This is a genomic window from Erysipelothrix sp. HDW6B (assembly GCF_011301115.1).
Classification (GTDB): domain Bacteria; phylum Bacillota_I; class Bacilli_A; order Erysipelotrichales; family Erysipelotrichaceae; genus Erysipelothrix; species Erysipelothrix anatis.
The window spans coordinates 634000-691670 of sequence record NZ_CP049860.1 but is presented as its reverse complement, the minus strand read 5'-3'; the positions used below and the strand labels follow the sequence as shown (position 1 = coordinate 691670).

Sequence of the window (57671 nt, the reverse complement as noted above, 5' to 3'; positions counted from 1 at the left end):
GCTTCAATATCTTCTGCTTGCATTAGTGTATCGATACTCACATCTTTCAAAAAATCAATCGTCAGCCGTACAGGTGTCTCTTTTTCAAGGACTTGCTGTACATAAAAACTTCCCCGAAGGGCTGCTGGCCCTGATAAACCAAAATGTGTAAAGAGTAAATCATGAGTAATTGCTTTCTTAATCTTTTTGCCTTGATGAACGTTTAAAACAACATCGTGAAAGGATAAGCCTTGAAGTGCTTTTTCTTGGATGAAGACATCATTTGAAACGAGCGGTACCTCGGCCGGCAACAATTCTGTAATCGTATGACCAAATGAGGATGCAAGGACATAGCCATTTCCATCTGAACCTGTACCAGATAAAGAACGACTTCCCGTTGCTAAGATGAGAGCATCATAGGGGACATCTTTACCATTCACAGTTACAATACGTGCATGAGAGTCAAGGCTTTCTACATAACTGTGCAGTCGAATATCTACCCCCAATGCTTCTAATCGTGATTGTAAAGCATCAACGATTGAGTGTGATTTGTTCGATGCAGGAAACATCCGTTCGTGATCTTCCTTTTTTAATGGGCACCCGTTCGCTTCAAAAAAAGCTTGAATGTCTTGGGGATTAAAGTTGGTGAGTGCACTATTTAAGAATTTTCCATTTTTCGGGACATATTTTATTACTTCTTGAATATCGACATCTGCCGTAACGTTGCATCGGCCGCCGCCTGTCAACCGTAATTTTTTTCCCAAACGTTCATTACGCTCAAGTAAAATTACATTTGCTTCTGGCCAATGTTCTTTAGATGATATTGCTGCCATCATTCCTGATGGACCGCCTCCAATTACAATAATTTGTTTCATACAAGTTCTCCTTATTGTGGCTATTATAGCAAACTTCGTTTTGAAGAGTAAATGTGTTGACAACTTTCGATACATTCTATATGATTACAACGAAACATGTATCACATATATGTTTAATATGTTTTACGCATAAAGGGGATCAAAATGGAAATTCTATGCTGCTGTACATTTTCAAACTATAACGGGAACACGAAAGTGTAATTTTTTGCATGGCACATTTAATCTCTTGCACAGATAAGAGAATTCTTGAGATGTCATACGACATCTTTTTTTATAAGGAGGAGAGAATTTTATTATGTCTACATACTTACCATGGATTGCATTCGCGACGACGCTCGTGGTGTTTGCATTTCTTCAACATTTGCGTAAGAAACGTGTGAATTTCGGGCTTCGCACGATTATTGCGATGGGCTTTGGATTGGTGATTGGATTTGTATTTCAAGGGAATACACAATACGTCACACCCTTTGGAACAATCTTTACACAATTAATTTATGCAATTGTGGCGCCACTACTATTCTTCAGCATCATTTCAAGTATCGCGTCACTTAACAGTATTACCCGTCTTAAAACACTCGGTTTCCGATCAGTATTTTGGTTACTGCTTAATACATTGATTGCAAGTACAATTACATTAATTGTTGCTACGAGCCTCAAACTTGGTTCTGGGTTTACCATTTCATTGCCAACAGATTATGTTGCTCGTGAAGTTCCAACTTTTATAGATACAATTGTTGGGTTTTTCCCAAGTAACTTGGTCAATCATGTTGCAAAGAATCAAATCATTCCGATTATTATTTTCTCGGTAATGGTCGGTGTGGCTTTGGTCAAATTTAATACCAAAGATCCTGAGGGCGCAAGTCCAATGATTCAATTCTTTGAATCTGCTAACAAACTTACATATCGCGTTGTTAAATCAATTATCGCACTAACACCATTCGCTGTTGTTGCTTATATTGCGAACGTTCCCACACGTGATGGTGGAAAAGACCTTGCATCATTTGCAATGATTATTGTGATTGCCTATGCGATTAGTTTCTTCCAAGCCTTTGTTGTTCACGGTACATTAATTAGTGTATTCGCAAAAATGAATCCAATTCGTTTCTTTAAAGCAATTTGGCCTGCTCAAGTGGTTGCCTTTACATCACAAAGCAGTATTGGAACGGTTCCAGTCGTCATCGAACAAGTCACAACCAAACTTGGTGTCAAAGATGATATCGCAGGATTTGTTGCCGGACTGGGAGCCAATGTCGGTATGCCAGCATGTACTGGAATGTGGCCAGTTTTACTCGCCGTATTTAGTATTAACGCTTTAGGCATTCCATTCACTACACAACAATACTTATTATTAATTGTTTATACAGTTGTTGTTGGTTTGGGAACAGCCGGAGTTCCTGGAACTGCAACAATCGCAGCAACTGCCGTACTAACAGCTGCTGGACTACCTATTGAGATTATCTTTGTCTTGTCACCTATTTCGGCTATTGTCGATATGGCACGTACAATGGCAAACGTTACAGGATCAGCAACAGCAACCGTAATCGTGGCAACACGAGAAGGCGCAATCGAAGAACCTGTTCAAGCCGCTTCATAAAAAGAACCCCAGTTGCAAAGCAACTTGGGGTTTTTTAATAATTTTGAATCAGTATTTCCGCTTCCGTTACATTTCCAGCATAAGGGTATGTCTTACGCATCCTTTTTAAGGTCGCAAGTGCCTGTGATCGCGCCGCTTCAGTACCTCTTACTTTTAGATACTGATAAACAATGACTTCAGGTGTATGCTTCATCCCTTTTAAGATAATTTCCAATTCTCGACTTGCAGTTGGTATCGTATCCGTAGCGAGCATTTGTTGTGTGTGATACTCCAAGTCAATTGCACCTTTGAGTACAGGTATATACGGAAGATCATCAGTTACCAAATCATCATAATACGCTAACTTTTGAAGTGGCGTTAGATTGCGTGCCGATGCAAACACTGCATTCACATATGCATTCATCGTTAAGCCATCTTTCACATCTTGTTTATCAAACAAAGGCACGAATCGTTTGTCAATTGTATTGAGTGTTTCACCTGCAACAAATAGCTCATTTTGCTTGAGCACGTACCACAATGCCTCGCGCGCTTTGGGATTCGCTTTTATGGCTGCCAAATTGCTACCATCAGATGTACCATTCTTCATTGGAACACTATTCATAATCGCTAGAAATAGTCCCATAATGATAAATATAGTTGCGACATACTTCACCATTAGACTTGAGAAACTAAGGAAAATAAGTAGGGCGATAAAGCTCGCAAAACCATTAAAGATAACACCACCCCAGTTATACATTGCATACGGATATGTTTCTGGAAGTCCAGATGGACTCATTAAACACTGACCACCAGTTCCCGGAATTTGATAGCGTTTGTAGCTGTAAACGCCCTTTGACTTTTGGAGCATATGGCTTCCGACACGATACGACACGAAGTCATAGCCACTGAGCTTACCAAACACTAGATGACCCAACTCATGAATGAGAATATGAATCAAGACGCTGATTATCACAGTAATAACGCCAACGCCTAATAAAAGCCAAATTGAAAAATTGGCTTCAGCGGCAAGATAACCAATCATTAAGCCACCGTACAAACCAAGCCCAATAAGTACAAGATATAGTAAAACCATTTTAAGAATTTTCTTCATAGGTCACCTCTGCAATTATTAAACCACACTTTCATACTAAAAGGGTATATTTCCGCGGAAATATACCCTTTATGTTTTTAAGATTAGAAGCGGTTAAGTTGGCTGTCTAACTTATTGTATTCTTGTGTGTACTCGTCGAGTTTTTGATTGTTATCGGCAAGTGTTTGTTTTAATGCAACAACTTCTTCACGAATTGCATCGGAGTCATTACTTGCAAGTTGACCTTCAAGACTTGAAAGTTTTGCTTCAATTTTGTCATTGATACTTTCAAGTGCCGAGATACGTGCATCTAGATCTTCGATTTGATTTTCTGCATCCGCTATTGTTGCTTCACGACGGTTTTGTTCACGGTTTTTGAAGCGATCGTAGAAATCATCTTGAATTGCGCGGAATTCGTTCCACAACTTCTCTTCAAATTCACGACCACTGTGACCTGCTTGTTTCCACTCTTCAAACATTGCTTCCATTTCGGAACGTTGTGTTGCATCATGGAACGACTGTACCAATGCTTCTGCACGTGTAATGATAGCTTCTTTGGCTTTGCGAGCTTCACCTTGTGTTTCACGCATTTCGTCAAAGAAGACGCGTTGTTGTTGGTAGAAATACTGACGAGCAGTATTGAAACGTTCCCAGAGTTCATCTTCGAATTCACGTCCAGCAAATCCTGCTTGTTTCCAACGTGTCATCAAGTTACGCATATCTGTGGATGTTTTCTTCCAGTCTGTTGAATCTTTTAATGCTTCTGCTTCAACGATTAATTGTTCTTTCAATGCACGAGTATCTTTACGATCTTCTGTAAGTTGATCGTAATGTTTACTGCGCTTATCGAAGAAATGGTCATTGATAGCACGGAATTTCTCCCATAAATCCTGATCAATATCTTGCCCCGCAAATCCAGCTTCTTTCCATTCGTTTTGCAACTCCTGTAAATAAGTGGAAGTCTTGTTCCAGTCTGTTGAATCTTTGACCTTATCAGCTTTTTCAATCAGTTCATGTTTGATAGATTGAGCTTCTTCAAGACGCTCTTGGCGCGTTTCGTAACGATGAATTGCTTGGGTGAAGCGCGTTTCAAGGGCAGCATCAATGCCTTCCTCTGATAGCGAATCCCATTCACGCTTAATGAATTCCAGTTTCTCATCGTCACCTGTATTCATAATACTGTAAACTTCGGAAATCAATTGGTTTTGGCGTGACTCTTCTACAGAAGCAAGACTTTCCCAACCAAAATCATTGCGTGAGTAACTTGGTTGTTTTGTTTCTTCTTCTTTGTCTTCGACCTGAGTCAATTTTTCTTCGTTAATAATAAACACCTCTTTCTCTAATCACTACTTCTTATTTTAGCATAATTCAGCCGATATGTAATGTTTGATGTATTTTTGGTCAAGTTTTTCTTTGAAAGTCTCTTCACATTCTCTCATATATGAATTCTATATAATAATGTTAAGGAATATATAGGAACCGTTATTCTTTTAGTATTTGTTTCAGACTTTTTCATAAATTATTTCATAGAATAACATAATCTTACATAATCCGGTTGTAAGAAACCCAAATACTAGATATAATTAACCAATGATAAATAGAATATAAAGGAGAAAAAGCATGGCAGATGTTAATTTATGGCTCCTTGTTGGAATCGGTATTATTATTGTCGGTTTCGCAATGAAGCTTGATTCAATTGCAGTCGTTCTTGTCGCTGCAGTCGTAACTGCATTAATTGGTGGCATGAATTTTATGGAAATTCTCGAGACGCTTGGTTCTCAATTTGTGAGAAACCGCGGTATGAGTATTTTCATTCTCACCTTACCTGTTGTCGGTATGAGTGAGCGATACGGATTACGTGAGCAAGCAGTTGCTCTAATCCAACGCATGAGCGCACTAACCGCTGGACGTGTTATTTGGTTATACCAAGTTATTCGTCAAACAGCCGCAGCCTTATCGTTACGTTTAGGAGGGCATCCACAGTTCATACGTCCATTAATTCATCCAATGGCAGAAGGGGCAGCAATCGCCGATCGGGGTGGCGTACCGCTCAATGATGTGGAAGCAGACACCGTTAAAGGTGCAGCAGCCGCAGCAGAAAACTATGGTAATTTCTTCGGGCAAAACTTATTCCCTGCAAGTAGTGGTGTTAACTTAATTGTTTCGACCCTTACAGATGCAGGTATTCACGGCGTATCCAATGCTGGAATTTCAGCATGGTCCATGCCAGTCTTCATAAGCGCAATTTTACTTGGTGGTGTTCAAATGGCGCTCCTTGATCGTAAAATTAAATCAGGAGGTAAGAAATAATGGATTTTTGGGCACTCTTTTTAGAAATGTGGTATATCCTTATTGGGTTTATACTCTTCGCTACAGCAATTAACGTATACCGTTCAACAGATGATGTTCGTCGTTACGGTGCATTTAGTTTCTGGACTATCTTAGCTGTTCTCTTTATTTTTGGACCTAAAATTCCAAATGCAATCAATGGAATTCTTGTCTTATCACTTGGTGTCTTCTCAATTACAAAATCTGTAAATGTTGGAGATATCGAACAAATTGCTCAATCATTTCGTGATGAACAATCTGGACGTATTGGTACTTTAATTTTCTTACCATCCGTAATGATTGCTGTTGGCGCCTTTGCACTGTCAACATTATTACCGATGATTGCACCAAGTACAGTATCCGCTGGTAACCTTGGCTATATCGCGATTGGTCTTTCAGCAGCCATCGGGTTGGCAACAGTCTTCATTATAACAAAAGCACCAATTAAGACTGCCGCAGCTGATGGAACACGCTTAATGCGTACCATGGGTTCAACAGCAATCCTTCCTCAACTCTTAGGTGCCCTTGGTGTTGTCTTTACATCAGCAGGTGTTGGGGATTTAATCGGAACACTTCTTGGTGGTGTCATTCCACAAGGAAATGCATTTTTAGGCGTCATTGCATATTGTGTTGGGATGGCCCTCTTCACAATGATTATGGGAAATGCTTTCGCAGCATTTACAGTTATTACTGCTGGAATTGGAATTCCTTTCGTCTTTGCAGCTGGTGGTGATCCAATCATCGCAAGTGCAATTGCCATGACTGCTGGGTTCTGTGGAACACTCTTAACTCCAATGGCAGCAAACTTTAATATTCTTTCCGCAACACTGTTAGAAACAAAAAATGAGTATTCTGTTATCAAGTTCCAAGCACCATTTGCTATAATACTATTGGTAGTACATATTTTCCTTATGTATTTCTTAGCATTCTAGAGGAGGTAAACCAATGAAAGTACTTATTACTGGATTTGATCCATTTGGCGGAGAAGCCATGAACCCTGCATATGAAGCAGTTAAATTATTACCCGATACAATTGAAGGTGCCGAGGTTATTAAACTAGAAGTACCTACAGTTTTTGGGAAATCAATTGATGTTTTAGAAGCAGCAATTACAGAACACCAACCTGATTATGTTATTACGGTTGGACAAGCTGGTGGTCGCTTCGGCATTACACCAGAACGCGTCGCAATAAACGAAGATGATGCGCGAATTAAAGATAATGAAGGAAACCAACCTATTGACGAAGCGATTCGTGAAGATGGTGCACCGGCATACTTCGCATCGTTACCAATTAAAGCAATTGTTGACAACATTAAAAAGGCAGGATTACCTGCAAGTGTTTCAAATACAGCAGGAACCTTTGTATGTAACCACTTAATGTATGGCCTTTTATATTTAATTCAAACGAAATTCCCAAATGTGCGCGGAGGATTTATTCATGTTCCATTCGCAACACAACAAGTTGTTGATAAACCAACAGCACCAGCTCTTTCAATCGAACAAATCTCTAAAGGATTGGAGATTGCAATTGCAACAACCGTTACAACTGCAGAAGACATTAAAGTCCAAGGTGGCGCAATTTCATAATGTCTGATGTCATGTTTGTTTATGGATCACTCATGAAGAACTTCCATAACTACGAAAAGTATTTACGTGGTCATGTGTTGGACATTCAACCTGCTACAGTTCAAGGAAAACTTTACGATATGCCTTATAAAGGCTATCCAGCAATCTTAGATGGTGACGATACCGTTCATGGTGAAGTTATTCATGTCAAAGACTTAGCTGCAATTCTTCCAGCCATTGATAAGATGGAGGGCTATAATCATCAAGCAGATGATGAGTATTCACGGATTCCTAAAACCATTACATTGGCAGATGGATCCACAACCGTCCTGGATGTTTACGTCTATACAAGTAAGCATTTGGACACACAGTTTGAAAAAGAGGCAATCTACCTTCCAGAAGGAAGTTGGCGTGCATTTAAGGAATCATTATAAAGAGCTTCGGCTCTTTTTTTGTGGTTCTCTGTGTTATAATTAAATTAATATTGGAGGTCGTTATGGATACTACACCTGAACACATCGCTCAAAACTTTATCAAAACAATTAAGAAACGGTTACTCATATCACTTGTTGTGATTATTCTTGGATTCTTATATTTAATCTATAATGTCGGACAACCTGGTTCTGTCTCAATTATTACCGTAATCTTTGCTTTTTTCTTAGCTGCTGCCACAATCGTTTTTAACTTACTCGCAGCCGAAATGGATCGGGAAAAACTATACCATGTCCTGTTTGAAGAAAAGGATGCTGACAAGGCACGTGAAGTCTTTCAGTATGTCATCGCTAATTTTCCAAGTGCTTTAAGACAATCATTTATTTCTACAGATTTCTATTATGCAACAGCTCTATCAATGTTGCTGACCGGTTCAAATAATCATGATATTCAGAATTATCTTGAAGGCGTCATGGGTGGAAGACTGCACGATAATGGGCGTTTTAAGTTATTGTACCTCGCACACTTAAGTGCGTTGACGCATGACAAACAGTTTGTCGATGCAATTACACCTCTTGGTAAGGTCAATGGCCTCAATAAACAAATCATTGATTATGTAGATGCAGTTAACGCAGCGCTAAATCACAACGATAAAGCACTTCAAAACGCTGTATCTCTCATTGAAGAAATGAACGTTTACCCGCTCATTACTGATTTTGCTCAAACACTCAAAGCATAAACAAAAGACATCCACGTGGATGTCTTTTTTACGTATTAAACTTTAGTAAGAAGATTGACCGCAGATTCAACTTTTGTTTGATCCGTCACATCCACATGTTCCATGAGATTTTGAATCGCAACTAAGCGCATCAAACGATCAATACTGGAACGAACGGCTGTAAGCTGTGTTAAAACATCTTCACAAGGACGTCCTTCTTCCATCATCTTCGTAATACCCCTTAGTTGCCCTTCTGCGCGACTAAGACGATTTAATAGGTTCTTATCACATTTCATCGTTATCACTCCTTAGAAACGGATTCTGGGTGCATCAGCGCCTGATACTTAAACGCACCATCAAGATTCTTCGCTTTATACCCCGCTTGTTTTAAAACACGCATTGCTGAATAACTACGTTGACCACTATGGCATGCAACGATAACCTCAGCATCTTCAGGAATTTCATGCAAGCGGCAGCGAAGATAGTTTAACGGAATATTATGAAACCCGTCAAGTGCCCCCGCCTCTTTCACTTCCATAGCATCTCGAACATCTAGAAGGTATGCTCCTTGATTACGATACTGGTCGACTTCATCCCATTGAATCGCTTCTGAATATCCTTCAACAATGTTTAGAGCCGCATAACCAGCAATGTTTACAACATCTTTTGCAGTACCAAATGGCGGTGCATATGTTAACTCTAATTCTGGAAGATCTTCAACGGTCATACCACCTTTAATCGCAGTAGCAATAACATCAATTCGTTTATCAACTCCGTCTTCACCTATAGCCTGTGCGCCATAGATTGCACCGGTCTGTGGGTTAAAGATTAATTTAAGGTTAATCGCAGTTGCATTGGGGAAGTATCCTGCATGGTTTTTCCCTGTAATATGAACAGATTCATATGGATACCCTAACGTTTGAAGTTGGCGTTCATTGAGACCCGTACTTCCAGCACCAATCGAGAAAGCACGAAGAATCGAAGTACCTAACGAACCACGATGTTTACGTGGAAGCCCCGACATCGCATCCGCAGCTTGTCGCCCTTGACGATTTGCCGGTGACGCAAGTGAAATAAGCGTCTCTTCTTGAGTAATCATATGTTTAACTAATACTGCATCACCTACAGCGTAGATATCCTGAACATTTGTTCTGAAGAACTCATCAATTCGAATGCCTCCTTTAAAACCAGTTTCAATACCTGCTTCTTGAGCAATCGCTGTATCTGGCATAACACCAATTGACAAAATCGTTAAATCAGACTCAATTTCGTCACCATCTGATAAAATAATCGTTTGGCCTTTATTCTTGAATTCCTGAGCACCCTTACCGACAAGTACTTGAATCCCATTGGCTTCGAGTTCATCACGCACAAATTGAGCCATTTCTGTATCTAAAGGCGCAAGAATTTGCGGCGCCATTTCGACAATTGTGACATCCAATCCACGATGTTTTAATACTTCAGCCATCTCTAAACCAATAAACCCAGCACCAATTACAACTGCTTTTTGAGGCGCATTGTTGTCAATGTGACGCACAATTTTATCCATGTCAGGAAGATTACGAAGCGAAAAAACATTGTTAGACTCGGTCAACCCTGGAATTGGTGGAACAATCGGCTTCGCTCCTGGTGACAAAAGTAATTTATCATAACTTAGTTCAAACGTTTCTTCATCATTCACAACCGTTACTGTTTTAGTGTCTGGATGGATTGCCACAACTTCATGATTAGGACGAATATCTAGCTGAAATCGTGCTTTTAGTGTTTCTGGTGACACGACGATGAGATCATCACGATCCTCAATTTCACCACCAATATGATATGGTAGCCCACAGTTTGCAAATGAAACATAGGGTCCTTTATCTAAAACAATAATTTCTGCATTTTCGTTTAGTCTTCGAAAACGGGTTGCGAAAGACATTCCTCCGGCAACGCCTCCAACTACAACAACTCTCATTTTTAGACCTTACTTTCTAAGTACTCTTGTAATGCTTTTTTAGGTTGGAATCCTTGGATTTGTTCGACTGGTTTTCCATTTTCAAAAAGAATCATTGTTGGAATCGACATGATGCCAAACTCTTGTGCTATTTCCGGGTTTTCATCAATATTAACTTTTGCTACTTTAATTTTACCTTCGAATTCTGTTGATAGTTCATCAATTACAGGACCTAACATACGGCATGGTCCGCACCATTCTGCCCAAAAATCAATAAATGTCAGTCCTTCTGCAATTTGTGTTTCAAAATCTTTGTTTGTAATGTGTATTGTCATACCATGACCTCCTGTATCTATTTTCATTATACCCCTATAGGTATATGTTGCAAGATATTTGCTTATAAAAAGAACCTGGTCGTTACCAGGTTTTACTTTGTCTTTATGCATCGCTGCATGCTTGTGAAGGTTTATTTTAGCTTCACGAATATTTTAATTTAAACACTTTCAAGAATAGCGCGCAATTTTTGCACATCATAGGTCGTATATAGACGTAAACGAATTACAGTTGATAGCTTCTTATCTTTTACTTTAACGTATAAGCGTGTCCCAAGGTCAGCAGCACTCACAGTCAACCGAACATGGTCAATCTCGGCATACGCAATATCATAGTTACTGTAAATCGTGTTTATGCGTACGTGATCATGGTCGCATTGAATGGATGCTTTTCGAGCATATACGATTCCATATACCCACTGTAAAAGATACACAATCGTAACGGGAACAATAATCCATTGGAGTATCTTCTCACTGACTAAAAAATGTACGACATCAGACCAACCAATTTTCATTCCACCCATTATTAAAAAACTAAATCCAAGAATCACGAGTCCATGAAATGCGATACTAAGAATTCCAAATGGTATCAGACAACTTTTGGCAACGCTTGGTCGAAATGTTTTTTGTTCCATCATCACCACTCCCTTACTTTGAACTTATGTGTTTCTATTTTACGAAATCCTGTAACTTTCGTCCAGTTCACAAACCTTTACAGATATAAAAAAGTAATGATAGGCTAACTATCATTACTTGAATTATTATTTTTAGTTATTATCTTCCATGTCATTGAAGCGATCTAAATCTTTTTCTTCAACAAGTACGAAAAGTAGGTCACCATCTCGAATAATATAGTCTGGTGAAACATTAATAATAAATTCATTGTTCACGCAGCATTTGAGAGCAACGATGTTAAAGCCATACTCTTGACGTAAATTTAATGCCTGAATTGATTTATTCTCCCATTCTTTAAGGGGATGAATTTCGACTAAGTTGTATCGATCATCAATTCGCAAGGCATCAATTACAGAGTGACGTGCAAGTTCATTCCCAAGTCGTTTACCCATTTCAACTTCAGGTAATAAGACACGGTCTGCACCAACTTTTTTTAGAACATCGTGATAATCTCTATTTTTTGTTTTACAGATAACTTGAGGAACACCAATTTTTTTTAGGTTTAGAACACAAAGAATGGCTTCTTCCAATCGTTCACCAGAGGCAACTACCGCAATATCAGCTTGACCAATATCTGCTGCTTCTAGATGCTCTAGTTTTGTAAAATCACCTTGAATTGTATGTTCAACATGCATCGCAACTTCATCTACACGTTCCATTTTTTTATCCATTGCAATAACTTCCACATCATGACGTGCAAGTGTTTTTGCAACAGAGGCTCCAAACAACCCTAGTCCAAGGACTGCTACTGTTTTATTTGTCATAGTTTTCTCCTAACCCACTAATATATTTGCTTCTGGGTATTTTAAAGTTGGTTCTTTCATATCCGAATGGTTTCCGAATGATAAGAAGAATGTTAACAACCCGATACGGCCTGCGAACATTACAATAATTAATACGATTTTTCCAATACTTGTTAAGTTTGGTGTTAACCCCATGGTGAGTCCAACAGTTCCAAAGCATGAGAAGACTTCCATCAGGATATATTCAATACCAAATTCTGGCGGAATGGTTTCAGTGATGAATAGAATGAGTGATGCACTGACTACAATCGCAATCCCAATAAATAGAATCATCAACGCTTTAATAACGCGATCCATTGGAATAGCTCTCGATTGAAAACGCGGTTGAGTATCACTGAAGACACCACGCATAAAGAGGAATAATGTTGCGAATGTTGTAACTTTGGCTCCACCACCTGTTGAACCGGATGAAGCACCGATAAACATCAGAATAATGGTTAAGAATATTCCCATTGGAGAAATAAACGCGTAGTTAACATTGGCATACCCTGCTGTACGAGGTGTAATCGCCATAAAGAGTGTATTTACAAGCTGATCCCACAGTGGCAATCCAGCAAATGTCCCATGTCTTGATTCACTAACCCAAAAAAGAACAAAACTGATAATTAAAATACCAACTGTCGTAATTAACGTAATTTTCGTATGTATAAGTAAACGTTTTTTTCGTTTAAACGTCAACAAATCACGCCACACGATAAATCCAAGACCTCCAAAGAATATGAGACCTCCGATTGTGAGTAGTACTAGAGGTGTTTGTGTAAACCCTTCGAGACTGTTTCCAAACAAATCAAATCCAGCATTATTAAATGCGGAAATGGAGTGGAACATTGAGAAGTAGATTCCTTTTAGAAATCCAAATTTAGGAATAAAATCGATTGCTAATACCGCTGCCCCAAGTGCCTGTACTGACAATGAGAATTTAACGATATAGCGGATTAATTTTTGTGCGTCGGCAGCATTTTCAGCACCAACAGATTCTTGGAGTAAATGGCGTTGTCGTAATGTCATTTTCTTACCCATAAACAGGAAGAAATAAACAAAAACTGACATGAATCCAAGCCCACCAATTTCAATTAGGGAAATGATGACTGTGCTTCCAAAATAGTTCCAATGTGCAGCTGTATTTACTGTAGTTTGACCAGTAACACAAACCGCGGATGTTGCGACAAAGAGCGCATCCAGAAAATTGGTCCACGTCCCATCACGAGATGCGATAGGTAAAGAAAGCAAACAAGCACCAACAAAAATTGTTGATGCGAAGCCCATTGCGATATATTGAGGAATAGTGCGTTTCTTCAAGAATGATTTAATTGAACGTATCATTTTCTAAGTTTTAACCTCGTTAACGATCGTTTTAGCGCGAGTTCAGCACGCTTCATATCGTATAGTTGTTGATTGTTACTTTCTATGCGTTCCTCAGCACGTGCTTTTGCTTTAGCTGCACGTTCAAAATCAATATCTGATTCTGATTCAACTGAAGATACTAATAGTGTAGCAACGTTGTTTTCAAATGTAAAGAGTCCCTCTGAAACCACAAAATTTTCGATTTCAGAGTTTGTCTTTGTATACATAACACCAATATCAATTGGCATTACTGTTGCCATATGGTTAGCGAGCATGGTTCGCTGGCCATCCGTGGTTGGCAAAGTTACGGAATCTATCTCTAATGTTTTATAGAGCCCATTGGGTGTAAGCAGTTTAAAGGTAAACATGACGTTACATCATCCCTTCTGCTTTCTTGTACACTTCTTCAATTGTCGAGACAAAGAGGAATGCTTGTTCTGGTAAATGATCGACTTCACCGTCAAGGATTACTTTGAAACTTCGAACAGTATCAGCAATTGATACATAGGATCCTGATATTCCTGAGAATGTTTCTGCAACAAAGAATGGTTGTGACAAGAAATTACGAATTTTACGTGCACGGTTTACAATTTGCTTATCCGATTCACTCAGTTCGTCCATTCCAAGAATCGCAATAATATCTTGGAGTTCTTTATATCGTTGAAGTATTTTTTGAACTTCTGTTGCAACATAGACATGTTCTTCACCAACAACATCTTCGGACAACAGATTACTACTTGACTCTAATGGGTCAACCGCTGGGTAAATTCCAAGCGCCGCAATATTTCGATCCAATACTGTTTTCGCATCCAAGTGCGTAAATGTAATCGCTGCAGCAGGGTCAGTTAGATCATCCGCTGGAACGTAAATCGCTTGAATGGATGTAATTGATCCATCTGTTGTAGATGTAATACGTTCTTGAAGTTGTCCCATTTCTGTAGCAAGTGTTGGTTGGTATCCAACAGCCGAAGGCATACGCCCTAACAATGCGGATACTTCAGATCCCGCTTGCGTGAAACGGAAAATATTATCGATGAATAAAAGAACATCCTGCTTATTGTTGTCACGGAAGTTTTCCGCCATAGTTAGCCCTGATAATGCAACACGCATACGGGCCCCTGGAGATTCGTTCATTTGTCCATAGACAAGAACTGTATTATCAAGAACATTTGCATCTTTCATTTCGTGATACAAATCATTTCCTTCACGTGTTCGCTCTCCAACACCAGCAACTACTGATAGTCCACTATGCTCAATTGCAATATTGTGAATAAGTTCTTGCATTAACACGGTTTTACCAACACCAGCCCCTCCAAAGAGACCAATTTTTCCACCTTGTGGATAAGGGCAAAGTAAATCAATGACCTTAATCCCGGTTTCTAATACTGTATTGGTTGTTTTTTGATCTTTAAATAACGGTGCAGAACGGTGGATTTCATGGAATTCCACGCCTTCACTGTCAAATGGTTTTTCATCAATTGGTTCACCCAAGACATTAAACATACGTCCAAGAATAGCTTGGCCGACAGGAACTTTAATAGCTGCTCCTGTATCAACGACTTCAAGATTACGAGATAATCCATCAGTAGTTCCCATTGCAATACAACGGGCTAAATCATTACCAATATGTTGTGATACTTCAAGTGTTACTTTGAGTTCACCGTGTTCAACTACAAGCGCATTGTAGAGTTTCGGCATATGTTCACTATCAAAACGAACATCAACAACTGGTCCTACTATTTGTACAATTCTACCTTTCATCGTTAACCCTCCATTCCTGAAACAATTTCAGATATCTCTTGTGTAATCGCCTCTTGACGAATACGGTTATATTTTCGACCTAAATCTTCAATCATGTCTTCTGCACTGTCTGTTGCTTTTTCCATCGCAATACGGCGTGTCGTATGCTCACTTACTTTTGATGTCAGATATGTGTGACGCAACAACGCCATGAGTGCTTGTTGAATCATGATTGAGGCAACATCTTCAAAATTCGGTTCGTAAATTACTTGATCACGTGCTCCCGACACCACTGTAGGTAACGTATGGAGTTCGAATTCAAGATTCAGTGCATTAGCATAATCAGGGACAATCGTAACAATTTGGTGCGTTGCAAGATACGGCTTTAATAGTTTTACAGCATCAAACAACTCAAAATGTTCACTCGATTGCATCGGGTTAACGATTGTAACTGACTTGTTTTTTAGTGATTCATAACTTTGTGTCCCAATAACAACTGCACTATCTTCAGGTTTATATACAGAAAGTAACTTTCGCATATTACCTTGAATATAAGCTGAGCACAATCCCAAATCAGGCATCACAACAAAATACAATTTTGGTTTATCATCCGTCGCCACTTCAAAATCTATAAACTGTGTTGTCGCATGACTCACAGCATCGTAATAGGCTTCGAAGTGTCCTTTTCGATCACGATACCGTTGAAGTTTGCTCAACGAAACAAGCTTCATTGCTTTCGTGATTTTTTGTGTCGATTTGATGGACCGGATTCTTTTTTTTATGGCTTGTGTATTAGGCATTATTTCTTATCTTAAAGCGCTCTAATTCTTCGTTGATTACTGTTTTGAGCGTCTCAATTAGGGCATCATCAAGTGTAAAGTTCGCTTTTATTTGATCTAAAAGATCTTGATGTGATGAAACAAAGCGTTCATGTAAGAACTTTTCGAATGGTAAAACTTCTTTTACACTTAGCATATCGAGGAACCCGTATTTATTTAAGAACATACTTACAATCATCAATTCGTGAGGTGTCTTTGAAAGTGCTCCTTGTTTGAGCAATTCAGTAAGACGGTTCCCATGGTCAATAATTTTTTGGGTTGCTGGATCAATGTCAGTACTAAACTGAGCAAATGATAACAGCTCATGATATGTCGCTAATTCAAGTTTCAATGATGAGGCAACTTGTTTCATCGCTTTTGTTTGTGCGGCTGATCCAACCCGTGAAACTGACATTCCGCTATCGACAGCTGGTCTAAAACCACTATTGAATGAATCTGAGTTCAAGAATAATTGGCCATCTGTAATTGAAATAACGTTTGTTGGTATATATGCGGATATATCACCAGCTTGTGTTTCAATGATAGGTAACGCAGTCATTGATCCACCACCGTAGTTTTCGTTTAGTTTTGCACTTCGCTCAAGCAAACGTGAGTGAAGGTAGAAAACATCTCCGGGATAGGCTTCACGACCTGCAGGACGACGTAATAGTAATGAGATTGTTCGATATGCTACCGCATGTTTTGATAAGTCATCATAAACAATTAATACATCTTTACCATTATCCATCCAGTGTTCACCAATCGCTGCCCCTGTATACGGTGCAAGATACTGAAGTGGTGCGAGTTCACTGGCTGTACTTGATACGACAACGGTATAATCCATTGCACCATGTTCCTTAAGTTTCTCAACAACCATTGCAACGGTTGAAGCTTTTTGTCCGATAGCAACATAAATACAGTTAACATCTTGACCTTTTTGGTTGATGATTGCATTCAATGCAATACTTGTTTTACCTGTTTGACGATCACCGATAATTAATTCACGTTGACCTTTACCAATTGGAATCATAGAGTCGATGACTTTAAGTCCCGTATGTAAAGGTTGGTGTACTGACTGGCGTGTCATAACACCTGGAGCAACACGTTCAACAGGACGGTGTCCTTCATAGTTGATTTCTCCAAGACCATCAATAGGATGTCCTAATGCGTCAACGACACGTCCTAAAAGACCATCACCAACACCCACTTCAATGATATGTTGGGTTCGATAGACGACGTCACCTTCTTTAACTAATGAGTCATCACCAAGTAGAACAACCCCGACTTGGTTCTCTTCAAGGTTCAGTGCGAGTCCATAAACCTCATCACTAAAACGTAGCATTTCCCCCGAGAGGACTTGGTCTAAACCACGAACAAACGCAATACCGTCACCTACTTTAAATACGCGACCAATATCCTCGCTCTTCGTGTCAAATTCAATTCCAGCAATTTGTTCTTTTAACATTTCGAGAATGTTTGCTGATTGATTGCTCATTGTTGTAATCCTCCTTGGTTAATAATACGATCCAGTTTACTTTTTACTGAGGTATCATAGATATCACTACGAACATGAACAATCATGCCTTGAAGCAAGTTTGCATCAATCTCATAGTGCATTTCTAAGTCGCCTTTATATTTTTCTTTCAACGTTTTTTGTAATGATATTTTTTCTTGATCACTCAATGCTATCGCGCTAACTACATCCACACGACTTAAGTATTCATGAATTTCTAATAAATCACGAAATGCTGCCATTACGCGCTCATAACTCTTCATCATGTTTGCTTGATAAAGAAGTTGTAAGAAATTGACAACTTGCTTTGAAAAGTGCGATCGCAACGTTTTCCACAACGGATCAAGAATTGTTTCGTCTTGATATGTTCGGGTAAAAATACGATTGATTTTTTCATCTTCAAGTATCAGCGAGACGACTTGTAACTCCGCATAGACATCCATAACTACGTTTTGTTCCTGAGACACTTCAAATAGAGCTTGAGCGTATTGCTTAGTGCTTATGATCATAAGCTTCCATTTCCTTCTCTAGGTCTTGGAGCATTGAAGAGTGATCTAATTCACGCTCCGACAATACTTTGCGGTTTACCGCTACAGCTGTATCCAACATGTATGTAGATACTTCGCGGTAAAGTGCAGCTTTTTCATTTTTTAAGGCTTCTGCCATTTTGATTTTCTCATTTTCAATTTCTTCTTGAGCAGAATCAATAATTGCTTGTTTTTTATTTTCAGCATCGCGTAACATATCCGCTTCAACGATTTTTAGTTTATCCATTGATTCAGAATATGCTTCCTGTGCTTGAGCACTCATTGTTTTTGCTTCCAATCGGTACGCTTCTGCTTCTTTCATTTCTTCAGCCATACGTTCAGCACGCGCGTCCAAATATTTTTGTACAGGCTCGTGAAGGTACTTGCGATACATAATGTAGATTACAAAAGTGGCCGCAAGTTGTGCAGCCATCGTCCAAGGATCTGGCATTAGCTTTGCAGCAATATCTAAATTCATAATACCCTCCTTTGATTATTAGAATACAAAAATTAATAAGAATGCGATAAGCATACCGTAAATCGCAGCTGTTTCAGCAATACCCGCTCCAAGAATTAACATTGAACGAATTTTACTTTCTGCTTCTGGGTTTTTACCTACGGCTTCTACAGCTTTAGCGGCTGCATAACCTTGTCCTACTGTTGAGAAAATACCTGTCATAACTGCTAGTGCGGCAGCGATCGCTACCAATCCTTTTCCAATACTTACTGCTTCCATTAATAATATCCTCCTTAGTTTAGTCTTGATATTCAACAGCGATTAAGATCGATGTTAATGATATAAATATGAACGCCTGCAAAAATGCAGAGAACATATCGAAATATAAATGTAATACTGGAGCAACAATCACTCCGAAGAAGTTAAATCCACCGATACCGGGGATAAAACTGCTAATCCAACCCGTAAACGTATAGAGCAATGTCATAATAACCGTTCCTGAGAGTACATTTCCGAATAAACGGAGTGACAAACTGATCAGTGGTGCTACCGTTCCGAAAAAGTTCGGAATGACAAAGGGGAAAAACGGTTCAAAGAATCCTTTGACGTATCCCTTTACGCCATTTGCATCTATTTTTGCATGTTGAATTAAAAGGAATGTAATAATTGCAAGTACAAGTGTTACTGAATAATTACTTGTAGGTGCAGCTAATCCTGTTAGTCCGAACATGTTTGCAACTAGAATGTAAATAAATACACTTCCAATATACGCTGCCATTCGTCGCCCGTGTTTTTCACCCATGTTTTGAATTGTGAAATCAGAAATCGTCTTAACATAAAGTATTGCTTTTAAGACGCCTCCGCGAGGCTTTTCAGTAAGCGGCAAATTCTTAAGCCGCTTGCCTCCGACATAAAACGCGATGGAGAGACCAATTGTAATGATCAAAATCGAATAAACTTCAACTTGCAACATTTGCCTTCTCCTTTGTAAAAATTCCTGTCATAAAAAGTAGCAAACGGTCTAGCAAGTATGTTGCCGCTATCGCATAAGGATTAATCCATGCCGGGAACATAAATGCCAAGAGCAAGGGTAACCATAAAATCACAAATACAAAGATGATGTATCCAACGTACTTTTTGACTGTAAACTGTTGTTCATCGAGTATGATGTTATAGAACAAATTTCTGAAATGTTCGAGTGTCAGTAAACTAGTCCAACCAATCAACCAACCTAAGCCCAATCTCCAATCGATTATCGATAGAATGATTGCTCCAACAACGCAAATTGCAATTTTTATTTTCCGTGTCATCGTTGCCTCCTTTTCATGTCTGCATTGCTTCGTCTTTTCACTTGTTTTAGTTCGAGCATGCTAGGTAAATCGTACCACAAACATGCGTCTCAATCAAACAAGCTTCCTTACTATATTACGCTATTTAAGCCGAATATCAATAACTTACCAAAAATTAATTTTGGGATAACCACAAATTGTCCCCCACATTATTCACTATATAAATAGGAAGAGAAAAAACTATAAAAACAGACCAATATATTTTGATGAATCATCCACCATGAGACCACCTACTACTCACACACATACAAAAAAGAATAGGACTGGCCTATTCTTCGATAAAACTAAAATTAACGGTATTTTTGATGGTCGGTAACTGTTCTACTAATCCCTTATTGAGAGACCATGTCGCAATCGATTCGAGTTGATCATTTGAAACTGGTTTTGCTTTCTCAAATGGGGTCGTTTTTTGATCAATGTAGGATCCCATTTGAGGTGGGAATGCATATTGTGTCAACACGGCTGCATAAGCTTCTGATTGATTCTTGTTAAGGTACTCAACCCCTTGATTATACGCACGGTAGAAGCGAGCAATAATTTCTGGATCTTTCTCAATCCGATCTTTCTTCGTTAGCAAACTTCCGCCCTTGATGCCATACTCACTTGAGCTTCCGAGTAAATGTGCACCTTGAGCAACTAGCATACCTGCTTGTGGTTCTGTAAACACTACTGCTTCGAATTGGTCTTGAAGTAGTCCCTCAAAACGCCCAGGAAAAGATGCCATCGCTAAAACTTGATAATCAAATGCGTCTTTTGCAGCAATCTCATCCATTACATACTCTAATAACAGACCTGGAATCAGTGCAACACGTTGATCTTGCAGATCTTTCATCGTTGTGATACCGGAATTAGGTGATGCAATAATTTTAAAATCTTCGTTAATATCTGAGGTTATAATATATGGAAATCCTTGTTCTTGAAACGCAAATGCTGTCATTGCGTCAGCAATCATCATGTCAATAGCACCACTTTGTGCTGCTGCATTTCGTTCTTGAGGATTGGCAAACGGAACAATTTCAACATTTATTCCTTCACTCTTAAAGAATCCTTCCTCATGTGCAATAATAATTGGCAATGCGGATTCAGCTGCAAGTGTTCCTACTTTTAAAGGTGTTTCTAAATCTGGTTTGGGTGTGTTTGAACATCCAGCAAGGACGAATAAACAGAGTAATAGTGTAATTATTTTCTTCATTTTATCTCTTTTCTAACAGTTCAACAAATGCCGAAAGCGGCATTTTATAAGGAATGATATTGCGTTTAAGCTCGAACCGTGGGGTACTTAAGGTGTTGACACCTGGCTTTGTTGTAAATGCGAATTCTATGTTAGCATTTTCCAAAGACGCAAATACCGAAGGATCATAAAATCCAAATGGATATGCAAATATTTTAGGTGCATCGACATATGTTGCACACTTTAGAATATCATCTACCACAGCTTGCTTGGGTTCTGTCTGAATAGAACCTTGAAGATGAGTACGTTGATGCATCCAATGGGTATGATTTGCGGTTGTAAGACAATCTGACATTGTCTCGAGATCTGTCCAAGACATTGTTTGAGCAACTGTAGCATCCCATGCTTTGCTCTTTTCATACATCCAACCACTAACTACAAACATAGTCGCCGGAATTTTGTTTGCTTTAAGCAGCGGATAAGCAAGTTTTTTCATCGACTGATAAGCGTCATCAAATGTCAATAATATCGCTTTAGACGGCAACATCTTTCGATCTTTATAAAAAGCTTCAACATCCTCTATAGTTATGAAATTAAAGCCATTATTAATACAATACTGCATTTGTTCTTTAAAGTCTTGAATATCCGTATACAACGCGATGGGTAAATTATCCTGGTATCCGTTCGCAACTTCAACGGGGATAGACTGTATTTCTGTATTTATTGGGGTATCTCGAAATTCGTGATAGCAAAGCGTAATAAAGTCCATGTGGTACCTCTTTCTTAGGTTATTTTAGACAGTTTTAGATCGAAAGACAATATTGTGAAATCAAGTGCCTTTTAAACAAAAAAGAGGTTAGGCCTCTTTTTTTGAATGATAGACTTCTAGAATCAATGCTAGAATAAAACCTATTCTGAATACAAACTCCAATACTGAGACAAGCACCAGAATAATTGTGAATCCTTCAAGGAAGGTTCCGATGGAACCTACTAAAATCATCACTGTAAACGAAATGGCAAGAAATTGATAGAATCGCTTATAGAAATCATTATGCGCATTCTCTGACGCGTAAACCATTAGAAGGACATCTGCCATCCGAATTAGAACATACGTAATTAGCAAGAAATTGGATAAAATTGCGATCATTGTGAACATATCAGTTGTCATCATTGGAACAAATGTACCGCTCAAAAAGACAATCGCAAAACTTAGCATTAAGGACGCTAGACTCCAAATTAAATACTTGTTTTTGGTAATTGTGAATAACTTAAATGTTGCAAATATTTGAATCCCTAATCCAATTACCATGACAATAGGATATTGTTTCAATACTGTCGCAAGCATCGAGATGATCAATCCACTGATGAGGATCATTGTTTGCGTTATTTGGTCTTTCGTTTTCATATTTCCTCCGTCTTTAAAGATTTAGTGTTGAGATAAAGTTCTGTTAAAAGGGTTGCTACAAATCCCGCATAACCTGTAACTTCGAACACCGATACCATGACATCCAATATTGTAGGAATCGGAAAAGCAAATCCGAGTGTTCCAACGCTTACGAACATAACCATAACAAAGGATAATACTTGATAAATACGTGTCAAGAACGGATTACGCGAAAGTTTAGATACGTAAAGAATAACGAGTGCATCAGCAATTCCCATCAAAATGTAAGATATTTGTAGTGCGAACGACTGGTTTCCAACTGTTCGGGCTATTTCTCCAGACTGAGCAAGAAGAAACGTTCCACTAATAAACGATACGCCAAAGCTTGCAATTTGCGCAATTAAACTTGCTAACAGCAACTTTGATCGCGATGGAATTAAAAGTTTCACCGTCACAAATAACTTCAAAATCAGTGATAGTGTCATGATGATTTCATTTCGCTGCATCACTAATGAGGTGATTGAGAGAACGTGACTGAGTGCTAAAACCACGTAAATTAGAACTAGTTTTTGATTTTTCATGAATGCTCCTACATTCTAGGTATCCAACATGATTTATTATGACGCATCCAAAGGTAGCATTGAAAGTTGAATTCGCTGTTTCTTGAGATCAACTTCAAGTACCCAGACTTGAACAATATCGCCAACTGAAACAACATCAGTTGGGTGTTTTACAAATTGTTTACTTAATTTAGAAATATGAACCAGACCATCTTGTTTAACTCCGACGTCAACAAAGGCACCGAAATCCACGACATTTCGAACAGTTCCTTGAAGTTCCATACCTGGTTTTAAATCTTCCATACTCAAGACATCTTTACGTAATAATGGCCCTGCCATTGATTCGCGCATGTCACGTCCTGGTTGTTTTAATGCAGCAAAAATATCTTCTAAAGTAACCTTCCCAATATCGTATAACGAAGCAAGCTCATTAATTGACATGCCTTCAATTTTGCCTTTCGTTGCTTCTGTTCCCAATTCCTCAGGTTTAATATTTGAGTGCTTTAAGATTTTTTCAGTAGTAGCATATGCTTCAGGGTGAATTGCTGTGTTATCGAGGATATACTCCCCGTTTGGAATTCGTAAGAATCCGATTGCTTGTTCATATGATTTAGGACCTAAACGCGGTACATCTTTAATCGCCTTACGATTCTTAAAAATGCCATGTTCTTCACGATAAGTCACAATGTTTTGTGCTGTTGTTTTTGTCAGCCCAGCAACGTATTCTAAGAGCTGTGGTGATGCTGTATTCACATCAACCCCAACCTGGTTAACTGCTGTTTCAACGACAAAATCAAGTGCAGTCGTTAACTCTTTTTGGGAAACATCATGTTGGTATTGACCGACACCAACAGATTTCGGATCGATTTTCACGAGTTCCGCCAGTGGATCTTGAAGGCGACGTCCAATACTTACAGCCGAACGTTGTTCAACTTGTAAATCTGGAAATTCTTTACGTGCAACATCAGAAGCAGAATATACAGATGCTCCTGCCTCATTCACAATAACGAAGGCAGTTTTACCACCAAGTTCACTTAAAGCTTTTGCAACGAAAGCTTCCGATTCACGAGACGCTGTACCATTACCAATGGCAACGGTATCTACATCAAATTTTGTAATAAGATTTTTGAAAATTGTCGCAGCTTGAGCGCGCTTATGCTCAGGGGCCGGTTCATGTGGATAGATAACATCAATAGAACCAACTTTCCCCGTTGCGTCAACGATTGCTAACTTACAACCGGTACGATACGCTGGGTCAAATCCCATAACCGTTTGTCCTTTTAAAGGTGCTTGGAGCAGTAAATTTCTAAGATTTTCACCGAAAATATGAATTGCTTGTTTATCTGCTTTTTCTGTCATCATATTTCGAATTTCACGTTCAATGGCCGGCTTAATGAACCGTTTGTAACTATCTGTGTAACCATTTTGAACATATTCAACAGTTGCGGAGTTACTCTTGTTCCCAATTATGCGACGACGGAAGTACTCAAGAATACGAGCTTCATCAATCTCAATATCAACTTTTAAAACACCTTCTGCTTCTGCTCTGTTTAGTGCTAAAATTCGATGCGATGCAATTTTATCAACAGGCTGTGAAAACTCGTAATACATCTCATAGACTTCACGCTCATCTTTATCTGCATCTTTAACTTTACTGACTACAACCCCATGTTTTGAGGTCATATCACGAATCCATTCGCGATAACTTGGCTCATCCGAAACAACCTCCGCGATAATTTCGTGAACGCCCGCTAAAACATCCTCGCGGGTATTGAGTTCGAACTCTTCGTTTAGGTATGCGTCCAGCCCTTCCAGATTGAACGAATCTGGTAATGCCATAAACTCGATCGCTAACGGCTCTAAACCGCGCTCACGGGCGATTGTCGCTTTTGTGCGGCGTTTTTGTTTATACGGACGGTATAAATCCTCGACTTTTTGAAGAACCGACGCATTTTGAATGTCTGCAAGTAACGTTTCCGTCAATTTCCCTTGCTCATCAATGAGACGAATAACTTCTTCTTTTCGTTTTTCAAGATTTGTAAGATACTCAAAACGGTCTGCAATTTCACGGATTTGTACCTCATCAAGACTTCCCGTAACTTCCTTACGATAACGTGCAATAAACGGAACAGTATTGCCATCTGCCATTAAATCCAAAACAGCATCAATTTGGTGTGCTTTGAATTGATTTAATTCATTTTTTAGTAATTCATTGACATTAGTTTCCATATCTTTTCTGACCTCATTTACTACAGATAGTTTATCACAATTTATGAGTCTGTGTTGTATGCGATTTCATTTGAAGAAAAAAGAAAAGACGCATATGCGTCTTATGTTAATCCAATGACCGTACCATCATAGTCCATGTTTACAGCATTTGGTATTTTTGGTAATCCAGGCATTGTCATAATTGCTCCCAATAATACTACCAAAAATCCAGCACCCTTGGCTAAACGCACATCGCGAACATTGACGACAAAATCACGCGGGGCATTCAGTGCTTTAGGGTCATCACTAAAGGAATATTGTGTTTTAGCGATACACACTGGCAGTCCTTGCGGATAGGTTTCCAAAATCTTATCAATTTTCGCTTTCGCTATATCAGAATATTCTACCCGATTCGCACGGTATATTTCTGAAGTAACTGTCTCAATCGCTTTGTAAACATCGACAGATGCGTCATAAAGGTAATTGAAACGGTTATTTTTTTCGCACAAGGCAACAACGTGATCAGCAAGTTCGAGTGCACCCGAACCCCCTTGGCCATAAACATCGGTTAGAATGATTGAAACATTGAGCGTCGATGCTAATGTTTGAAGGTACTCAATTTCTGCTTTCGTATCACTTGGGAATCGGTTAATAGCGATCACGATGTTGTCACTATACTTCCGCATGTTCTCAAGATGCTGCTTAAGGTTAGCACTTCCAAGTGCCAACGCTTCAAGATTTTCTTCATTCAAGTCATGAACCGAAACGCCTCCGTTATACTTCAAGGCACGTATTGTCGCTACCAAAACTGTTGCATCTGGTTTAAATCCTCCAATACGACATTTGATATCGTAAAATTTTTCTGCACCCAAATCTGCACCGAATCCCGCTTCAGTTACAACGTAATCACCAAGCTTCATTGCCATCTCAGTCGCAAGAATTGAGTTGCAACCATGGGCAATATTTGCAAATGGTCCACCATGGATAATTGCCGGTGTATTTTCTAGTGTTTGCACAAGGTTAGGACGCATCGCATCTTTTAATAAGAGTAACATCGCCCCCACTGCTTCGAGGTCTTTCGCAAGGATTTCGTGGCCTTCGATATCATAAGCAACGATAATATTTGACAGACGGTTTCGTAAATCATCCATATTTTTTGCTAAGCAGAAAATCGCCATAATTTCCGACGCTGCTGTAATATCAAAAAATGTTTGATGTGGTGTTTTTTTGCTTTCAATTTGAAGACGTCGTAAGGCACGATCATTCGTATCTAATGCACGTCCCCAAACAATATTATTAAGATCGATTTTGAGTTCATTACCATGATAAATATGATTATCAATCATAGCTGCTAGTAAGTTATGTGCAGCCGTAATTGCATGAAAGTCACCATTGAAATGGAGGTTAATATCATCCATTGGAATAACCTGTGAATATCCTCCACCGGTTGCGCCACCTTTCATGCCAAACACTGGCCCCAAAGATGGTTCTCGAAGTGCTGTCACCGTCTTATAACCGCGTTGGTTCATCGCCATCGACAATCCAATATTAACCGTTGTTTTTCCCTCACCCGCTGGTGTTGGATTAATAGCTGTCACCAGAATTAGTTTTGCTTTTCGTGGGCGGTCTAACAGTGATAAATCAAGTTTTGCTTTGTAGTTACCATACACTTCATACTCGGTATCTTCGAGACCAAGTTGGTCCGCAACGACACTAATTTTTTCATACTTTGCTTCTTGTGAAATTAATGCATCATTTTTCATACTATCACCCCTTCAATTACACCTAGTGTACCATAATAAAAATGGTCTATTATAGACCATTTATCAGTTTCTCACCAAATTTTTGGCGTTGTAGCGCTGTGATGAGTGAACCGTTAATAATTATTTCTAGTGGGAGCATAATCGCTGACTTTAAAACACGAGGCCCAATGATTGCGGAAAAGGCTTTCCCACCCATCATATAGATCCAGGTCGAATTCAACAACAAGCTTACAAACGCAAAATGAAAGAAAGAAATCCCAATGACCCAAAGCCACGGTTTATCCTTACCTTTCAACATTCCCCATGCTGCACCAGTTACGGCTGCAGAGACGGTAAACCCTGGAAAATAGGGCCCCGAAGGCAATAGTGTAGCTCCAATTAGATCGGCAATTATCGCGATAAGCATCGATTTTTTAACACCCATTAAATACCCAGTTACTGCTAAGGGTATAAACGTAAAGCTGATCTTTGTGATCGGAGTCGTCACACTCAATAAACGTGATACAACAATTTGTATTGCAACAAACATTGCCATCACTGCTATTTGTTTTGTTTTCATTTCAAATCCTCTTTTCTTTTCAAGCAAGTTAAAGAAAAGTTATGCAACGGAGGCAATAACACACTGCACTTTCGTTTCGTCCAGAGGCGACTTCCCATCCTTCTGGCACTTAACACATGTTATTTACTTTGCTTGATGTAACAAGAATACCAATAGCAAGGCACATATTCAAGCATTTACCCCTTTGAATTAACATTCCACATAATTCCTGATGTTTACGTTAATCCGAAGCGACAGGTACATGATTCCACACGATTTACTATATCTCGCTCTAACTCTGTGTTAGACTATTTGTAGGTGATTACATGAAAATAAAGAAAACAAACGCAATGCGTATTCTTGATCAAAAAAAATATGCATATAATATGTACGAATATAGCAAAGATGAGATAGAAAAAGGAATCGATGTGCCCACTCAAATCAATCAGCCAGCCCAAAAGGTATTTAAGACGATTGTCCTTGAAAGTGGTAACGATCATTTTGTAGCGGTTATTCCAATTTTTGATCATATCGATATGAAAAAAGCAGCCAAGGCACTTGGTGTAAAACGGGTCGAGCTTTTGCATTTAAATAAATTGTTTGATTTGACCGGATATGTACGGGGAGGATGCTCACCACTTGGCATGAAGAAACAGTTTCCAACAGTCATCGCTGACTCTGCGCAGTCGATGGATGAAATCATTGTATCAGCAGGCAAAATAGGCCAGCAGATGGGCCTTAATCCACTCCATCTCAAAGAAGTAACACGGGGATCATTTGCTGCCATTACAGTCGATGAAACACACACTTCAGACAGCGATATGAAAAGCGACTTTTAATAAGTCGCTTTTTTTTATTGATAAGCTTGTTGCATCAACATCTCCATACGACGTTTGACTTCAAGACTTAATTCTGTTCCCTTCAATTTATTAAAAGTTTCCGGGAGCATGGGTTCGCCAAAGAACACCTCATAATTACGTGTGTTTTTCTTATAGCTATTTTTGATGTACATTGGGACAATTGGAACCGTACTCTTTCGAAGCACGGAAAACATGCCCGCTTTAAATTCAACCATTTCTTTCTGATGGGACCGAGTTCCTTCTGGAAATGCCAGTAAAGAATGTCCTTCAGTAGTATCTTCAAGTGCTTGTTTAAGTAGGGTCAATGATTGGCGTGGGTCTTCCCTATCTAACGGATACGAACGGGACATTTTCATAAATGACCCTGTTATAAAACTTGTAAACAATTCTTTTTTGGCAACAAAGCGGAATGGTGTTTCAACAATTCCTAGGGTAACGAAAATATCATTATGGGATTGATGGTTCGATAAGTAGATACAGGTACCTGGATCCACCGGTCGATTTACCGGAGTAATCGTTTTACCTCTGATACCAAAATAATGACGTGAATACATCTTCAACTCACGGTCAATTTGGTCATCTGAGCCATAACGGCGCAACCATTGCGAACGAATCCAATAATACGGCAACGCAATAAACGTTACTAACATATAAAAATTATCCATAAATAATCACCATTCCAATCGCATACGCTCCATCATGGCTGATTGAGACTGCGCCTTTATCGCTAATTGGAGCTCCTAAATCATTTTTCAAGACTTCAAAATCATGAAAATCAGTCACACCAATGCCAGTTCCCATAGCCTTTGAATATGCTTCTTTACACGCATATCGACCACAAAGAAACTCTAATCTTCGACGAGGTGTGGTAAGTTTTTCAAACAATACTATTTCCCGCTCTGTTAAGATACGTTGCAAGAAACGCGGATCAGTGACATGTTTCTCGAAACGAGGCATATACACTAAATCGATTCCTGTTTTAATCGCCAATGGCGAATTTGATTGTTCCAAGGGCACAAACCTCCCCATTAACATACGCTTTTGCTTCTGCAATACCCATAATACTCTTGAGTTTTACGAGTTCAACATGAAGTTCTATTTGATCTCCAGGAATAACCTGTTTCTTAAATTTAAAGTTATCGATTCCAACAAAATAGGCTATTTTCCCTTTGAATTGCGGTTGCGACAACAATACAATCGCTCCAGCTTGTGCTAAAGCTTCTGTAATCAAGACGCCAGGCATCACATGTTTTTGAGGGAAATGACCCATGAATTGCATCTCATTTGCCGATACATTCTTAATTGCGACAATAGATGTTTCCGTCATCGTTTTCACCGCATCAACAAGTAAAAATGGGTATCGATGTGGAATAATCGCTTGAATATCATTTGAGTTCATTAACATAAGACTACACATCCTTTCTGAAGACAATCACAGCATTATGCCCACCAAATCCTAGGGAATTCGACATCACTGCATTAACTTCCATCTTGCGAGCGACATTGGGGACATAGTCTAAAGGACAGTCTTCGTCTGGTGTTTCATAATTTATAGTTGGTGGGACAATGCTTCGTTCCATTGCTTTAATAGACAAAACAGCTTCAATACCACCAGTTCCACCTAAAGCATGACCATGCATAGATTTTGTTGAGGAGATTGCGACCTTAGATGCTTGATCTCCAAAAACTTCCATGATTGCTTGGGATTCAAATTTATCATTTAAAGGGGTGCTTGTTCCGTGCGCATTAATATATGAAATATCTTCTGGAACCATATTTGCATCACTTAAGGCCTGACGCATCGCATCCACAGCACCTTCTCCATTTGGAGCAGTAATATGAAAGGCATCACACGTTGAACCATATCCAACCATTTCTCCATAAATCTTTGCTCCGCGAGCCATTGCATGGTCATATGATTCTAAGACAAGGACACCTGATCCTTCACCTAAAACAAACCCGTTACGGTTTTTATCAAACGGGCGTGACGCACGTGACGGATCCTCTTCAGTACTTAATGCGGTTAAGGCATTAAATCCTGCAAGTGTATACGGTGAAACACCAGCTTCTGTTCCCCCAGCTAGCATAATGTCAGCATCGCCATATTGAATCATACGAAATGCGTCACCAATTGCATGTGTTGCGGCAGCGCAGGCTGTTGTAACACATGAAACATGACCCTTTGTATTCAGCGAAATCGCGACATTACCAGCTGCCATGTTGGGAATAATCATTGGAATAAACATTGGTGGAATTTTACCATACCCGCCTTCAAAGGCACGATTTAAGTCATTTGCAAAGGTCTGCATGCCACCCATGCCGGTTCCCATAATCACTCCAGTTCGCTTTGGATCGTGATTTTCATCATTGAGTCCAGCATCGCGATATGCTTCGTTTGCAGCATAGACCGCAAATTGACTAAAAAGATCTTGACGACGCGCATCTCGCTTGGTCAAATACTTTAGCCCATCAAAATCCTTAACCGGAGCTCCAATTTTTACTTTTAAATCTGTTGTATCAAAATGAGTTATGCGTTCAATACCACTGATACCATCAATAGCATTTTGAAACGCGGTTTCGACATCATTACCTAAAGGACTCACAATTCCGAGTCCCGTAATCACTACACGTTTTTTCATAGTTACCTCTAAATCACCATACCACCACACACATTGAGTGTTTGCCCAGTTATGTATTTTGCCTGGTCGCTCACTAAAAAGCTTACAGCGTGTGCAATGTCTTCGGGTTCCCCAAATTGTTTTAGTGCAATTGCATCCAAGATTGGTTTTCGGATGGCTTCGTCAAGAGACGCTGTCATCTCCGTTTCAATAAATCCTGGAGCAACACAGTTAACGCGAATACCGCGCGTCGCAAATTCTTTAGCAATGCTCTTAGAAAAGCCAATGAGACCTGCTTTACTTGCAGCATAGTTTGCTTGTCCAATATTGCCAACCACACCAATTACAGACGTAATATTGACGATTGCACCACTTTTTTGGCGCATCATTGGTTTCGTAATTGCTTTAACCATATTGAAAGGTCCGACCAAATTAACATCTATAACATCTGTAAAGTCAGTGGCTTGCATGCGCATCATTAAGTTGTCTTTAACGATGCCTGCATTATTGACAAGAACATCAATACGACCTTGTTCGGTCTGCACTGTTTTAATAAAAGCATCACAAGCTTCAAGGTTGCGTGCATCTACTTGATGTAATTTAAAAGTTGGTGTTTCAAGACGTGCAACATAGTCCGGTTCATAATCTCGAACATATGTTCCATATACAAGATAGCCGTCACTTTCTAACTGGCGGGCAATAGCCAGGCCAATCCCTTTTGTTGCGCCAGTTACGATTGCTATTTTATTGGTCATCAATAAGTCCTCCCAATGTTTCAGCAGAATAGACGTTATACGTTTTTACTGTATCGCCACATATCTCTTTTACAAATTTAGAAATTGACCCTTTAGGACCAATCTCTATTATTGTATCCACACCCATATCCACCATTTTTTGGATTGATGCCGCTAGTTCCGTTGGTTCGGAAATATGACGTGCTAATGTATCCACAAAATTATCTGATTGGACTTGCGCATGAATATTGTTGATGAATGAAATCTTAGGTGTTCTGAAGGGAACTGACTCAAGTACACCGCGTAACAATGCACTTGCGGGCTTGAGCAATGCCATATGGGATACCGTTGATACTTTCAAAGGTATCACCATTCGAACACCAGCTTCTTTGAGCGCTGGAATAACAGCTTCGAGCGCTTCTACATTTCCACCGATTACAATTTGTGACGGTGTATTAACATTACAAATCGCGACGTCATGTCCTTGAAGTACCGCTTCTACCGTATGACGATCAGTTTTGAGACATGCTGCCATGCCACTTGTGTACGGAGTGAGGGCATTATGCATAATTTCTGCTCGTTTTTGGATAAGGGCGAGTCCCGTTTCAAAGTCGATGACTCCTGCTTCAGTAATGGCATTGTATTCCCCTAATGACAAGCCACAAACGACATTTGCTGAAATGTTATTTGTTTCTAGTAATTGGGCAATAACTGTATGCAGTACATAGAGTGCAGGTTGGGTAAATCGTGTTTCACTAAGTTGTGATTCATCTAATTTTAAGACATCATATCCTAGTATTTGTGATGCTTGAGCGTATGTACGTGCCGCACTGGGGTACAACGCTACAAGATCTTCACCCATGGATACAAACTGCTGGCCCTGGCCTGCAAAAATATAACCAACTGTCATTACTGTTTCGATTCGATATATGCGACAATATCATTTACTGTTTTTAATGTCAGAATATCTTCAGTTGGGACTTCTACACCATATTCGCCTTCAAGTTCCATGACAATTTCCATCACAGCAATTGAATCTGCTCCTAAATCATCTAAGATTGATGCATCTTCCGCAATTGTTGCTACCTCAACATCTAAAATTTCTGCTACTATTTCTTTAATTTTTTCGTTCATAATTTTGCTCCTTTAATTTACTTTGATATTCAAACTATATAGATTTATCGTTTATCTGTCAACTGAATTAGATGTCCAGAAGCGCTGTCCCGTAGGTCAGCCCACCGCCAAACGCTATCATAATTATTTTCATTCCGGGTTGAATTCGGCCGTCTTTAACTGCTTCATCCAGTAATATAGGCACACTTCCCGCAGAGGTATTACCAATCCCTTTTACATTACTCAAAAATTTATCTGTGGGTACTTTGAGTGCACGTGCTGCACTATCAAGAATACGTTGATTGGCTTGGTGTGATACCACATAATCAATATCGTCCATACTCAACTTATGTTTTTGAAGTATGGCATTAATTTCTGTTTCCATCGTTTTCACCGCAAATTTAAAGACATCCGAACCTTTCATTTTGAAATGTTCATGCGCAATTAAATCGCGAGGCAACAATGGATTGGGATGATCGGTTAAATTGGGTGCCGTAATACTTGCCAAAACATCTGTTTCGCCGCCAATGACACAATCAATCGTTCCTGAAGGTGCCGCTTCCATCACAATCGCACCTGCACCATCACCAAATAAAATTGCAGTTGATCGGTCCGTAAAGTCTAGATAACGCGAGTTAAAATCAGCACCAATCACAAGCACTCGCTTGTATACTTCGGCTTTGATGAATGCATGAGCGTTTTGAAAAGCATAGAGGAATCCCGAACATGCTGCATTGATATCGAACGAAGGAATGGATCGTTTAATCCCAAGGTTTGAGCGAACTTGGTTCGCAACCGTTGGAATGAAAGTATCTGGGGTATAGGTTGCCACAATAATACAATCAATGGTCTCAACATCCAAAGATGCGAGAGCTTCAAAAGCTGCTTCTGTTGCCATATAGGTTGTACTCTTATCACTAAAACGGCGGGCTTCAATTCCAGTTCTTTTTTGAATCCATTCATCGTTGGTATCCATGATTTTACTTAAGTCAGTATTGGTCACTTTAAAATCAGGCACATGTCTTCCTGTAGCAATAATTTTACTTGTTACCATGTTCTACCTCACCCATATTTCTAAATCGTTCATAACGGTGCTTTACAAGACTTGAACCACGCTTCTTCTTATACTTTGAAAGCGATTGATAAAGTTTATCACCGATTTGTTGTGCTAATTCTTGGTTATCATCATGTTCCACAATGATATCGTCAATGATTCCCAGGGTTAGAAGGGCATCACTCGTGATTTTCATATCATCAACAATTTCCTTTGCCTTCGATGCATCTTTATATAAGATCGAGGCGAAGCCTTCTGGCGAGAGTATGCTATAAATTGAATTTTCGAGCATCCATACTTCATTCGCAACAGCAAGTGCTAGTGCACCACCACTCCCTGCCTCACCAATAATAACCGCAATAATAGGAACTTCAAAGGTCATCATTTGCATCAAATTTTGAGCAATTGCTTCCCCTTGTCCGCGTTCTTCTGCACCAATACCAGGATACGCTCCTGGTGTATCAATAAACGTTATAATTGGTCGTTTAAACTTTTCAGCTTGTTTCATAAGACGAAGTGCTTTACGATACCCTTCCGGATGTACCATTCCAAAATTTGCTTTCAGGTTTTCCTCGGTATCGCGCCCCTTAACAACACCAATCACAGTGACTGGCAAATCTTTGAGCATACCAATACCGCCTTTAATGGCTGAGTCATCACCAAAGTAGCGATCACCATGAAATTCCATAAAATCTGTAAGAATGGTATCGAAAATTGTTTGTGTGTTAATTCTATTCTTTGAACGCGCGCGTTCAACTTTTTCCCATGCAGTCGTCATGTTACTTACCGTGAATGCTAAGTATTTTTACGAGTTCTTGTTTCATATCATGACGTGATACGATTGCATCCACAAATCCCTTCTCTAATAAAAACTCAGATTTTTGAAACCCTTCTGGTAATGGTTGTTTCAATGTTTGTTCAATCACCCGCGGTCCTGCAAAACCAATAAGTGCTTTAGGTTCTGCAAGAATGATATCTGCAAGCATGGCAAAACTAGCAGTAACACCACCTGTAGTCGGGTCTGTTAAGACATTAATAAATAAGCCGCCATTATCTTGAAAACGGCCGACAGCTCCACTTGTTTTTGCCATTTGCATCAGACTGAGCATCCCTTCTTGCATCCGTGCACCACCAGAGGCACTAAATACAATGACAGGTTTCTTTTGTTGCATACCGCGTTCAAAGGCACGTGTTACTTTTTCTCCAACAACAGTTCCCATTGATCCCATGAGAAAATTTGAATCCATAATGACTGCAATTACTTCATGATTGCCAAGGGTTGCTTCTCCACAGACAACCGCATCGTAGACTCCTTGTTTTGAATTTAAGTCATCCAACTTAGAAGCGTATCCTGGAAAATTCAGAGGATCTTTTGATTTAACCCGATGGTTAAATACTCGAAAACTATCAAAGGTCATTTGCACGCGTGACGCTGCATGCATACGATAATGATGGTCGCACGCAGGACATACCCAACGATTATTCTGAATTACTTCTAGTAACTGAGTTTTTTCGCATTTAGGACATTTGTCATACATGCCATCCGGAACCTCGATTGACGCAGATAAATATTCAGGATTTTTTATTGCATCTACTTTTGATTTTTTATCTTTTAAATTTTTAAACATGTTTATCTCCCTTCAATAGTGTCTGAACTAATGTCGTATCATACACATTGTCTTGGAATTTTTGATTGAGAAGGATTTCGAGTTGGAAGTCCACATTAGTTTTAATGCCATCCAAGTCAATTTCCTCTAGGCAACGAATTGCTTTCTCCATTGCTTCATCACGATTGCTTCCGTGTACAATTACTTTCGCAATCATTGAATCGTAGAATGGAAGAATTTTATACCCTTGGTACACAAACGAGTCAATACGAACACCATTTCCACCTGGGAAATGAAGCCCATTCAACGTTCCTGCCATAGGTCTAAAGCCTTGATCAGGATCTTCTGCATTGACACGAATCTCAATAGCATGGCCGTTTGTCTTTAAATCTGATTGCTTAAGTGAGAGCGGCTTTCCTTCAGCAATTCGAATTTGTTCTTTTACAATATCCACGCCGGTTATTAATTCGGTAACTGGATGTTCCACTTGAATCCGGGTATTCATCTCAATAAAGTAAAAATTTTCGTCTTTATCCATGATAAATTCCAACGTTCCTGCAGAGACGTATTGAACTTGTTTCGCAGCCTTTGTAGCGACATCATACAGTTTTTTTCGAGTCTTAGATGATAGGTTTTGAACTGGTGCTTCTTCAATCATTTTTTGGTTGTTGCGTTGAACCGAACATTCACGTTCAAAAAGATGCACACTATTGCCATGCTTATCTCCTAGAATTTGAATTTCAATATGCCGGGGACCTTCTACAAATTTTTCGATATAGACGTCTGCATTATTGAATGCATTAAAAGCTTCTTGACGTGCTTGGTTAAAAGCATCTTCCAATAAAGAGGCATCATAACAAACACGCATGCCTTTACCACCGCCACCAGCCGTTGCCTTGATTAACACTGGATAACCGATTTCTTGTGCAACCTGATAAGCCTGCGCTAAATCATGAATCAACCCTTTTGATCCAGGCACAATTGGTACTCCAGCAGCAATCATCGTTTCTCGGGCAGTTTGTTTATCGCCCATTTTGTCAATTAAGTCTGCACTGGGTCCGATAAAGGTAATTCCAACACGTTCACATGCACGGACAAAATCTGCATTTTCACTCAAAAAACCAAATCCAGGATGTATCGCCTGGACTTGAGTATTCACAGCAGCTTGTAGAATTGCGTTGTGATTTAAATATGAATTTTCAAGACGATGATCGCCAATACATATTGCCTCATCGGCTAACTTTACATGTAACGAATCACGGTCAACTGTTGCATAAACTGCCACTGTCTTGATGTTCAATTCGCGGCATGCACGAATAATCCGAACAGCAATTTCACCACGATTTGCGATTAAAACTTTTTGAATCATTGTCATTCAATTACAAATAACGGTTGATCAAAGTCTACCGTAGCGCCTTCTGATACATAGATTTCTTTTACGACACCTGCTTGTGTCGCTTTGATTTCATTCATTACTTTCATCGCTTCAATAATGCAAAGGATATCGCCAACTTTGACAGTTTGTCCTACTTTTACAAATTCAGGTGCATCTGGTGATGGTTTACTATAGTAAACACCGACTAACGGAGATGTCATCGCGTTGGTTGCAGATGTTGGTTCTGGATTAACTGGTGCAATCACTGCCGGAGCCGATGGCGATGGTATAAATGTATTTGTTACTGGTTTTTGTAATGCGATTTCAAAATCTTGATTTTTATAGGTTAAGGACTCAAGTCCTGATGTTTCTAAAATGTCTATTAATTGCTTGATATCATCAATGTTCATAATTTACCTCCAAACAAATAGTTTGATATTCAAACTAAATGATAATATAATGATTTTTGTAAGTCAACAAAGGAGAATCGTGTTTATGATGACAATCAAACCGTTAATTCGCGATAATATCGCACTCAATGCCCACCCAGAAGGGTGTTTCCAAAACATTAAAAATCAAATTAAAGAAGTTCAAAATCTTCCAAATATCACAGAAAAATCACTCAATGTTCTGATAATCGGTGGAAGTTCGGGCTATGGATTAGCAACCCGTATAGCCTTAACATTCAATGCTCATGCCTATACTTACAACGTCAGTTTTGAGCGTGGTCCTAAAGGTCGTAGCACTGGAAGTGCTGGTTACTACAACAATACTGCTTTCGCTACATTGGCACAGGAAAATGGGTATGCGTCCGATGATTTGAACGCTGATGCGTTTAGCCATGAAACGAAACAAAAAGTTATTGCTGATTTTGTAGAAGCTGGTCGCAAAATTGATTTAGTCGTCTATTCAGTTGCTAGTGGTATTCGCATTCATCCCGATACCCAAGAGAAATTTGTATCAACATTAAAACCAATTGGTACACCTTTTGAAGGATATTCAATCGATATTGCGAAAGAGACACTGTTCCAAGAATCATTACAGCCAGCAACATCTGAAGAGATCGAGAATACACGAGTTGTTATGGGTGGTGATGACTACGAACTTTGGATTGATGCGCTCCTAGAAGCCAATCTTCTAAACGACCACGCTAAAGTTGTAACCTACACATACGTCGGTTCTGAAGTCACGTATCCTATTTACAAGGATGGTACTATCGGAAACGCCAAACGGGACTTAGAACGCGCTAATGCTGCAATTAATAAAAAGCTTCAACCGATCCATGGTGAAGCTATTATTTCAGCATCGAAAACTGTTGTAACCAAGGCGTCTGTATTCATTCCAACTGTTGCCTTGTATGCAAGTGCATTGTTTAAAGTCATGAAAATAAAGCAAACACATGAGTCGATCACAATGCATAAATACCGTTTGTACAAAGATATGATTTATGGAAATCAAGCGATTATTGATGCGGATGGGCTCTATCGTTTAGACGCGTATGAGCTAGACGCTGCAACACAACTAGATGTACAGGCCATTTTAAATGACGTTACAGCAGAAAACTTTAAATCCATCACGGATTTCGAACAATTTAAGCATGATTTTTTAGCACTTAATGGCTTCGACCTTTCTGATGTTGACTACCAAAAATAAAAGGCTCCTTGCGGAGCCCTTTTTACTGTTTAAGATGAACTGTTTGTGTATTATATGGCATTGCGATGCCTTTTTCATCCAGCGCATTTTTTATATCTTTGCGCATACGGCGTTCAATCTCATAATTCTTGCCTGCTTCGGTTTTAACACTAACACGAACTTTAATAGCACTTTGAGCAAAGTCAACGATACCAATAACCTCAACCGGCGTAAGTGCACCCTCATAATTCATTGGAGCTACAATGTCCTGTAAAGTTGAAATGATGGAATCTGTACTCATTTCATAAGGCATCGGAATATCAACATAAGCATTCATATACTCTTTTGAGTAATTAACGATAACTTTAATTTCACCGTTGGGAATGGTAATAACTTCACCTGTTAAACCATTACGCAAAATCGTCGACAATAGTGTTACTTCAACGACTTCTCCAACAGAATCTTCGATTTTTACTACATCGCCGATTACGTATTGATTTTCTGTAAGAATTAAGAATCCAGATATCGTATCACGTACAACCTCTTGTGCACCCAACCCAACTGCAACACCGACTGCAGAACCAATTGCGAGTAACGGAGCAATTGAGATGTTGAAAATTTCCAGCATGAATGTAAATGCAATGACATAGAGAATGTAGCGGATAATTTTCGCGATTAATTGGTAAATTGTGCGCTTGTTTATATCAATTCGACGTTCATTGGCAATGCGATCAATCGCACTTTCAATCGCCCGATTAATGACCCACACCCCAAAGAATAAGATTGCGGTCGCAATAACACGTTGTGCAAATGGCGACGAGATATATCCCCATAACGATGTAACATTATCAACTTCAGTTTTGAATTCTGGTGACATAACTACCTCCTAAAACTTAGTTAAGAATCGGATAAGGCGATTCTTTTCTGGCAATTCTGATTCATTGTCTCTAAAGACATAATTGATGCTATAACCAAAGAAAATAATCCAAGCAATAAACCATCCTGAGATTAATAAAATCATTATAGATGCTAGCGGACCATAAATGGTTTGATAATTCGTAAAGCGATTAATATAAACGAAGAATAGTTGCCCTAAAAGCAATAATATTAATGCTGCTATAATAGCGCCTGGAAGTACCTCCCGCCACTTTGTGTAGCGAAAAGACATCAGACGGTAAAAAACCATAAAGAAGCCAATGACCAATGGAATGACAAAAAGTTTGTATGAGAAGTCAAAGAATCCCATAACCAACCCCACACTTGCAACTCCAACTAAAATCAGCAAGAAATAAGCAACCGATAGCCCACGAAGTAACCATCCATTAACCGCTACTTGATCTTGCTCACTGCTCAGAATTAGAAATGAGTAGATACTTTTGGACCCAACCCATACACTCGCCGCAAATAATGTAATTAAGAGTCCCAAATTATCAAAGTTAGAAGCTGAGATATAAAGTACAAACGGCTCAATTAAGTCTTTCGGTATATAACGTTGTAGAAATGAAATAAGTTGTTCTACTGGGACAACATATTTCCCAATAAAAACAACCGCTAAAATTAAAATGGGAGCGATCCCAACGATTAGTGAATAAGCAAATGCATATGTGAAGAGTGTTCCTTCATTTGATGACATCATTGTAAACAATGCCTTTAGATTTTTTCGATATTTTTTCATAAGAGTCCCTCATTCTTATCATAACAAAAAACGTGGCAATGTTTCCACTATGTGAGGGGATGATTCGTTACAGTTTTCTATAGACCCTATTATAAGTAAAAAAACCGCAATTATTTGAAGTTGCGGTTTTCTATTTATTTGTGACTCTTAATGTTTTGGACGACGTTTCATTCGTGATGTGAGCATCATGGCAAAACCACCCACTATCAAGATCCATCCATAATTATTATCCGCCAATCCTGTTTCTGGTAACACCGGTTTAGGATTTAATGTATTCGTGATGTTGAAGCCTTCGATCCGTGTTATATAGCCTGCAACAGCATCCTCACGAACTGAATACTCAATACTTCGTTCTCCTGCAAATTTTGGTAAATTCGCAAATTCATAGTACCAAACATCATCGGCTTTAGACCACACAGGTTTAACATTTTGAACCTCTTTACCATCAGCATATAGGCGTACTGTAATAGCATGAGGACGTTGTCCTGATTGATTGGATTGATCAACCCATGTTTTGGTTCCTTGAATTGAAATCAGTTCATGTGGCGGTTTCACGAGCGTATTCGTAATATTGAAGTCTGCGATATTTGTTTCATAACCCGGTACCGTATCCTCGCTTACAGTATAGATAATTGTTTGAGTGCCATTCATTTTCGGAAGACCCTTAAACGTATAGCTCCACACATCACCTACTTTAACCCATGTCGGTGTAACATTTGTTACCTCAGTACCGTCTGCATACAAGCGTACAGTAATTGCTTCAGGTCGTTGTGAACTTTGACCATCATCCCATGTTTTGGTACCACTAATTGAAATAAGTTCTATCGGTGGTTCAATTTTCGTGTTTGTAATATCGAGTCCTGTTTGTGTTGTTTGATAACCCGGTACCGCATCTTCTGTAACGGTATAGGTAATATTTTCACCTTCATGGGTTTTCGGAACATCCTTAAATGTATAAGTCCATACATCACCTGCTTTGGTCCAGATTGGTGTAACATTCGTTACTTCAGTTCCATCTGCAAACAAGCGTACAGTAATTGCTTCAGGGCGTAGCGGGCTTTCACCATCGACCCATGTCTTGGTACCACTAATTGAAATAAGCTCTACCGGTGGTACGATTTTCTCGTTCTCCACCGTCAATTCGAAGACACCGTTAGCAATCAGTAAATCATTAGGTATCGCAATTGGGCTTTCCAGCAGTAGATACCCATCTGGTGCAACGGTTTCTTCTAACGTATAATCATCTTTCAATAAGTCAGCGAACGACACGACACCATTCACATCCGATGTACTCGTTGCCACGATTTGATTGGTACGGTTTCGTGTCAGTGTAAACGTTGCACCTTCAAGCGGGTTGCCTTGTGCATCAACTTTCAGTAGTTTGATTCCGTGGTTGTACCCATTTGCTCCACCACCTGCGGAATAATAAACAGTATTTCGAACCACTTCTTTAATGATGACATCTGTATCCTCAAGTTTGGCATAGTTTTCGAATTTTTCATCAGTCACAGGTTGATAAGAAATCGACGTAATATATTGAACCATGTATTCATCAGAATTCAATATTTTCCCAAAATCAATACTAAAGGAGCGGTTGTCATCGCCAAATTTGATCTCGAAATCTGCCGTCACATCAACACCATTATCCATACGCCATACACCTTGAGCATCGAGGATCCAATCACCTTTTAAGATCTTAAACGATGACAACTCATAGTCTAAGCCAGCTGTTCGTAATTCATCATAAACAACAGCAGCATTGAAAGTTCCACCTGATGGATTAATACGCAGAATGTTTTGGATTTGAGTACCTTCTTCGTTTAAGAACCAATTATACTTCGAGAATTTTTCGTTTGGATCATCGCTATTATGTTCAATTTCGATTGTCCCTCCGGAAATAACCTCACCATTAATATCAATATCAATTTGAACTGTCTCCCCAACCTGAGTTGTGGTTGTATCAATCCGTGTGAAGAATTCCAATGATCCTGAGATGTTCGAATTTTTTTCGATGTAATCTGTATATACGAGCTCTGCTGTTTTTGTTAGTGGATTGACGGTAGCATACGCAACAATGTTCCCCAGGCTATCTTTCATTTCGAATTTATTATTTCCTTCAAACTTAAGAGCATCGGGTAGTTTAATGTTTGTATAGTCACCTTTTTTTCCGATGTTATTCGGAATTTTAAAGTCCAACGCAAACTTAATAACTGTATACTGATTTGCTGAACCAATGGCTTCCCCTTTTTCATTGGTTATTTTTGCATTCAATATTTCTAACGCAATTTCTTTTCGATCAACCGCCTCAATCGGTTGAATCACTGGTGCAAGTGACAGCATAATACTGACAACAATCACCATTACAATACTTAATTTTCGTTTCATGTTTTCAAGCTCCCCTCTGATTGATTATCCGTTTTACGGTAAACGGAAGACTCTCTCACTTAATACAACGAATCAGCCCTCCAAAAGTTTTAAAACTTTCAAAATATTATTCTAATCCATTCACCAGATATTTCCGTGTTGCACTCACAGATTCATTGACTTCATTTTGATAGGTTATGGTAATTTCGATAAACGAATTGTTACTCAGTTGTGTATTAGGATCAATACGCACTTGTGTTTCACTGCGTTCCTGATCAAAACAAGTACCTTTTTTAGCATATGCATGCCCATTTCCAGAGTGTCCAACAAACGAAACATCCAAACACGAGAAGAGTTCATCAGCTGAATTACCTGCTACTTCAGAAATAGGTGGATTGCTTGTAGTACTTGTCGCTTTAGGAAATGAATAAACCATACCCATGACAACCATTCCGACTCCTATCCCCCCTACAACGCGTCGTTGAATATGTTGTGATGAACCTTCTCGGTGCAACATTCGAATGAGAAGATATGAAGAGAAAATCGGAAAGACACTGAGAAGGCGCTTGCCGTCTTGAGTCTTTTCATGAAGGACTTGTGCTAATTTCTTCTTGCCGTAACGAAGATTACTCTTTACGGTATTCCGATTCAAATTCAATTCTTCGCCTATTTCCTTAATCGAAAGATCTTCAAAGTAGAATAGAACGATGCAAAGTTGCTGATCTTTTGGTAATTCTTGAATTGCACCATACAATAGATCGTTCCGTTCTTGTAACATCGCTAGTTTATCAGGATGTTCAAACCGTCTTTGATTCGCGGTATCTTGACTTAACGATTGCAACACTTCAATCGATTCCACAGATATATCTCGCTGTTTCTTTAGCGAATCGATAGCACGATTCCGTGCAATGGTCGCCACCCATGGGCGGAAATTTTCAAGTGTTGGTGCTTCAAGTGTGTCGATGCGAGCAAACGCACTCGAATACACATCCTGCACAATGTCATCCACATCATTTTGATTATTGGTAATTTTATAGACGATATTGTATACCAAATTTACCGTTTCATCATACATTTCTGCGAAAAATCCATCGTATTCTGTTTGCTTTAAATCATTGGTTCTCGTGTTTTCCATAACCTTAATCCCTTACTGAGCGTACCATTACCATAACATCAATTGATTTGAAAGGTGTGAGAAATTTATGTGTGCTTCTTAAGATATCGCAAATAAAACAAAAAAAAAGCGACTAAGCGCTTTTAAGATTCTATTGATGGAGTTACAACTGTTTGAGTCTCCCACCCTTTATGAAAGAGCGTTTCATCAACCATATCTAGTTCATGAGCGACACATAATGCACTCACGCCATCATCCATAACATTTGCCGCAGTAACAAGCATTTCAACCGGACGGTTGATTGCGAAAATAAAGCTATATGCTGCAAGTGCCTCTGGATTAACATAACCCATCCCACTAATAATTGTGAAGAGTAAGACTGCACCTGCGCCAGGAGCCGCTGGGGTACTTATCGACCCAATTACAACGAGTGCAATAATGGAAATCATTTGAACTACGCCAACTTCATAACCGCCTACTGACGCTATGAACAAGGTTGCAACAATTTGCATAATGGCCGTTCCAGTCATATTGATGGCAGATGCAAGTGGCACGATGAACGAAGCAATCGCTTCATCAACACCTAAATCATGCATTACCGTTTCTTGCGTTAAAGGTAAGGTTGCTGCAGACGAAGATGTGGAGAACCCAAACGCAATTACCTTATACATTTTCTTTAGGAAAATAACTGGAGATAACCCTGTACGTACCAACACGATTAATGGGAAGACTACAAACATCAAGACCAGTAAGGTTAAGGATGTCAATACCATGTAAACCATTGCTGGTTGCAGATAGTTTGTTCCATAAGATGCAAGCGTTCTAACCAATAAGGCAAAGATTGCGAATGGTCCAAACTTAACAATGACGATTTCAAGAAGTTTCATCGTAATAATGTAGACTTCGTTGATGAATTTACGTAGGATATCGATTTGATCGCGTACACTTTGCATGACAACACCAACGATAAGCGCAAAGACAACTACCGCAATGATGTTTCCGTTATTTGAAAGCATCGATACAAAGTTATTATTGAAGGCATTTAAGACAATCATCAAAGGATTAGTGTCGTTAACCGTTGTTTGAGCAAGCTCAATCGATTCAAGATTCGATAATTGGAACCAACCCATACTGTAACCAAAATAACCAACTGTTGTTCCAAGGATAACTGCAACAGTGAGGAGCAAAATAAAGTTCTTAATACCTTTGGTTGCCAGCTTGTTGAGTAAACTTGACTCACGAATATGATCAATTGCTTTAATAATTGAAGTAAAGATTAGAGGAACTAAAACAATTTGCAAGAGTCTCATAAAAATTTGACTTACTATGTAGAAGATTCCAACTGCATTTTTATTACCTGGTGCACTGATATCGGCAAACAACAATTTGTCTATTGATGTCCAAAGTGCTTGATGATTAGTTGATATTAAATACTCACGCAGAAAAATGAACCCAATTCCAACAATTAGGCCCAATGCGAGGGTGATGAGTATCTTACGTGTAAAATGATTCTTAGCCATGAAATGTACCTCCGTATGTATGATCTGACTTTTCGAATCAAATAAGAACGTGAAAAGATATACGGAAAACATGACTAGTTTCTTAGTGTGTATGTTTCCTTATAAACATCTCTGTGCTTACTTAAAGGATTCGTATGTATCTTACCAAAGTATCCTCTTTTATGCAATGATAATCCTCTAAAAAAAACACATCACGTGTGATGTGTTTTTATACATGAAACAATAAATCGCTATATGTTGGGAAAGGATACAATGAAGCATCCATATATGTCTCTAATTGATCCGCATCAACACGAATCGATGACAACAGTTTAACAACTTCTCGATCAAGTACAAGGCATTGTGCATCAAGATCTTTATTAACCACACCTTGAACCAATCGTTCCATTGCTTGGATTTTTTCCACAATACGGTCACTAAGATTTATAATTTGAGCGTGACGCGTTGCTGCATAGTGCCCTGGTAGTATTGTACCGTTCGGTAACATGAATGCCTGAACTTGTTTCATCGCAGCCGGAAGTAATTGACGATTAATCATCTGAATCAAGGTTAATGCTTCTGTTCGCACGTCTTCCACATAGCGATGACGTGCAATTTCATAGCGCGCCTCCAATTCACGACGATTTAAGACGCGTGTTTTCTCAAACATATTTTGTGACTTGTCCAAGAGTAATGAGTGGGTCGACTCAAGATAGGTTGTAAGATTTGCAAGCCCTCTGCGGGAGGCTTCTTCAATCCACGATTCATGATAACCGTCACCACTAAATAAGATCCGATGATGGGCTTGCACAATTTGTTGGCAAACTTCAAGCGCACGTTCGCGGCTTTCCTGAACATATTTGTATTGTTCCAATTCATCTGCAATTGATTCAAGTGACTCTGCCAGAATGGCACACAATACAGTATTTACGAAAGCACTACAGATTGCAGAACCCGGCATACGGAACTCAAATTTGTTACCAGTGAACGCAAATGGTGATGTTCGGTTGCGATCGGCACTATCTTTACGCGTAGCCGACAAAGATGCTAAAGGACTAAAGTACTGATCATCTTTATTAAGCGTTAATTCTTTCGTCTGCATCAATTGGTTGAGAATCGACTCTAAGGTCTGACCCACAAACATTGATATAATTGCAGGAGGCGCTTCACTTGCACCCAAGCGATAATCATTACCCGGAGTAGAGGCAGCAAATCGGAGTAATTCTGCGTGTGTATCTACAGCACGAATCATGGCACTTACAAAAATCAAGAAGCGAACATTTTCGTGAGGACGATCACCAGGATCGAAGAGATTGAGTCCAGTATCTGTGACAAGTGAGAAATTATTATGCTTTCCTGATCCATTAACCTTAGCGAATGGTTTTTCATGCAATAATGCATTCATATTATGTTTTAACGCTACACGCTCTAAGGTTTCCATTACGAGCATATTCTGATCAATCGCTATGTTCGCCTCAGCATAGATTACAACAATTTCAAACTGCGCAGGGGATACTTCATTATGCTCTACCTTTGCATGAATTCCTAATTTCCATAACTCCTCATTGACCGCTTCCATGTAATCAATAACTTTCGCTGGAATAGCTCCAAAGTAATGACCTACATGTTCTTGATCTTTCGGTATTTCATGACCGAGAAGGGTTCGTCCCGTAAATTTTAAATCGTCTCGTGCTTGAAACGTTTCACTATTTACGAGAAAGTATTCTTGTTCTAAACCGACCATTGCGCGGACCGAAGTGACGGACTTATCACCCAACGCATGAACGACTCGAGTTGCTTGTTCACTTAATGCATCCATCGCCTTAATTAATGGTGCTTTTTCATCCAGTGATTCTCCATGGTAAGCAATAAAAATTGAGGGAATGAAGAGAACATGGCCACGCAAGAATGCCGGTGAGGTCACATCCCAGTATGTATAACCACGAGCCTCGAATGTTTGCCGAAGGCCACCATTTGGAAAACTAGAACCATCAGTTTCACCTTTGATTAGATTTTTTCCTGAAAAGCGAGTAATAGTTTCACCACTTGGAGTGACTTCAATAAATGCATCATGTTTTTCGGCGCTAGAACCCGTCATTGGATGAAACCAGTGTGAGTAGTGAGTTGCACCATTTTCCATCGCCCAAACCTTCATCGCGTGCGCAATCGCGTCAGCAGTTTCCCGATCCATCGGTTCCTCTTGACTTACCGACCGTTCCCATTTCAAAAAGACTGGCCGTGGCATATATTTACGCATTTTTTCTGACGAAAATAGTTTTATTCCAAAATTATCCATGATATTTGTCATATTTTTCTCCTTGATTGCATTATTTTAAAAAAATATTGGAAATATGTAAATATTTTTGGAGTAATTACTGAAAAGTGCAAACATTCGTAAAAAAGTGGACCTTTTTCAGGTCCACTTAAATTTATTGAATATGTTTTTCGAGGAAAGCCGTTACTTTTGAAGGTGCAACATCGAGAAGTACATCGCCATCCGCAATTAATGCTGGTGTAGCCATAATATCATTATCTAATGCCAGCTTCATAAATGCCTCTGGATTGTTTTCTTTTTTTACAATTTCAATATCGTCCGCATACTTGTTGCGAAGACCGAGTTCTAGAAATTGTTTTAAAGTAACACATTTAGCACAGTTGTCCTGTGTCAACATTTTAATTTTGCTCATCGTTTAATTCTTGGAGCATCAAATGAGAAATCATCATCTTGAAGTGATTCTGATTTCATTTTTTGATACCCATTTCCTTTCATTGAGAAGTTATCCATTGTTTTTGTCTCGGTATTTAATCCATTCAAGACAACCGGGTTTACCTCTTCGTAGTCAAAATATGGATCAAACCCTAAGTTCATCATCGCTTTATTTGCATTATAGCGCACAAAAATCTTAACATCATGAGACAAGTCTACTGCATCGTAGATGGATTCAATTAATTCTACTTCTTCACCGTAGATTTCGTCAAGATAGGTTGTGAGCCATTGGTACAATTCAGCCTGCAGTGATTTATCAAACTTGTTGTAAATTTCCATTGCTAAGTTTCCAACATAGAGACCATGAATACTTTCATCACGAAGGATCAAGTTAATGATTTCCCCAGCTTGCATAAGTTTTCCTTGTCCATAGAAATAAAGTGGGTAATAGAAACCACTGTAGAATAAGCACGATTCTAAGAAGACGGATGCAACCATCGCTTTCCATTGTGCGACATCAAATTCTAACGAATCAACAGGCGTCCCTAAATCATCGTAGCGACGTTTATAAGTAAGACGGTCCAAATCTTCATAATAACCAACGATCAGCGCAAGAAGTCGCTGCATGTTCTTATTATTTTCTGTCCATGCAAACATTTCATCAATCTCATCATTTTGCAGGTATGTCATGAAAATATTTGAGTATGACTTCGCGTGAACCGCATTTTCCATGGCTGCCATAAAGTTTAAGACTGCTTTACGTTGGTGGAAACGATCATCAATTGAGCGTGACACAACAGGCATCCCAATATCTCCTTGATAGGTATCCAGGAATGTTAAAACAGCAAGGTTTTGTGAGTACGCTTTACGAACATCTTGAGGCAATGTTGCCCACAAGTTCAAATCTGGCTGAAGACTGATGTCTTCAGGTCTCCAGAATTGACTTAAATTTTGTTCATAAAACGTTTGTGTAAAGTTATCTTCATTTTCGTTCCAGTTTGCACCATCGTAATGGCGAACTGCACTTTTTGCTTCAATTTCTTTTAGTAACATATCAATCATTTCCCTCCCAAATTAAACTGCACATGCGATACATTCTTCGATGCTCAATTTATGTGTTCGTGTATAGTATAGTGTTTTAATTCCTTGGTAATGTGCATATAAGTAGTATTTTTGCAAACTACGTGTCGTTTCATCTGACGTAATGCATAGTTCAAATGAAATTCCTTGGTCCACGTGTTTTTGTGCCGTTGCAATAACATCAATAACTTTATATTTGTCCATTGTATATGCTGATTCATACATAAAACCCGCTACATCAGATGCTGGCATTGGGAAATATGTTTTTGAGTTCCCATAAGTACGCTCTTCTACAATTTGTTTAATCGGTGTTAATGATGGTGTTGCACTCATAACATATGCAATTGAACCATTTGGCGCAACTGCTAGTCGGTTAGAGTTATAGAGACCAAATGTCATTACATCATCTTTTAACTGTGTCCATTCTTCTTCTGTTGGAATATAAATATCCTTCATAATGTCTTTAACGACATCCGTTTGTGCATGAACAGGTCCACGATCATTGAAGTATGACCCATCAGCATATTTTGAACGCTCGAAACCATAGAAACGAAGTCCTGTTTCACGGGCTTTCGTCATTGAATGTTTTAAACTATAGAAGTTAACAAGACTGAAGAATACATCAATTAAATCGATATCTTCATCACTACCATAAGCAATATAGTTTTCCGCAATATAGCCATGGTGCCCCATAATTCCAAAACCAACAGAACGCATAATATTATTAGCACGAGCAACTGCTGGTACATGGGCGATATTCGTCTTTTCAGATACAGAGTTCATAATATCCATGGCAGCATATACTGTTTCTTCAATCGTATTGTTTTTAATCATATTTCCCATATGTCCACTTGCAAGGTTACATGAAATATCTAAACCGATTTGGTCTTTATCACGATTGTTGTAATCTGCATATGTTGAGACAACAGAAGGTTGCAGAATTTCTGTACATAAGTTTGAGAACTTAATTGGATCCGCGAGAGGGTTTTCCTTATTAACGTTATCAGCATACATGATATATGGGTATCCGGATTCCCCTTGTAATTGCGCAATCATATCGAAGAGCTTACGAGGGTTTATTTTACGCTTACGAACATTTGGATTTTCTACAAGTTTCTCATACCAGTTATCCATATCAATTGCGATATCTGAGAACGGAATTCCATATTCTTTATAAACCGTATGCGGATAGAAGACATACATATCTTTGTCTTCGCGTGCTAATTCAATCATCTTGTCAGGCATAACCACACCCATTGATAATGTCTTAACACGAACATCGTCATCAGCATTCAATTTTTTAGTTGAGAGGAAATCTTCAATATCACTGTGGAATACGTTTAAGTAAACAGCACCCGCACCTTGACGTTGACCCATTTGATCAGCATAGCGGAATGCATTATCAAGAAGTTTCGCTACCCCTACGACACCTTTAGCGACTCCAGGAATATCTTTAATGGTTTCACCTTTCGCACGAAGGTTGGTCAAGTTAATCGACACGCCACCACCCAGTTTTGAAAGTTGCATTGCAAACTCTTGAACACGTGCAATGTCATTTAAAGAATCATCCACTTCCAACAAGAAACATGAGACAAATTCACCACGTTTTTTCTTCCCAGTATTGAGTAGTGTTGGTGTTGCTGGCGTAAAGTCTTGAGCAATAAGTGATTTAATAAGACGACGCGCTGTCTTTACATCACCATCAGCATGGTAGAGCGCAATAATGGAAAGTCGATCTTCATAACGCTCCAAGAATACACGGCGTTCATCATTTGATTTCATTGCATAATCGTTATAGAACTTAAATGCACCCATGTATGTTGGGAATCTAAACTTCGCATTATAAGCAATATCATAGACAGATTCAATTTCTTCAAATGTATACTTATCCAAAAATTCTTTCTCATAATACTCATTTTCAATCATGTAATCGAGTTTTTCACGTAAAGAATGGAAAAACTGTGTATGTTTATTCACATAATTTAAAAAATAAGAACGAACCGCTTCTTTATCTTTATTGAGATCTTTAATATTTCCATCTCCATCAAGGATCTGATTATTAAGAATGACCCACTCAGGAATTTGATTTGTTTTTGTTTGCGCTGTCATAGACGTGCCTCCTTATATTCTTGAATCCATGTTTTTACATATTCAACATCTTTACTAAAGCCTGAACCTTCAAATTTCAATACGAGTTCAATGTTGTATTGATCACTAATTTTCTGCCCTGCTGCTCCAAAGTTTGTACCCCAATTACGATTGCCGCTTACTGCTAGGCCTACCACTTTATCTGCATATGTTTCAAGAAACTCTGCAGCTTCATCGGTAACTTTCCCAAAGTCCCATGAACGTGTTATCAAGAATAATTCACTACCCTCACCGTCATAGTCTAAGATATCTATAGTATTTTGTTCGAGTTTTGATGCAAATCTTGCACCTTGACCCGTCAAACTATCAAAAACGACTAACATACATTCACCACCCTTCAAATCTAATAGTATTAAAACACAGATTTTTTTTACATGTGAGTCCTTGACACAGATTTTCGTCTGTTTTTAAGAAATGAAAATCTGAAACATAAAATATTTAATGATTGTCGTTGTGTCGGAGTGTGTGAACGCCTTAACAACATAAATTTTCTTCATAAATTACATCCATAATATTAAACATAGTAGATTGCTAGGTCATTATTCTTGCACTCCTTTTTTTGATTCGTTATGATTGCATTATCAACAAGGCAGTACATGCCAGAAGGAGCACATTTATGAAAACTATATCAGGATGGCATCATATCACCAATATCGCAAGTGATGCACAGAAAAACTACGAATTCTATACAGAGGTTCTCGGAATGCGTTTATTAAAGAAAACCGTTAACCAAGATGATATTTCTGCATACCATACATTCTTTGGAGATGAGAACGCGTCTGCCGGAAATGATTTAACTTTCTTTGATTTCCCTGGAATCAGTAAAGCTGTCCGTGGGACCAACGCAGTAACCTCTGTTGGACTGCGTGTCCCAAGTGATGCAGCACTTGAATACTGGATGCAGCGTTTTGACGAAAAAGGCGTTAAACACGATGCTATTGATGAACTCTTTGGTGTTAAAGGGCTTCGTTTTGAAGATATTGACGGCCTCCGTTTACGTCTTGTCTCAGACCAAACTGGTGGTGGTTTCCCAGCTGGAAAACCAAACCAATGGAGTGATGTACCTAACGAATTCGCAATTGTTGGACTCGGAACTATTGAAATCACAGTCCGCCATATTGATACACAAGAACAATTCTTAGTTGATGCTCTAGGCTTCACAAAAGTTGGTATTGAGGATGGTGTAACACGATTTGAAACGGGCCCAGGTGGAAACTCATCATCCATTCATGTTCGCGTCGATCAATCTTCAGCAGACGAGTACCAAGGTTATGGTGCAGTTCACCACATTGCGCTTCGTGTTGAAACAACCGAAGACCTCAAAGAGCGTATTGACCAAATGACCCGTAACATGTATCCAAACTCCGGTTTCGTAAACCGTCACTACTTTGAATCTCTTTACACACGAGTTGGACGTATTCTTTATGAATTTGCTACCGATACCCCTGGATTCACAGTTGACGAACCAATTGAAACATTAGGAGAAAAACTAAGCCTTCCACCATTCCTCGAGCCACAACGTGACCGCATTGAAGCTGAAGTCCGTCCATTTGATACGAAACGAATTAACTACCGAAAATAAGGGATTCTGTGTTAATACACACAGTCTTCAAAAACAGTGTGCTATACTTAACTTATGAAAAGGAGTATATTTATGGACAAATCATATGAGATTTTATCAACAAACAGCAATTATGCAGTAATTGGCATGACCGATGATCAGAAAAAATTTTCCTATAGAATTTACACTTTACTGAAAAACAAAGGCAAAATTACACGAGGCATTCACCACCGTCTTACCGAAGTTGAAGGCGAACGTATTTATAACTCAATTGAAGCGATTGAAGATCCAATTGATGTCGCAGTCTTTGTTGTTAATCCAACGATTGGGATCAACTATCTTGAACCCATCAAAGCAAAAGGCATTTCGACCATTTGGCTCCAACCTGGAACTGTTAGCGATGAACTCGTTGCCAAAGCACATGATTTAGGACTGAACGTTGTTGAAGATTGCGTTCTTGCAACCTATGCCCGAAACGAATCGAAATAATCATAAATAAAAGCCAGTTCATCGAACTGGCTTTCCTAAATTCAAATCTCAACCGCACCATCAAGGTGCGGTTGTTTTTGTATAATAAAAGGAGCCCACCCGACTAAAAGGAGCTCCCATATGAAGTATAAGCAATTAAATAAAAAAATAAAAGACCAAATCGATATTTTATTGAGTGTAGGATATTCGATGCGACAAGTTGGACGCGAACTGAATATTTCGCATTCAACTGTTTCGAGGTATAAAAGCAATCATTATAAGAAAAGAAAAATAGATATTCAACATAAATATAACCACTTAATCGATTACCTCAATTCTCGTTATGATCCGAAAGTCCGTTCTATCGATGTCTGCCTCAACAACTATAGAAGGTATCATCCTCATAAACCCTGTGTATCCGTTCAACAAGTGTATAACTGGATCAACCAAGGAAAACTTATGATTGACCCTCTTAGGATGTGTTACAAAAGACGTAGACGAAAGAAGCGAATGAGTGGAATGATGAACCACTTTCAATGGAATTTGGAAAATCGAACTGTGCTACCAATTAGTCTGAGACCCAATTATATAGAGGCCCGAGATGAAATCGGTCACCTTGAAATTGACTCAATAATCGGAAAGAAAAATGAAAGTGCAGCAATAATATCAATCGTAGATCGATGTTCCAGAATGAATTGGCTGATAAAGGCTGAGTATCGATTAGACTATTACACATCCTCATTAATTAGAAAATTTATAGAAGAAAACAAAATAGTAACGAAATCAATAACCGTTGATAATGGATTAGAATTTAACACAATGGGAATTACTGCAAAACGACTCGGTGTCAAACTTTATAAATGCGATCCTTACTGTTCTTTTCAGCGTGGTTCTAATGAACGAGCCAATGCGATAGTTAGAAGATTTATACCGAAAGGAAAGTCACTTTACAGCATTGGACAACAATATCTAGATGACATTGCCTTTAAAATCAACTCAATGCCGCGTAAAATATTTGACTTTAAAACTGCTTATGAGATAGAATTTTTAAAAATGAATAGTGGTGCGGTTGAGATTTGATAAAAGAAAAGCCAGTTCATCGAACTGGCTTTTTTAACTATAACTGTATGCATTGATGGCATTTTGCATGTCTTGATAATCCATGATGCACAAATTCATGACCACATGGCCAATGACCCCGGCAGCAACCGCCGAAGCACCTGCTTTTAGAAAGAGCCCAATTGCATGGTTAATCTCAAACGCTCCGAGAAGCTGAGGTATCGGCATAAATAATGGATAAATGCATGTTATCACTACAACTGTCAAGAATGCGACGCGTCCAAGGAATGTCTTTGGTAGTTTTCGATATACTGGTCGTACATGATACCCTTCAATGTCATATTTACAATTTTGTAAGTCCCGCTTCGTATTATAAAAACCAAAGCCCGAACATAATACACCCAGCCAAATAAGACCCACCAACAAATCCGATTGGACATTGACCATCGTTAGTGCTCCCTTGTGTGTGCTAAATGCTACAAAGTAAAAGAACCCATTTATGAGTATATTCATAAACACAAAATCGAACATTATTTTTCGAAACATATAGAAACGCATGTTTTCCCCCACAACCATTTCTGGAACTTGATTTTAATATAGTGTTAACTCAACATTTCCATTTTAGCATATTTAAATTTATTTTAAAGATACTCTCTTATGATTTCACAAAATATATCATAAGTGGTTATAGTTACATCGATACTTTATGATGAACTTTAAGAATGCGGTCATGTTTGACCAATGCATCACACCATGTGTCATCGTGCATCAAAATTTTCAACGAGACCCACTCATCATCAACATCCATAAATTGTACCACCTGTAAACCACCCTCTACCGTCTTCTTTTTTAGCGCATACAACGCCTCCAATTCAACCGCGAGTGTCTCACCTAAATACTTTCGCAGATGGTTCTCGATATAATCTTTTTCATTTGTGAGTCGCGCAAGCATGGTGCGAACTGCACGATTTTCTTTTAGCAACTCACTTAAGGCATAAGCGATATAAATTAAGATAACTAAATAAATATACTCCATCATCTCTAACGTCCCCCTTTAGAAACAATTGCACCAATACCTTCAAGGTTGATAACTTTTAATTCATTGCCTTTATCTAGTTGAAGCACGGTCCACTGTTGATCCATATCTGTGACAGTTCCACTTAAGACCACACCACTCAGATATTCAACATCAACTTGTTTTCCAATCCATTGTGATACAGCACTTTGACTCCTGACAGTCTGTGTATCACCCTCAATCAGGTCGTATAAACTTGTTTGATACAACAACGCCAACGCATGTAATTTATCCAGAGACGGCGCTACATGGCCTGTCTCCCAATTTGAAACAGTCTGCCGTGTTACTTCTATTTCTTGTGCGACATATTCCTGCGTCAGTCCTTTTTCTTTTCGACAATTTGCCAGTCGATCACCGAGTTTCATATTAACTACCTCCCCCTTAACTTTAACGAATTCATCAATATTTATCTATCAAATATCGTTTGCACCCTTCGCAAATGAAAACCCCATGCTCTCAATTGGTGCATGGGGTTACTTTTTTTACTTAATAATGAGAGTACGGAGCTCTTCCATACGTTTTCCAAAAATTGCGAGTGTTGTATCAATTGCTGTTGTTTCATGCATATCAACACCTGCTTTTTTCAAGACATTAATAGGGTAGTCGCTGCTTCCTGATTTCAAGAAGTTTAGATACGGCTCAACGTCCCCTCCATTATAAATGGTTTCTGCAAAGAGCGTTGCTGCACTGAACCCTGTTGCATATTGGTAGACATAATAATTGTAGTAGAAGTGTGGAATTCGCGCCCACTCATACCCAATTTCTTGAGTAGATACTGCTTCGCCATAGTAAAATTTATTAAGCGCGTAGTAAGTATCAATTAGGTAATCCGCTGTTAATGCAGTACCTTCTTGATCCGCTACGTGAATCAAATGCTCAAACTCTGCGAACTGAGTTTGACGGAAAACCGTACCCTTGACGGTATCAAGGTAATGGTTTAATAAATAAGCACGTACTTTTGGATCTTCGTATTGATCAAGAAGATAGTTAAGTAATAAATTTTCATTCGTTGTCGAAGCAACTTCTGCCACGAATATTGAATAGTCTCCGTAAATATACGGTTGGTATTTACGCGTCATATAAGAGTGGACCGAGTGCCCTAATTCATGAGCCAAGGTAAACATGTTATCAATGTTTTCTTGCCAGTTTAGAAGGATATACGGATCAGTTCCGTATGATCCGGATGAATAGGCACCAGAGCGCTTCCCTTTGTTTTCGACGACATCAATCCATCGGTCATCAAAAGCACGTTTCAAGACCGAACGGTACTCATCACCAAGCACTGATAACGCTTCAAGAATAATTTCCTTCGCCTCTTCATACGTAAACTTCAAATCAACATCGTCAACCATCGGTACATACATATCGTACATTTGGATATCTTCAAGTTGTAATGCATCATTACGTAGCGTTACATAATCATGAAGCATATTAATGTTTTTATGAATTCCATTGATTAGGTTTTCATGAACATTTTCATCAATATCATTCCCGAAAAGGGCTGCTTCACGTGCTGATTTGTATCCTCGAATATTTGCATTAAAGTTATGAATTTTGACATTTCCAGATAAGGTACTTGCAAGAGTATTCTTAAGATTTCCGTATGTTTCTTGCATTGCTTTAAACGCACGTTCACGAACTTCACGATTCGGATTTTCCATAAACAAGGAATAGCGACCATGTGACAGCTGAACTTCATTACCATTCTCATCTTTGATTGATGGGAACTGAATATCCGCGTTATTAATCATTCCAAACGTTGTGGATGGAACATTGAAAATCTCGCCTGCAGAAGCAAGAACACGTTCCTCTTTATCACTTAAAATATGAGCACGTGATTTAAACAATCTCTCAAAGTCGTGCGTATATAGTTTTAATGCGTCGTTTGATTCAATATAACCACGAATGGTGGATTCATCCACCGCAAGAATCTCAGTATTGTAAAAAGAGAAACTCGAGCTGAATTTTGCAGCCAGCGTTTGGACGCGACCATTCATTGCTTGATATGTTGGATTGGTTGTATCAACATCAAAACTTAGATGTGCATAAATATAGAGAACTTCTAAACGAAAACTCAACTCATCTCTAAATTTTAGACCTGCTAAGAGTGCTTCAGCACTTTTACCTAAGGTTCCTTGGTATGACGCAACTTCTTCTAATTGTTTTTCGATAGCACTGTATTCTTCATTCCACGCTGCATCGCTTTCAAACATTGGTTTTAAATTCCATGTATCTTTTTCTGCGACTTC

General features: G+C 39.0%; 62 protein-coding genes and 1 riboswitch (2 of these 63 only partly in view). Of the genes, 11 read left to right on the top strand and 51 right to left on the bottom strand.

Annotated elements, in window-relative coordinates; genetic code table 11:
• On the bottom strand, nt 1-854 hold the 5' portion of the coding sequence (locus G7061_RS03330) for an NAD(P)/FAD-dependent oxidoreductase (protein WP_166118934.1). The gene continues 325 nt to the left of window position 1, outside the view; 854 of the gene's 1179 nt are visible here — the first part of the coding sequence; it begins with the start codon at nt 852-854; its stop codon lies off the left edge, out of view.
• A 295-nt stretch (nt 855-1149) separates the two neighbouring features.
• Here G7061_RS03330 and G7061_RS03325 point away from each other — a divergent pair, with 295 nt between their 5' ends.
• Nucleotides 1150-2448 carry a dicarboxylate/amino acid:cation symporter gene (locus G7061_RS03325; RefSeq protein ID WP_159635464.1) on the top strand — a complete coding sequence of 433 codons (1299 nt, stop codon included), beginning with the start codon at nt 1150-1152 and terminating at the stop codon, nt 2446-2448.
• Between the two features lie 34 nt (nt 2449-2482).
• Here G7061_RS03325 and G7061_RS03320 read toward each other — a convergent pair whose 3' ends face one another.
• Both G7061_RS03320 and G7061_RS03315 read right to left on the bottom strand, forming a co-directional pair.
• Nucleotides 2483-3538 (bottom strand): hypothetical protein, encoded by a 1056-nt coding sequence (locus tag G7061_RS03320; protein ID WP_166118931.1) that lies wholly within the window; start codon nt 3536-3538, stop codon nt 2483-2485.
• Nucleotides 3539-3621: 83 nt separating this feature from the next.
• Nucleotides 3622-4848: a DUF349 domain-containing protein gene (locus G7061_RS03315; protein WP_159645808.1), complete on the bottom strand. Its 1227-nt coding sequence runs from the start codon at nt 4846-4848 to the stop codon at nt 3622-3624.
• Between the two features lie 289 nt (nt 4849-5137).
• Between G7061_RS03315 and G7061_RS03310 the strand changes: the two genes are divergently transcribed.
• The 5 genes from G7061_RS03310 to G7061_RS03290 all read left to right on the top strand — a co-directional run bounded on the left by G7061_RS03310 (nt 5138) and on the right by G7061_RS03290 (nt 8582).
• On the top strand, nt 5138-5827 hold the full coding sequence (locus G7061_RS03310) for a DUF969 domain-containing protein (protein WP_159635473.1): 690 nt from the start codon (nt 5138-5140) through the stop codon (nt 5825-5827).
• The gene (locus tag G7061_RS03305) at nt 5827-6777 is read left to right on the top strand and encodes a DUF979 domain-containing protein (protein ID WP_159645811.1); all 951 of its coding nucleotides are present in this window, start codon (nt 5827-5829) and stop codon (nt 6775-6777) included. The genes G7061_RS03310 and G7061_RS03305 overlap by 1 nt, the downstream gene beginning before the upstream one ends.
• A 13-nt stretch (nt 6778-6790) precedes the next feature.
• Complete coding sequence (gene pcp, locus G7061_RS03300) at nt 6791-7432, top strand: pyroglutamyl-peptidase I (protein ID WP_159635479.1); 642 nt, start codon at nt 6791-6793, stop codon at nt 7430-7432.
• The gene (locus G7061_RS03295; protein ID WP_159635482.1) at nt 7432-7845 is read left to right on the top strand and encodes a gamma-glutamylcyclotransferase; all 414 of its coding nucleotides are present in this window, start codon (nt 7432-7434) and stop codon (nt 7843-7845) included. Before pcp ends, G7061_RS03295 begins: the two co-directional genes overlap by 1 nt.
• A 62-nt stretch (nt 7846-7907) precedes the next feature.
• On the top strand, nt 7908-8582 hold the full coding sequence (locus G7061_RS03290) for a hypothetical protein (RefSeq protein WP_159635485.1): 675 nt from the start codon (nt 7908-7910) through the stop codon (nt 8580-8582).
• A 35-nt stretch (nt 8583-8617) separates the two neighbouring features.
• On the opposite strand, the gene G7061_RS03285 is transcribed toward G7061_RS03290, so the two are convergent.
• From G7061_RS03285 to G7061_RS03180, 22 genes are all read right to left on the bottom strand, one after another.
• On the bottom strand, nt 8618-8857 hold the full coding sequence (locus G7061_RS03285) for a metal-sensing transcriptional repressor (protein ID WP_159635488.1): 240 nt from the start codon (nt 8855-8857) through the stop codon (nt 8618-8620).
• A 5-nt stretch (nt 8858-8862) separates the two neighbouring features.
• The gene (locus tag G7061_RS03280; protein WP_166118922.1) at nt 8863-10518 is read right to left on the bottom strand and encodes an FAD-dependent oxidoreductase; all 1656 of its coding nucleotides are present in this window, start codon (nt 10516-10518) and stop codon (nt 8863-8865) included.
• A gap of 2 nt (nt 10519-10520) precedes the next feature.
• Nucleotides 10521-10832: a thioredoxin gene (trxA, locus tag G7061_RS03275; RefSeq protein ID WP_159635494.1), complete on the bottom strand. Its 312-nt coding sequence runs from the start codon at nt 10830-10832 to the stop codon at nt 10521-10523.
• Nucleotides 10833-10990: 158 nt separating this feature from the next.
• Nucleotides 10991-11467 carry a hypothetical protein gene (locus G7061_RS03270; RefSeq protein ID WP_166118914.1) on the bottom strand — a complete coding sequence of 159 codons (477 nt, stop codon included), beginning with the start codon at nt 11465-11467 and terminating at the stop codon, nt 10991-10993.
• Between the two features lie 129 nt (nt 11468-11596).
• Nucleotides 11597-12268 carry a TrkA family potassium uptake protein gene (locus tag G7061_RS03265; RefSeq protein WP_159640764.1) on the bottom strand — a complete coding sequence of 224 codons (672 nt, stop codon included), beginning with the start codon at nt 12266-12268 and terminating at the stop codon, nt 11597-11599.
• 9 nt (nt 12269-12277) lie between these two features.
• Nucleotides 12278-13630 (bottom strand): TrkH family potassium uptake protein, encoded by a 1353-nt coding sequence (locus tag G7061_RS03260; protein WP_207948918.1) that lies wholly within the window; start codon nt 13628-13630, stop codon nt 12278-12280.
• Complete coding sequence (gene atpC, locus G7061_RS03255) at nt 13627-14019, bottom strand: ATP synthase F1 subunit epsilon (protein WP_159640767.1); 393 nt, start codon at nt 14017-14019, stop codon at nt 13627-13629. Before atpC ends, G7061_RS03260 begins: the two co-directional genes overlap by 4 nt.
• A 4-nt stretch (nt 14020-14023) precedes the next feature.
• A complete protein-coding gene (gene atpD / locus G7061_RS03250; RefSeq protein ID WP_159635506.1) occupies nt 14024-15412 on the bottom strand; it encodes a F0F1 ATP synthase subunit beta in 1389 nt (462 codons plus the stop codon).
• A 2-nt stretch (nt 15413-15414) separates the two neighbouring features.
• Complete coding sequence (locus G7061_RS03245; protein WP_166118909.1) at nt 15415-16191, bottom strand: F0F1 ATP synthase subunit gamma; 777 nt, start codon at nt 16189-16191, stop codon at nt 15415-15417.
• Nucleotides 16184-17704, bottom strand: coding sequence for a F0F1 ATP synthase subunit alpha (gene atpA / locus G7061_RS03240; RefSeq protein WP_159635512.1), 1521 nt, complete (start codon nt 17702-17704; stop codon nt 16184-16186). Before atpA ends, G7061_RS03245 begins: the two co-directional genes overlap by 8 nt.
• The gene (atpH, locus tag G7061_RS03235; RefSeq protein ID WP_166118904.1) at nt 17701-18231 is read right to left on the bottom strand and encodes an ATP synthase F1 subunit delta; all 531 of its coding nucleotides are present in this window, start codon (nt 18229-18231) and stop codon (nt 17701-17703) included. The genes atpA and atpH overlap by 4 nt, the downstream gene beginning before the upstream one ends.
• A complete protein-coding gene (locus G7061_RS03230; protein ID WP_159635518.1) occupies nt 18215-18727 on the bottom strand; it encodes an ATP synthase F0 subunit B in 513 nt (170 codons plus the stop codon). Before G7061_RS03230 ends, atpH begins: the two co-directional genes overlap by 17 nt.
• A gap of 18 nt (nt 18728-18745) precedes the next feature.
• Nucleotides 18746-18985: an ATP synthase F0 subunit C gene (atpE, locus tag G7061_RS03225; RefSeq protein WP_159635521.1), complete on the bottom strand. Its 240-nt coding sequence runs from the start codon at nt 18983-18985 to the stop codon at nt 18746-18748.
• Nucleotides 18986-19004: 19 nt separating this feature from the next.
• On the bottom strand, nt 19005-19679 hold the full coding sequence (locus G7061_RS03220; protein WP_159635524.1) for a F0F1 ATP synthase subunit A: 675 nt from the start codon (nt 19677-19679) through the stop codon (nt 19005-19007).
• Nucleotides 19666-20016 carry a hypothetical protein gene (locus tag G7061_RS03215; protein WP_159640779.1) on the bottom strand — a complete coding sequence of 117 codons (351 nt, stop codon included), beginning with the start codon at nt 20014-20016 and terminating at the stop codon, nt 19666-19668. Before G7061_RS03215 ends, G7061_RS03220 begins: the two co-directional genes overlap by 14 nt.
• 307 nt (nt 20017-20323) lie before the next feature.
• The gene (locus G7061_RS03210) at nt 20324-21247 is read right to left on the bottom strand and encodes an ABC transporter substrate-binding protein (protein WP_166118896.1); all 924 of its coding nucleotides are present in this window, start codon (nt 21245-21247) and stop codon (nt 20324-20326) included.
• A 1-nt stretch (nt 21248) separates the two neighbouring features.
• The gene (locus G7061_RS03205; protein ID WP_159640785.1) at nt 21249-21995 is read right to left on the bottom strand and encodes a polysaccharide deacetylase family protein; all 747 of its coding nucleotides are present in this window, start codon (nt 21993-21995) and stop codon (nt 21249-21251) included.
• Nucleotides 21996-22082: 87 nt separating this feature from the next.
• A complete protein-coding gene (locus G7061_RS03200; RefSeq protein WP_159640787.1) occupies nt 22083-22631 on the bottom strand; it encodes a hypothetical protein in 549 nt (182 codons plus the stop codon).
• The gene (locus tag G7061_RS03195) at nt 22628-23191 is read right to left on the bottom strand and encodes a hypothetical protein (protein WP_166118892.1); all 564 of its coding nucleotides are present in this window, start codon (nt 23189-23191) and stop codon (nt 22628-22630) included. Before G7061_RS03195 ends, G7061_RS03200 begins: the two co-directional genes overlap by 4 nt.
• A 36-nt stretch (nt 23192-23227) precedes the next feature.
• Nucleotides 23228-25399: a Tex family protein gene (locus tag G7061_RS03190; RefSeq protein ID WP_166118886.1), complete on the bottom strand. Its 2172-nt coding sequence runs from the start codon at nt 25397-25399 to the stop codon at nt 23228-23230.
• A 101-nt stretch (nt 25400-25500) separates the two neighbouring features.
• Nucleotides 25501-27141, bottom strand: coding sequence for a formate--tetrahydrofolate ligase (locus tag G7061_RS03185; protein WP_166118881.1), 1641 nt, complete (start codon nt 27139-27141; stop codon nt 25501-25503).
• A gap of 49 nt (nt 27142-27190) precedes the next feature.
• On the bottom strand, nt 27191-27700 hold the full coding sequence (locus G7061_RS03180; protein WP_159635551.1) for a folate family ECF transporter S component: 510 nt from the start codon (nt 27698-27700) through the stop codon (nt 27191-27193).
• Nucleotides 27701-27742: 42 nt separating this feature from the next.
• Nucleotides 27743-27833: riboswitch (THF riboswitch) on the bottom strand.
• Nucleotides 27834-28005: 172 nt separating this feature from the next.
• Here G7061_RS03180 and ybaK point away from each other — a divergent pair.
• Nucleotides 28006-28518: a Cys-tRNA(Pro) deacylase gene (gene ybaK, locus G7061_RS03175; protein ID WP_236262207.1), complete on the top strand. Its 513-nt coding sequence runs from the start codon at nt 28006-28008 to the stop codon at nt 28516-28518.
• 14 nt (nt 28519-28532) lie between these two features.
• Here the strand turns inward: ybaK and G7061_RS03170 are convergent, their stop codons facing one another.
• The 12 genes from G7061_RS03170 to accB form a co-directional block, all read right to left on the bottom strand.
• Nucleotides 28533-29204, bottom strand: a complete 672-nt coding sequence (locus tag G7061_RS03170) for a 1-acyl-sn-glycerol-3-phosphate acyltransferase (protein WP_159640799.1) — start codon at nt 29202-29204, stop codon at nt 28533-28535.
• Nucleotides 29197-29550: a holo-ACP synthase gene (gene acpS / locus G7061_RS03165; RefSeq protein WP_205700110.1), complete on the bottom strand. Its 354-nt coding sequence runs from the start codon at nt 29548-29550 to the stop codon at nt 29197-29199. Before acpS ends, G7061_RS03170 begins: the two co-directional genes overlap by 8 nt.
• Nucleotides 29519-29944, bottom strand: a complete 426-nt coding sequence (gene fabZ / locus G7061_RS03160) for a 3-hydroxyacyl-ACP dehydratase FabZ (RefSeq protein WP_159640805.1) — start codon at nt 29942-29944, stop codon at nt 29519-29521. The genes acpS and fabZ overlap by 32 nt, the downstream gene beginning before the upstream one ends.
• A gap of 4 nt (nt 29945-29948) precedes the next feature.
• Nucleotides 29949-31178 (bottom strand): beta-ketoacyl-ACP synthase II, encoded by a 1230-nt coding sequence (fabF, locus tag G7061_RS03155; protein WP_166118873.1) that lies wholly within the window; start codon nt 31176-31178, stop codon nt 29949-29951.
• A gap of 8 nt (nt 31179-31186) precedes the next feature.
• Complete coding sequence (fabG, locus tag G7061_RS03150) at nt 31187-31912, bottom strand: 3-oxoacyl-[acyl-carrier-protein] reductase (protein ID WP_166082910.1); 726 nt, start codon at nt 31910-31912, stop codon at nt 31187-31189.
• Nucleotides 31902-32801 carry an ACP S-malonyltransferase gene (locus G7061_RS03145; RefSeq protein WP_159640814.1) on the bottom strand — a complete coding sequence of 300 codons (900 nt, stop codon included), beginning with the start codon at nt 32799-32801 and terminating at the stop codon, nt 31902-31904. Before G7061_RS03145 ends, fabG begins: the two co-directional genes overlap by 11 nt.
• Nucleotides 32801-33025: an acyl carrier protein gene (locus tag G7061_RS03140; protein ID WP_159635569.1), complete on the bottom strand. Its 225-nt coding sequence runs from the start codon at nt 33023-33025 to the stop codon at nt 32801-32803. The genes G7061_RS03145 and G7061_RS03140 overlap by 1 nt, the downstream gene beginning before the upstream one ends.
• Nucleotides 33026-33092: 67 nt before the next feature.
• Entirely contained in the window at nt 33093-34058 is a 966-nt protein-coding gene (locus tag G7061_RS03135; RefSeq protein ID WP_166118866.1) for a beta-ketoacyl-ACP synthase III, read from the bottom strand.
• A complete protein-coding gene (locus tag G7061_RS03130) occupies nt 34045-34836 on the bottom strand; it encodes an acetyl-CoA carboxylase carboxyltransferase subunit alpha (protein ID WP_166118862.1) in 792 nt (263 codons plus the stop codon). Before G7061_RS03130 ends, G7061_RS03135 begins: the two co-directional genes overlap by 14 nt.
• Nucleotide 34837: 1 nt before the next feature.
• Nucleotides 34838-35686, bottom strand: a complete 849-nt coding sequence (gene accD / locus G7061_RS03125) for an acetyl-CoA carboxylase, carboxyltransferase subunit beta (RefSeq protein ID WP_159640820.1) — start codon at nt 35684-35686, stop codon at nt 34838-34840.
• The gene (gene accC / locus G7061_RS03120) at nt 35679-37034 is read right to left on the bottom strand and encodes an acetyl-CoA carboxylase biotin carboxylase subunit (RefSeq protein WP_166118855.1); all 1356 of its coding nucleotides are present in this window, start codon (nt 37032-37034) and stop codon (nt 35679-35681) included. Before accC ends, accD begins: the two co-directional genes overlap by 8 nt.
• A gap of 2 nt (nt 37035-37036) precedes the next feature.
• The gene (gene accB / locus G7061_RS03115; RefSeq protein WP_159645855.1) at nt 37037-37450 is read right to left on the bottom strand and encodes an acetyl-CoA carboxylase biotin carboxyl carrier protein; all 414 of its coding nucleotides are present in this window, start codon (nt 37448-37450) and stop codon (nt 37037-37039) included.
• 85 nt (nt 37451-37535) lie between these two features.
• On the opposite strand from accB, the gene fabV reads away from it, so the two are divergent.
• Nucleotides 37536-38693: an enoyl-ACP reductase FabV gene (gene fabV / locus G7061_RS03110; protein ID WP_166118850.1), complete on the top strand. Its 1158-nt coding sequence runs from the start codon at nt 37536-37538 to the stop codon at nt 38691-38693.
• 22 nt (nt 38694-38715) lie between these two features.
• Here fabV and G7061_RS03105 read toward each other — a convergent pair whose 3' ends face one another.
• The 10 genes from G7061_RS03105 to G7061_RS03060 form a co-directional block, all read right to left on the bottom strand.
• Nucleotides 38716-39549, bottom strand: a complete 834-nt coding sequence (locus tag G7061_RS03105) for a mechanosensitive ion channel family protein (RefSeq protein WP_159640832.1) — start codon at nt 39547-39549, stop codon at nt 38716-38718.
• Nucleotides 39550-39558: 9 nt separating this feature from the next.
• On the bottom strand, nt 39559-40347 hold the full coding sequence (locus G7061_RS03100; RefSeq protein ID WP_166118843.1) for a YihY/virulence factor BrkB family protein: 789 nt from the start codon (nt 40345-40347) through the stop codon (nt 39559-39561).
• 147 nt (nt 40348-40494) lie between these two features.
• Complete coding sequence (locus G7061_RS03095) at nt 40495-42732, bottom strand: Cna B-type domain-containing protein (protein WP_166118838.1); 2238 nt, start codon at nt 42730-42732, stop codon at nt 40495-40497.
• Nucleotides 42733-42838: 106 nt separating this feature from the next.
• Nucleotides 42839-43846: an RNA polymerase sigma factor gene (locus tag G7061_RS03090; protein ID WP_166118833.1), complete on the bottom strand. Its 1008-nt coding sequence runs from the start codon at nt 43844-43846 to the stop codon at nt 42839-42841.
• 122 nt (nt 43847-43968) lie between these two features.
• Entirely contained in the window at nt 43969-45345 is a 1377-nt protein-coding gene (locus G7061_RS03085) for a dicarboxylate/amino acid:cation symporter (protein ID WP_159640844.1), read from the bottom strand.
• 208 nt (nt 45346-45553) lie between these two features.
• Nucleotides 45554-47632 (bottom strand): glutamine synthetase III, encoded by a 2079-nt coding sequence (locus G7061_RS03080; RefSeq protein WP_166118827.1) that lies wholly within the window; start codon nt 47630-47632, stop codon nt 45554-45556.
• A 121-nt stretch (nt 47633-47753) separates the two neighbouring features.
• Nucleotides 47754-48011 carry a glutaredoxin gene (locus G7061_RS03075; RefSeq protein ID WP_159635608.1) on the bottom strand — a complete coding sequence of 86 codons (258 nt, stop codon included), beginning with the start codon at nt 48009-48011 and terminating at the stop codon, nt 47754-47756.
• Nucleotides 48008-49093 (bottom strand): class 1b ribonucleoside-diphosphate reductase subunit beta, encoded by a 1086-nt coding sequence (nrdF, locus tag G7061_RS03070; protein WP_236261760.1) that lies wholly within the window; start codon nt 49091-49093, stop codon nt 48008-48010. Before nrdF ends, G7061_RS03075 begins: the two co-directional genes overlap by 4 nt.
• A gap of 12 nt (nt 49094-49105) precedes the next feature.
• The gene (gene nrdE / locus G7061_RS03065) at nt 49106-51220 is read right to left on the bottom strand and encodes a class 1b ribonucleoside-diphosphate reductase subunit alpha (RefSeq protein ID WP_159635611.1); all 2115 of its coding nucleotides are present in this window, start codon (nt 51218-51220) and stop codon (nt 49106-49108) included.
• Entirely contained in the window at nt 51217-51582 is a 366-nt protein-coding gene (locus tag G7061_RS03060; protein ID WP_159635614.1) for a class Ib ribonucleoside-diphosphate reductase assembly flavoprotein NrdI, read from the bottom strand. The genes nrdE and G7061_RS03060 overlap by 4 nt, the downstream gene beginning before the upstream one ends.
• A gap of 293 nt (nt 51583-51875) precedes the next feature.
• Here G7061_RS03060 and G7061_RS03055 point away from each other — a divergent pair, with 293 nt between their 5' ends.
• The 3 genes from G7061_RS03055 (at nt 51876) to G7061_RS03045 (ending at nt 54368) form a co-directional block, all read left to right on the top strand.
• Nucleotides 51876-52841: a ring-cleaving dioxygenase gene (locus tag G7061_RS03055; RefSeq protein ID WP_159640853.1), complete on the top strand. Its 966-nt coding sequence runs from the start codon at nt 51876-51878 to the stop codon at nt 52839-52841.
• 72 nt (nt 52842-52913) lie between these two features.
• Nucleotides 52914-53309, top strand: a complete 396-nt coding sequence (locus G7061_RS03050) for a CoA-binding protein (RefSeq protein WP_159635620.1) — start codon at nt 52914-52916, stop codon at nt 53307-53309.
• Between the two features lie 120 nt (nt 53310-53429).
• Nucleotides 53430-54368: an IS30 family transposase gene (locus tag G7061_RS03045; RefSeq protein WP_166118818.1), complete on the top strand. Its 939-nt coding sequence runs from the start codon at nt 53430-53432 to the stop codon at nt 54366-54368.
• Nucleotides 54369-54401: 33 nt separating this feature from the next.
• Here the strand turns inward: G7061_RS03045 and G7061_RS03040 are convergent, their stop codons facing one another.
• The 4 genes from G7061_RS03040 to pepF form a co-directional block, all read right to left on the bottom strand.
• Nucleotides 54402-54905, bottom strand: a complete 504-nt coding sequence (locus G7061_RS03040; protein WP_159645269.1) for a hypothetical protein — start codon at nt 54903-54905, stop codon at nt 54402-54404.
• A gap of 133 nt (nt 54906-55038) precedes the next feature.
• On the bottom strand, nt 55039-55386 hold the full coding sequence (locus G7061_RS03035) for a hypothetical protein (RefSeq protein WP_166118812.1): 348 nt from the start codon (nt 55384-55386) through the stop codon (nt 55039-55041).
• 2 nt (nt 55387-55388) lie between these two features.
• Entirely contained in the window at nt 55389-55787 is a 399-nt protein-coding gene (locus tag G7061_RS03030; RefSeq protein WP_166118799.1) for a helix-turn-helix transcriptional regulator, read from the bottom strand.
• Nucleotides 55788-55904: 117 nt separating this feature from the next.
• On the bottom strand, nt 55905-57671 hold the 3' portion of the coding sequence (pepF, locus tag G7061_RS03025) for an oligoendopeptidase F (protein WP_166118796.1). The gene runs 33 nt beyond the window's last position; 1767 of the gene's 1800 nt are visible here — the last part of the coding sequence; its start codon lies beyond the right edge, outside the window; the stop codon is at nt 55905-55907.

Excerpts from the sequence above, each read along its gene's own strand:
- G7061_RS03270 (WP_166118914.1), bottom strand. The coding sequence starts at position 11,467 with ATGATGGAACAAAAAACATTTCGACCAAGCGTTGCCAAAAGTTGTCTG.
- accD (WP_159640820.1), bottom strand. The coding sequence starts at position 35,686 with ATGTTTAAAAATTTAAAAGATAAAAAATCAAAAGTAGATGCAATAAAA.
- G7061_RS03280 (WP_166118922.1), bottom strand. The coding sequence starts at position 10,518 with ATGAGAGTTGTTGTAGTTGGAGGCGTTGCCGGAGGAATGTCTTTCGCA.
- G7061_RS03085 (WP_159640844.1), bottom strand. The coding sequence starts at position 45,345 with ATGGCTAAGAATCATTTTACACGTAAGATACTCATCACCCTCGCATTG.
- G7061_RS03180 (WP_159635551.1), bottom strand. The coding sequence starts at position 27,700 with ATGAAAACAAAACAAATAGCAGTGATGGCAATGTTTGTTGCAATACAA.
- G7061_RS03265 (WP_159640764.1), bottom strand. The coding sequence starts at position 12,268 with ATGACAAATAAAACAGTAGCAGTCCTTGGACTAGGGTTGTTTGGAGCC.
- accC (WP_166118855.1), bottom strand. The coding sequence starts at position 37,034 with ATGATTCAAAAAGTTTTAATCGCAAATCGTGGTGAAATTGCTGTTCGG.
- G7061_RS03075 (WP_159635608.1), bottom strand. The coding sequence starts at position 48,011 with ATGAGCAAAATTAAAATGTTGACACAGGACAACTGTGCTAAATGTGTT.
- G7061_RS03245 (WP_166118909.1), bottom strand. The coding sequence starts at position 16,191 with ATGCCTAATACACAAGCCATAAAAAAAAGAATCCGGTCCATCAAATCG.
- G7061_RS03130 (WP_166118862.1), bottom strand. The coding sequence starts at position 34,836 with ATGACGACTGCATGGGAAAAAGTTGAACGCGCGCGTTCAAAGAATAGA.
- G7061_RS03285 (WP_159635488.1), bottom strand. The coding sequence starts at position 8,857 with ATGAAATGTGATAAGAACCTATTAAATCGTCTTAGTCGCGCAGAAGGG.
- G7061_RS03135 (WP_166118866.1), bottom strand. The coding sequence starts at position 34,058 with ATGGTAACAAGTAAAATTATTGCTACAGGAAGACATGTGCCTGATTTT.
- fabZ (WP_159640805.1), bottom strand. The coding sequence starts at position 29,944 with ATGTTAATGAACTCAAATGATATTCAAGCGATTATTCCACATCGATAC.
- fabG (WP_166082910.1), bottom strand. The coding sequence starts at position 31,912 with ATGACCAATAAAATAGCAATCGTAACTGGCGCAACAAAAGGGATTGGC.
- G7061_RS03030 (WP_166118799.1), bottom strand. The coding sequence starts at position 55,787 with ATGAAACTCGGTGATCGACTGGCAAATTGTCGAAAAGAAAAAGGACTG.
- atpC (WP_159640767.1), bottom strand. The coding sequence starts at position 14,019 with ATGTTTACCTTTAAACTGCTTACACCCAATGGGCTCTATAAAACATTA.
- G7061_RS03205 (WP_159640785.1), bottom strand. The coding sequence starts at position 21,995 with ATGGACTTTATTACGCTTTGCTATCACGAATTTCGAGATACCCCAATA.
- nrdE (WP_159635611.1), bottom strand. The coding sequence starts at position 51,220 with ATGACAGCGCAAACAAAAACAAATCAAATTCCTGAGTGGGTCATTCTT.
- fabF (WP_166118873.1), bottom strand. The coding sequence starts at position 31,178 with ATGAAAAAACGTGTAGTGATTACGGGACTCGGAATTGTGAGTCCTTTA.
- G7061_RS03080 (WP_166118827.1), bottom strand. The coding sequence starts at position 47,632 with ATGACAAATATCATGGATAATTTTGGAATAAAACTATTTTCGTCAGAA.
- G7061_RS03140 (WP_159635569.1), bottom strand. The coding sequence starts at position 33,025 with ATGAACGAAAAAATTAAAGAAATAGTAGCAGAAATTTTAGATGTTGAG.
- G7061_RS03035 (WP_166118812.1), bottom strand. The coding sequence starts at position 55,386 with ATGATGGAGTATATTTATTTAGTTATCTTAATTTATATCGCTTATGCC.
- G7061_RS03185 (WP_166118881.1), bottom strand. The coding sequence starts at position 27,141 with ATGAAAAATGATGCATTAATTTCACAAGAAGCAAAGTATGAAAAAATT.
- G7061_RS03045 (WP_166118818.1), top strand. The coding sequence starts at position 53,430 with ATGAAGTATAAGCAATTAAATAAAAAAATAAAAGACCAAATCGATATT.
- G7061_RS03305 (WP_159645811.1), top strand. The coding sequence starts at position 5,827 with ATGGATTTTTGGGCACTCTTTTTAGAAATGTGGTATATCCTTATTGGG.
- trxA (WP_159635494.1), bottom strand. The coding sequence starts at position 10,832 with ATGACAATACACATTACAAACAAAGATTTTGAAACACAAATTGCAGAA.
- accB (WP_159645855.1), bottom strand. The coding sequence starts at position 37,450 with ATGAACATTGATGATATCAAGCAATTAATAGACATTTTAGAAACATCA.
- G7061_RS03190 (WP_166118886.1), bottom strand. The coding sequence starts at position 25,399 with ATGGAAACTAATGTCAATGAATTACTAAAAAATGAATTAAATCAATTC.
- G7061_RS03050 (WP_159635620.1), top strand. The coding sequence starts at position 52,914 with ATGGACAAATCATATGAGATTTTATCAACAAACAGCAATTATGCAGTA.
- ybaK (WP_236262207.1), top strand. The coding sequence starts at position 28,006 with ATGAAAATAAAGAAAACAAACGCAATGCGTATTCTTGATCAAAAAAAA.
- G7061_RS03310 (WP_159635473.1), top strand. The coding sequence starts at position 5,138 with ATGGCAGATGTTAATTTATGGCTCCTTGTTGGAATCGGTATTATTATT.
- G7061_RS03055 (WP_159640853.1), top strand. The coding sequence starts at position 51,876 with ATGAAAACTATATCAGGATGGCATCATATCACCAATATCGCAAGTGAT.
- G7061_RS03210 (WP_166118896.1), bottom strand. The coding sequence starts at position 21,247 with ATGAAGAAAATAATTACACTATTACTCTGTTTATTCGTCCTTGCTGGA.
- G7061_RS03295 (WP_159635482.1), top strand. The coding sequence starts at position 7,432 with ATGTCTGATGTCATGTTTGTTTATGGATCACTCATGAAGAACTTCCAT.
- G7061_RS03220 (WP_159635524.1), bottom strand. The coding sequence starts at position 19,679 with ATGTTGCAAGTTGAAGTTTATTCGATTTTGATCATTACAATTGGTCTC.
- G7061_RS03230 (WP_159635518.1), bottom strand. The coding sequence starts at position 18,727 with ATGAATTTAGATATTGCTGCAAAGCTAATGCCAGATCCTTGGACGATG.
- fabV (WP_166118850.1), top strand. The coding sequence starts at position 37,536 with ATGATGACAATCAAACCGTTAATTCGCGATAATATCGCACTCAATGCC.
- G7061_RS03200 (WP_159640787.1), bottom strand. The coding sequence starts at position 22,631 with ATGAAAACGAAAGACCAAATAACGCAAACAATGATCCTCATCAGTGGA.
- nrdF (WP_236261760.1), bottom strand. The coding sequence starts at position 49,093 with ATGATTGATATGTTACTAAAAGAAATTGAAGCAAAAAGTGCAGTTCGC.
- G7061_RS03215 (WP_159640779.1), bottom strand. The coding sequence starts at position 20,016 with ATGACACGGAAAATAAAAATTGCAATTTGCGTTGTTGGAGCAATCATT.
- pcp (WP_159635479.1), top strand. The coding sequence starts at position 6,791 with ATGAAAGTACTTATTACTGGATTTGATCCATTTGGCGGAGAAGCCATG.
- G7061_RS03095 (WP_166118838.1), bottom strand. The coding sequence starts at position 42,732 with ATGAAACGAAAATTAAGTATTGTAATGGTGATTGTTGTCAGTATTATG.
- atpD (WP_159635506.1), bottom strand. The coding sequence starts at position 15,412 with ATGAAAGGTAGAATTGTACAAATAGTAGGACCAGTTGTTGATGTTCGT.
- atpH (WP_166118904.1), bottom strand. The coding sequence starts at position 18,231 with ATGATCATAAGCACTAAGCAATACGCTCAAGCTCTATTTGAAGTGTCT.
- atpA (WP_159635512.1), bottom strand. The coding sequence starts at position 17,704 with ATGAGCAATCAATCAGCAAACATTCTCGAAATGTTAAAAGAACAAATT.
- G7061_RS03195 (WP_166118892.1), bottom strand. The coding sequence starts at position 23,191 with ATGAAAAATCAAAAACTAGTTCTAATTTACGTGGTTTTAGCACTCAGT.
- G7061_RS03105 (WP_159640832.1), bottom strand. The coding sequence starts at position 39,549 with ATGTCACCAGAATTCAAAACTGAAGTTGATAATGTTACATCGTTATGG.
- G7061_RS03060 (WP_159635614.1), bottom strand. The coding sequence starts at position 51,582 with ATGTTAGTCGTTTTTGATAGTTTGACGGGTCAAGGTGCAAGATTTGCA.
- G7061_RS03260 (WP_207948918.1), bottom strand. The coding sequence starts at position 13,630 with ATGATACGTTCAATTAAATCATTCTTGAAGAAACGCACTATTCCTCAA.
- G7061_RS03090 (WP_166118833.1), bottom strand. The coding sequence starts at position 43,846 with ATGGAAAACACGAGAACCAATGATTTAAAGCAAACAGAATACGATGGA.
- G7061_RS03145 (WP_159640814.1), bottom strand. The coding sequence starts at position 32,801 with ATGACAGTTGGTTATATTTTTGCAGGCCAGGGCCAGCAGTTTGTATCC.
- G7061_RS03170 (WP_159640799.1), bottom strand. The coding sequence starts at position 29,204 with ATGGATAATTTTTATATGTTAGTAACGTTTATTGCGTTGCCGTATTAT.
- atpE (WP_159635521.1), bottom strand. The coding sequence starts at position 18,985 with ATGGAAGCAGTAAGTATTGGAAAAGGATTGGTAGCGATCGCTGCCGCA.
- G7061_RS03040 (WP_159645269.1), bottom strand. The coding sequence starts at position 54,905 with ATGCGTTTCTATATGTTTCGAAAAATAATGTTCGATTTTGTGTTTATG.
- G7061_RS03100 (WP_166118843.1), bottom strand. The coding sequence starts at position 40,347 with ATGAAAAAATATCGAAAAAATCTAAAGGCATTGTTTACAATGATGTCA.
- G7061_RS03325 (WP_159635464.1), top strand. The coding sequence starts at position 1,150 with ATGTCTACATACTTACCATGGATTGCATTCGCGACGACGCTCGTGGTG.
- G7061_RS03320 (WP_166118931.1), bottom strand. The coding sequence starts at position 3,538 with ATGAAGAAAATTCTTAAAATGGTTTTACTATATCTTGTACTTATTGGG.
- G7061_RS03290 (WP_159635485.1), top strand. The coding sequence starts at position 7,908 with ATGGATACTACACCTGAACACATCGCTCAAAACTTTATCAAAACAATT.